The organism is Acinetobacter sp. YH12063, from assembly GCF_013419715.1.
Lineage (GTDB): Bacteria > Pseudomonadota > Gammaproteobacteria > Pseudomonadales > Moraxellaceae > Acinetobacter > Acinetobacter amyesii.
Genome location: NZ_VOZO01000008.1, coordinates 115,343 through 171,856, shown reverse-complemented (window position 1 = coordinate 171,856; position 56,514 = coordinate 115,343). Strand labels below are relative to the sequence as shown.

The window sequence follows — 56,514 nt, the reverse complement described above, 5'->3', positions numbered from 1 at the left end:
GCCTATTTAAGTGATGTGCTGAAAAGGTTGCCGACACATAAAGTGACTCAGATTGAAGAATTACTGCCACATCGCTGGAAATCCAACTCAAATTAAAAAATAGGCATGGGGTTCAGCGGACGCTTACGAATTAAATCCAGCATCCAGCCTAAAAGATGCCATTACCGTTACACGAAAGACCAAACATCACCCTAAATTACACCTAAGCCGATTACCTGAGTTTTTACAAAAAATCGAAGCTGACAAAGGCTATCCAATTACTAAACTTTGTTTAGCATTTGCCCTACATACTTTTACTCGATCAAGTGAGATACGTTTTGCACGTTGGTCGGAGTTCGATTTTAAAAAAGGGATATGGATTATTCCTGCTGAACGCCAAGCTTCCAAGGGGAATAAGTTTGCTCATCGAGGAGCAAAAATGAAAACTGAACATTTAATTATACTCTCCCCTCAAGCCTTAGCCATTCTAAAAGAAATACATGTTTATAGCGGTATGTATGAAAATGTATTCCCTAAGCATGGCGACCCTTACGGATTTATCAGTGAAAGCACCATTAACAATACTTTAAGGCGTATGGGCTACGATACAAACGAAGATATTTGCTTACATGGCTTTAGGGGAATGGCTTGTGGCGCATTAGTTGAAAGCATGTTGTTTACTGAGGAAGCTGTGGAAAAGCAGATGAGCCACCAAGAGCGTGACCAAGTACGGCTTGCTTATACCCATCATGTTGAGTTCTTAGATGAACGTAAAAAAATGATGACTTGGTGGAGTGACTATATTGATAAGAACAGAAACGGCTATATCAGTGCCTATGACTATGGACAAGAAATAAAGCTCTTCGAGCAAGATAATCTTATCCATTTTAAAAAAGTTAATTGACATCACTTATTCACTCAATATGAATGTTAAATATTTCTTTTAGAAGCAAGGCTTAATGGCTTAATCACTGTAAAAGCCTTGCTATTAAAGAGATTTAATTAAGCAAAGTCTTATTTACAGGCTGGCATAGTGGCTTAATAGATATATTTACCTCCTCTTAATATCTTGCGATATGTTCTCTTTGTTCTACACAAGATATGGAGCAAATGAGCTTCTACTAATCATGAAAACATTACAGCGACAAGGCATGACACTTCGATGAACCTTATATGCACTTATATATCTACTTATCGTTTAAAATTAATTTGCTAAGTCTAGGTTTGCTCCCGAAAGTCGAACACCCAATTCGATTGACTTAGCTAATTTGTTCTTTGGGTGGTGTGGGAAGCTAAATGAGTAAATATACAGATTTTAAATCAATGGAATTGGTTCTAGATAGAAGCAATCCCTATGTGATGATTTGTGATGAATTAATAGATGAAAGTAAGTCAAGGCTTTTACATTTGGCTACTCTTACGGGGTTACCAAATACTGAATTATTAAATTTCTTTTATTGGATTGGTGGGTATGGATTAATGAAATCTATGGTTGCTTCCGATGATGATGAAAGTGTAAAGGAAGTATTAAATACAACATACAAAGATGCTCAAAATGCATTCATAAAACTAAATAAATTATCAAAAATAACTTTAACTTGGGAGCAGGTTACCAGCTTGGCTGTTGGTATTGTAACTATTGAAATGATTCTTCTTGAAATTACAGTAGATAGAGAATCAAAAAAATTGAGTGAAGTTGAACAATACGAAATTTTTAAAACAATAATTAAAATTATAAATAGAGCTAATTTCCTTATAGGTCATGCTATGAGTAATATTTCTGAATCAATAGAATTGAAGCAAATTAAAATGGCATCTACGGGAGGTAAGGCAAAAGCCAAAAACTACTTAACAAAAATGAATCCCATCTTTGATGAAGCTTTTAATCTTTACCAAACGTCTAATCCAATAACAGGTAAAAAATGGAAATCAAAAAGTGAATGTGTGAAGTTTTTTATTAAAGATTTTTACTTAAAGAACCCTAATACTGAAATTGAATTAGATACAAAAAAATTAGTCGAGGAAATTACCATACGATTAAATGACCCTTTTGCTAGCAGAAAGGTCAGTTTGCTAGCAGAAAGGTCAGTTTGCTAGCAGGAATACACAAAACCATTAAAAACAAAAACATACTAGCTCCTATATTCAACTATGTGGAGCTGTATACATGCAACCAATTCGAGTTACTTACAATCAGGCATGTGATTTATTAAGCATAAAGCGCAATGCTTTACGTGAACTTACTTTGAATGACCCCACTTTTCCAAAACCTTTTAAAGCTGGAACTTCACGCCAGGCCCCTGTCTATTTCGATTACACACAATTGATTGAATGGCACAACAAGAAAATGCAAAGCCTTACAGATGTATTAGAGGCTTAAACATGAATAATCAAATTCTAGTATTAACTCATCTTAAACAAGGCAAAACCATCTCGCAGGTAGAGGCTATCAATTTATTTCATTGCTATCGTTTAAGTGCAGTCATTCTATGCTTACGCAAGCAAGGCCATAAAATAGTGACCCATCATCACCAAAACCTAAATAGTAAAGGTACGCATGCACGTTATGAACTTATAAAAAAGGTGGCTGTATGAAGGATTTATTCTTTAACTTTTTAAAAGGTATATTCTTTGGCTCTTGTTTTATTCTGATTTGCTTAACCCTTGCAAGTATAAGCCATTCCGCTTATTCTAAGGCCGTTCACCCACATGGTGAAATAGTCTTGGCAGACTATCAATTCTCAAACGGCGTACATTCCGCTCCAGGCGGTTTTTTTGTGCGTAATATCTCTATGCGCTCGCATTTTATGGTGAAGCTGGAGAGGGACACATTTATGTGTGCAGGTATCCGTTTGAGCCTGTCTGCCAACCCTTTTCAGCTTTGCCACCCTTACTTGGCAGTATTTGGCAAAGCTTCTGTAAACTCAAACGGAGCGCATAATCATGCCTAATATCCATCAAATTACACGCCAACGTATTCAATCCCCTGACTTTGCATATAAAAAAGGCTTGGTTAAGCGTATTTCTTCAATACTTAAACAAGTATGGGAGTGTAATCAAATCACTTCTAAAAACCCATCAGGCGAACAAATACAAGCATGGATTAGTGGCCTGGCAAATAATACAAGTTATTGCTCATATATCGCTATTGGAGTCGCGAATAGTGATGTTACCTATCCCTTGGGTAACTGGAATATTCCTTTTTATTCTTTTGAGGAGGCCAGTCAATTTAAGAAGGAAGCTGAACTTAAGTACCCTAATCTTAGTTTTAATTTTATTTTAGGGACCTTGCTTATTGATAAAGCAATGGAACATGTTTCTTGCGTATTTTGGAAAAAATGGCAACAGAAACACAATGAACGCTTAGAGGGTTTAAAGACAAATAAAAAGGTGGTGATACTATGAATATCACCACCTCCATCAAACCCGATACCATCTTAGCAAATTGTATGGCGTTAAATCCATCGGATGATACCTATATCAATCATCCAATCATTCAGCGTTTTGGCAGTCCATTACAGCCTATCTATGTGGACCAATGCAGAGTAGATATTGAAGGCATTGAGTACGATAACCCTTTAATTCTGCCTATCGTTAACAGCCAGCTTGAGCAGATCCAATGCGCCGTACTACAAGATAAACAACAGACTCAAGTCATACCTGATGGATTGTCCAAAGGCTTTGCAAAGTATGGGGATTTTGACCATACCAAGCCAGTCATTATTACCTATGGCCTGGAGGCGTTCTTTAAAGTTGCTCAGACTGGCTACGCTGTGGTATTGGTGCTATTGCCTAGCCTTTGCAATGCCAAGCAAGCACAACTCAAGCCATTTGGTTTTGAGCAAATACAATTTGTTATTCAACAGTTGGAAACGTCAGGTTTTGACAGGTTGTATATGCCAGTACGCCCCGAAGATATCCAGCTTGAGGTATTTCAAAACCTTGAGAAAAGTACGGCGGTTCGATTGCTGAATCAATATCAACAGATTAAAGGAAACGAGTTTTTTATTGAATTGTCACAGCATGAGAGCAAAGAGGAAGTTACAGCATTTATTGATGAGGCAATAGAGCAATTAAACAAGCCTACTGAATGGGGCGAATTATTGCCATTGGCACAGTCTGAAACGTCCGTAACTAGTACTTATCCAATCCATGCATTACCACCACTAGCCAGGGATGCAGTAATAGCGATTGCTGAGCATGTGCAAGCCCCTATTGCTATGACAGCTCAATGCGTTATTGGCGCTATGTCACATATTGCTCAAGCTCATGTAAATGCACCACACCCATTTAGTTCTCAAGGTGAGCCATGTAGTTTATATCTGCTTACTGAGGGCCAAAGCGGAAGCCGAAAAAGTACGAGTCGTAATATGGCAGATAAAGCCATTATTCAGCATGAGCGAAAACAATATGAGCTATACCGCCGTGACCTTGAACAATGGAAAAGCGGACAGGCAGGATTAAATAAGAAGGATAAGGAGGCATACGGTGCAGAGAATCCCCCACCACATGACCCAAGCACGCTATACAGTGATATCACCTTAGAATCCATTGCAGGGCTATACGTGGATGGCATACTAAATAATGCATCCATTGCCAGTGATGAGGCAGGTCAATTCTTTGGCGGCTATACCATGAAAGGTGATACACGTACTCAGGCCATTGGAGGCTATGCCAAATTATTCGATGATGGTTTTGTGGAGCGCACACGCTCTAAATCCAATTTAAACGGTAGTGGTCGTGCTTATGATGTTCGACTGACCTTTAACCTACAGGGACAACATGAAGTTTTATCAGATGCATTGAAAGACCCAGTGTTAAGAGGACAAGGCTTTTTACCACGCTTCATTTTAACCACTCCAGAAAACTTGGCAGGCACACGCTTGCAGGACGCTATTTACCGATCTAAGAATGCCAATCATGACCATAGGCTTATCGCTTACTGGACACGTTGTGAATATTTACTGGATGACTGCCCTAGACCACAAGGAGGGCAAGAACTTCACAATGGGCGCTATGTTATTCCTATGAATGATGAGGCAAGGGAAATAGATGCATCGTTCTACAACATGTTTGAGGAACTACAAGGCAAAGGTAAACGCTATGAATATCTACAGGCTTTTGCCAGTCGTGCCAGTCAATTAGCAAGGCGTTTAGCTACTGTATTTGCTTATTTTGAGGGCTTACAGTGGATTGATGCCAAGACCTTAACTGGAGCTTGTGAGGTCGTTAAGCATTCACTGAATGAATGGGCTATGTATGCAGATATTGAGGTTAAAACTGAAAGTGATGCAGAACGTCTGATTAAGTGGTTCACTAAATACTGTGCTAACAAGAAAATAGACAAACTTGCCTATTCTAGTTTTATGAATAACTGCCCTCGCCCAATGAGAGGTAGTAAGCAAAGATTAGAACCAGTTTTACATGAGCTTATTGATAGTAACCACTTAAAAATAGAGGAATTATCAAAGGTTCGTTATATTTCAATCAACCCACTTTTAACAAAAAAAGCGGCTTAATGGCTTAATCACTGTAAAAACCTAACCATTAAAGAGATTCAATTAAGCAAAGCCTTATTTAAAGACTGGCATAGTGGCTTAATGAGTGAATAAATTATACTGATTAAGCCATTATGCCACTGGCTTTTCAGTATGTTGGTTAAGTAGTAACCCTTGCTGGGTAAGTGTTATAGAACTATTAAGCCACTAAGCCACCACGTATAGAAATTTATGCATAAATAGATATACCACACAGGCAAATAATCAAGGAATTAAAAAGCCCCGATGCTTATCAATAGGCATAGGGGCTTTTTAGCAAAGATAGAGAATTGAAAATACTCAACATTTTATCATTTATTTTTAATATGGCATCAAAAAAGTTCTAAACATTGGAACTTTATTAGGAAGCCTCCACATTTATAATGAAAACTTGTGGCCTGGAAAATTATTCCAAGTTAAAAAAATCAAATAAAAAAGCCAGTAATTCCTTACTACCTAAGAGCTTCAATTGCCCCAGGCTTTACGTTCAGATACTGACCTTTATGTTTAATTTTAAACCATAGCTATTTGATAGACAATAATTGTAAATAGGCAAAAACAATCAAATAAAAATGATTTTGATACGGCAATGTATTGTCGCCACACTAAAAACTATAATTACATAATAAAAACAATAATTTATACTTAATAAATCTTATTATTAGGGTTGTTTTTATGTGTTCTGCAAAACAACCCCATGGAGCTGCTCTTGTCAGTGAATTGTATAAAAATGAACTATTGGCTAAATATTACAGTTAACCGTACTTTCCCCTTTAAAAAAACCTCCTGAAGGAGGTTTTCATTAAAAGTCCGTAGTGAAGTTTATAAAACAAATGTCCTTTCCACTCATTCAACCTTCAAAAGAATAAGCCTGCAATAATTCGATATCTTTCATACCATATTCCCTTTACGCTACAACCAAATTCCCAATCATGATAATAGAGAAAATATTTATCAAACAACTAAGAGAGCTAGATCTATGAAATATTCAAAAGAAAAAATCCTAAAAGCCCTATTACTCGCTCCTTTGCCATTGCTTTTTTTCACAGCACTACTATTCATCATAATGAATCGTGAATACAGCCTATATTCAATACTTGTGGTGTTTGTAGGACATGTTCTTATTTACTTAGCTTATTGCGTCTTAACTGTACCCTTCAGTTTCCTATTTTCAGTCTTGTTAAATCATTACAACGCTCTGAATTTACCAATTATTTGTATTACTTCCTTAATTATTGCCATGCCATTTTTTATTCTTTTTGAATGGAGTCACACAGGAGAAATTCAGAAAAATTGGTGGACAATGTACGCTGACCCATGGTCCGTTCTAATGGCTTCGGTTCCTGGAGTATGTTATTGGTTATTTTTATCTAATCAGAAAATTAAAGAATAGCTATAAGCTGCTCAATTTTTATCATAGGACCATTATTAAGGTTTAATGAAAATATAAGCATTTCCCAAAATGAGTACCTGTATGAGCACCCAATGAATAATTAAATTTAAATATAACCATTATTATCAATTATTTATAAATTAGATTCTAGGCTCGCAGAGCGCACAATTTCTGAGATATCCCTCCTCCCTGTATTTGTAATCCCCCATATACCAATAAATATAAAGAAAGAACCTTTCACACTAAAAACCCATCAATTACAGTTTTTAACTTAGTTATTGTTTTTACAAAGATTACTGTTCAAAGACTATTTTTAAGAACAGTTAAATAGCGCTTTAAAATGTGCTAACCACCTACCTCTCAATGCAAAAAACGACACATAGTATGGTCCATAAGGCCAAAAAATCAATTTATGACTGCTCATATCAAAATTTTTTCAATTTTTTTCTAGGTTTAGAAAATAATGCGCTAAATGAAAATATTAAATAATAATCAAAATGTTATATATACTAATTAGTACTTTTACTCTAAAAATAGCAACTTTTAGCCATATTTTTCAATCTAGAGCATTTACTCTTATTTTAATTGTGCTATTTTTGTCACATGGAGTAACAATTAAGCCTAAGAGTATTAAGAAGTTTTCCATAACGAATATATGCAGTAACCATAAAAATCAAATTCGTATCTCAAGGAATGACGAAGAATGAAATTAAAAACTTTAGCTACAGCCATGATTCTTGCTTCAGTTCCAATGACAGGTGCTTTTGCAGCAGCACTAGATCGTTCAGGACAATCTATTTCTGCATTTTTACAACCAGGGAACTATTTTGAAGCAGGTATTTCGGTTTTAGATCCGAATGTTTCAGGGAAGATGAACAGCACTGCACCTGCTAGCAACCCAACATTAGGAGCTCTTGCTAATACATCACTAGATGACATGGCGGGTGATTACTATTTTCCACAAGCAGCATTAAAATTACAGCTAACTGATAATTTTTCTTTTGGTTTACTATATGATCAACCTTTTGGTGCAGAAGCTAAATATAGTGCAACAGATCAAACACTACCAGTTGCAGGTAACCCTGGCGCATTCCAATTAATGGGCGAAACAACTGAAGTCGACGTTCACACCCAAAATATTTCGATGATATTTGGTTTTCAACCGACTGAAAATTTCAACATTTATGGCGGTGGTGTATATCAAACAGTAAAAGGCGATGTTCAACTACGTGGTATTGCATATGGAGCAAACCAAGCTCTCGGTTTATATAATGCAAATATGAAAGAAGATAGCGCCGTTGGTTGGTTAGCAGGATTAGCTTACCAAATCCCAGAAATTGCTTTAAAAGCATCTATTACTTACCGTTCTGAAATTGATCACGAAGCTGCAACCACAGAAACTGGAAACAGTGCTCTACTTGGCGGTGCTTTTTCAACACGTGCTGACACCAAGATCACTACACCTCAGTCTGTTAACCTAGATTTTCAAACTGGTATCATGGCTGATACTGTCGCATTTGCGAATGTCCGTTGGGTAGATTGGTCAAATTTCGCAATTCGTCCAACTGCTTTTGGTGCAGCATCTGAAACACTAGGTGCCATTGGTCGTGGCCCAGTGGGTGGGTTTGATCTTGTTGCTTATACTGATGATCAAATCAATGCTACAGTCGGTGTAGGTCGTAAATTTAGTGAACAATGGGCTGGTAACGTCTCTGTAGGCTGGGATTCAGGCGCAGGTAACCCTGTATCAACACTTGGTCCTACTGAAGGCTACTGGAACGTTGGCTTAGGTTTACAATTCAGCCCAGCGCCTAACTACTTTATCGCAGGTGGTGTTAAATACTTCATGTTAGGTGATGCTGAAGCACAACCTGCATCAATGTTTGGTACAAATGAATCAGTAGCATCATTTGAAGATAACGATGCTTGGGCATACGGTTTAAAAATCGGTTACCGCTTCTAATTTAAATATGATTCGGGCCATAGTTCGCTATGGCCCTAACTTTTTATTCTTTCCCTATCTTGTTTGATCAAACAATAAACATTTAAATTTACTAAAACATTTATCAAAAACTAAGCTTTTTACTCTAATTTTTCATTTAAAAATCATAAAGATAATTATCAATCACTAGAATAAATACTCTAGTCATGCTCATTTTTTAACTTCCCTAGTTCAATTTTAGAGTAGCAACTCTTATTTACTGTTTTTCTATTTATGTTACTTTCCACACATTGAAATAACATCAAAAGTTACAAACAGGGAAAAGTATGCGCTTAAATCACCTTAGCTACGCAATTTTACTTACCGCTTTACCAACAGCATCATTATTTGCAGCGGGTCTAGATCGTTCAGGTCAGTCTATTTCAGCATTCTTACAACCTGGTAACTACGCAGAAGCAGGTATTTCTGTTTTAGATCCAACAGTTGAAGGTAAAGCCACACATTCTCTTGGTGGTGAAGATCTTTCAGATATGGGTGATGACTACTACTTCCCATCTGCCGCAATCAAAGTACAAGCATCTGATAAAATTTCTTTAGGCCTTTTATATGATCAACCTTTTGGTGCTGATGCCACTTATGGTATTGATTCCGGCGTTTTCAACCAAGGCTCTGAAAGCACTAATGTTAAAGTTCGAACTAATAATCTAACAGCACTGATAGGTTACCAACCAACAGAGAACTGGAACTTCTATGCAGGTCCAGTATGGCAAACTGTTGAAGCAGATATCAAACTCCGTGGTTTAGCTTACCAAGGCCTTTCTGGTTATAACATCAAGATTGCTGAAGAAGAAGCATATGGTTGGTTAGCAGGTTTCGCCTACTCTATTCCAAAAATTGCTTTAAAAGCTTCTGTAACGTATCGTTCAGAAATTAAGCACAAAGCAACTGGTGAAGAAACTTATACGCTTTCATCTCCTATGACTGTTGCTCCTGGTGTTACTCTACCTACAGGTACTACGATCGGTTTAGCTGACGCTCGTGTTGATGCAATTACACCGCAATCTGTAAACGTAGATTTACAAACTGGTATTGCTGCAAACACTTTAGCTTTTGCTAACCTTCGCTGGGTTCATTGGGATCAATTTGCAGTAACACCGCAAGCATTATTCCAACGTTCAGGCGGCAACAATTTAATTGATTATTCTGACGATCAGTACTCAATCACTACAGGTATTTCTCGTAAGTTCAATGATAAATGGGCGGGTACTGCAGCTGTGGGTTATGACTCTGGTGCTGGCAACCCTATTACGACTTTAGGCCCTGTTGAAGGGAATTGGAATGTTGGTCTAGGTGGTCAATATAGTCCTGCTGAAAACTATTTCATCCAAGCAGGTGTTAAATACTTCTGGTTAGGTGATGCTACTGCTCAAACTGGTGGTAATCCAGTAGGTGAATTTGAAGATAACCATGCGCTTGGCTATGGTTTGAAAATAGGCTATCGCTTCTAAGTTGTTAGAACAGCTTTGCATTAAACAAGAAAGGGCGCATAAGCGCCCTTTTCTATAACCAGCTATACAGAATTAAGCTGGAATATCACGAACTGAAGCATTACGAATCGCTTCTTTTAATGCAGCATAGCCATGAATTGGTGGGAATTGTGGAAATTCTGCAATCACATTGTCAGGCGCATCAAATAAGAAACCCGCATCTGCTTCACCAAGCATCGTCGTATCGTTATAAGAATCACCTGCTGCAATCACCCGGAAGTTTAACCCATGCAATGCTTGAACGGCTTTACGCTTTTGATCAGGTTGACGAAGCTTATAAGCTGAGATCATACCATTTTCATCAGTTTCTAATTTGTGGCAGAAAATCGTTGGCCAACCAAGTTGCTGCATTAATGGATGTGCAAACTCATAGAAAGTATCTGAAAGAATAATCAATTGAAAATGAGTACGCACCCACTCTACAAACTCTTTTGCACCTTCAAATGGCCCCATATCTGCGATTACGTCTTGAATATCGTTTAAACCCAAACCGTGTTGTTTTAGGATATTTAAACGCTGAGTCATCAACACATCGTAATCTGGAATGTCACGAGTCGTTGCTTCAAGTTCTTTAATGCCTGTTTTTTTCGCAAAATTAATCCAAATTTCAGGTACTAAAACCCCTTCTAGATCTAAACAAACGACTTCCATGCACTCTACCCTCTGTTATGTGAAAAAAATTTTTCATTATCATAGCGGAAGAATAAAAAAATGCATTGTTCTTTTTTAAATCTATTTTTTTCATAAGTATCTATTTTTTAGTGATAAGTGTGTTTTAGCATTTCCATTAAAATAGTTCTGAAATAAATTAATATAGGTTTTAACGTTCCAAGCCTATAGCCAGGACATTCATGACTACCATCCCTACTATTGACCTTGTCGATGCACTTGCATCTGAATATGCAGATAAATCACCTTCTGAGATTATGAAACTTGCGCTTAGCCAGCAAGGTGAAGTTGCGATTTCCTTTTCTGGTGCAGAAGATGTTGTACTGATTGATCTTGCATCGAACTTAGGGATTCCTTTTCGTGTATTTAGTTTAGATACCGGTCGCTTACACCCTGAAACTTACCAATTTTTAGATACTGTCCGTAAACATTATAAAATTGATATTGAAATCTGTTTCCCAGAAAGTGATGCCGTACAAAAACTGGTAACAGAAAAGGGCTTTTTTAGCTTCTATCAAGATGAACATAAAGAATGCTGTGGTATCCGTAAAGTACAACCTTTGCGTAAAAAACTAGCCACTTTAGATGGCTGGATCACTGGTCAACGTAAAGACCAAAGCCCAGGCACACGTAATGAAATTCCTGTGGTACAAGCAGACCCCGGTTTTTCAGGTCCGGGCAAGCAATTGATTAAATATAATCCTTTGGCAAACTGGTCTAGCGCTGATGTCTGGAACTATATCCGTCTAATGGAAATTCCATATAATCCACTACACGAACGTGGCTTTATCTCGATTGGCTGTGAACCATGTACTCGACCTGTTTTACCGAATCAACACGAACGAGAAGGTCGCTGGTGGTGGGAAGATGCAACCCATAAAGAATGCGGCTTACACGCAGGCAACATGAAAAAATAAAGATCACAAAACCACTGCATAGCAGTGGTTTTTTTCAACGCATCGATACACATAATTCCGTATCATTTCAACGTAAAAACGCTATACTGCAAAAGACAATTTAATAATTCTAACAATGCTACTCATACATGAGCAGCTGTAGAAATTGCAGTGAGGCAATCAACGCTATGCGTCCATTACATCCTATTGATTTCATATTCTTAAATTTAGAGAAACGGCAACAACCGATGCACGTAGGTGGTCTATTTTTATTTCAGATCCCTGACAATGCACCAGATACTTTTATTCAAGATTTAGTCGCAGATATTCGTAATTCAAAATCCATTCCTATTCCTCCTTTTAACAATAAACTCAACGGCTTCTTTTGGGATGAAGACGAAGAGTTTGATTTAGATCATCACTTCCGCCATATCGCACTGCCGCATCCCGGTCGTATTCGTGAACTTTTGACTTATATTTCTCAAGAACACAGTGCGCTGATTGACCGTGCGAAACCGCTTTGGACTTGCCATATTATTGAAGGCATTGAAGGCAATCGTTTTGCTATGTACTTCAAAATCCACCACGCGATGGTCGATGGCATTGCAGGTATGCGTTTAGTTGAAAAATCACTTTCGCATGACCCAGATGCTAAAAGAATTGTGCCACCATGGTGTGTAGAAGGCCCTCGTGCAAAACGCCTGAAACAGCCTAAATCCAGTCGTATGAAAGGTCTGTTATCGACCATTAAGGGACAACTTGACTCAACTCCACGAGTTTTGTACGAACTGTCACAAACAGTAATGAAAGATATGGGGCGTAACCCAGATTATGTGTCTAGTTTCCAAGCGCCGAGTTCAATATTAAACCAACGGGTTAGTTCTTCTCGTCGTTTCGCTGCTCAGTCTTTTGAATTTTCACGTTTGTCACATATTGCCAAGTCACTCGGCGTAACAATTAACGATATTGTGCTTGCAATTTGTTCAGGCGCATTACGTGAATATTTAATTACACAAAATGCTTTACCTAAAAAGCCATTGATTGCCATGGTGCCTGCATCAGTTCGTACCGATGATTCAGATATGTCAAACCGTATTACCATGATTTTGGCCAATCTTGGAACCCATAAAGAAGATCCGCTAGAACGGTTGAAGATTGTGCGTCGTAGTGTGCTCAATGCCAAAGAGCGCTTTAAGCGGATGAACTCGAATCAAATTTTAAACTACAGTGCTTTTGTCTACAGTGCAGCAGGTTTAAATATTGCATCAGGCTTCATGCCAAAACGTCAGGCCTTTAACTTGGTCATTTCGAATGTTCCCGGCCCACAAGAGCCGTTATATTGGAATGGTGCACGTTTAGAAGCGCTCTACCCTGCGTCCATTGTTTTGGATGGTCAAGCGCTTAATATCACCATGACCAGCTATTTAGATAAGCTTGAAGTGGGTTTAACGGCATGTCGTAATGCGCTGCCAAAAATGCAAAATTTACTCACGCATTTGGAAGAAGAAATTCAACGATTTGAAACTATTGTGAACCAAGATTCCCCAAAGTTACAGGCGGTTAGCTAACCGCCTGTTTCTAGATTTTGTATCAATTCATCAGCAGATTGAACCATCAAAAAAATTAAAAACCCGTCTAAATTAAACAATCTAGACGGGTTTTTAGTATTTGAACTTTGATTGATTTTTTGGAGCAATTTATGTGTATAAGCTAAAATTTAGGTGAACAAATCCGTTGCTATTGTTTAATTATGACTTGTAGATACGAACTGATAATTAAGTTTATTTTCCATTATTTATAAAATTTTAGCGCATTAAATATTTTAGAATTGCGCGTTAGCACTTTAACCCTCTGGATTACATTATTTATATTTCAATATTTAAGCTTTAATTGCTCGGCACTGTTTAAGTAACTGATGACAAGCAGAACGAATCATAGACGCTGTAATTTGAACCTCATTACCACGCTCATCCACGATATAACCTGAATGGATCGCTTTTGCTTCAACAACAGTTTTAAGACCACTTTTCATTACTGTTTTACTAACACCCATAATACACCTCTTTTTGCTAAGCCATTTTCAAGTTCATTACGGGAAAATGGCTTTGGCTATTTGATGTGTCTAGTATTCAAAATAACAGTTCAAAAGTAAAATCTCAGTTGTAACAAGTGTTTAACGATATTCTGTTACAATTTCAACTCAGAATGATATCGTATTGCTCTTGCGTATATAAATTTTCCACTTGGAACTTGATCACACGGCTAATAAAGTGCTCTAAATCAGCTACCGCAGGTGCTTCAGCAGTTAACAATCGATCAATCACCGACGGATGTGCCACCACGGTAAAACCACTTTGTGACTCATAAGCACGTGCATATCTCAAGATTTCACGGAAAATTTCATAGCAAACTGTTTCAGCCGTTTTCACATAACCACGCCCCTGACAGGTCGGGCAAGAATCACAAAGTAGATGCTCCAGAGATTCACGGGTGCGTTTCCGAGTCATTTCCACCAAACCCAGCTCAGACACTTGAGTGATCTTGGTTTTAGCATGATCGCGCTCAAGCATTTTCTCAAACTGGCTCATCACCTCTTCACGATGATGTGCTTCTTGCATATCAATGAAGTCAATAATGATAATCCCGCCCAAGTTACGTAGTCGGAGCTGACGTGCAATGACCTGTGTGGCTTCCATATTGGTTTTAAACACAGTGTCTTCAAGCGAACGACCACCGACGTAGGAGCCAGTATTGACATCAATCGTGGTCATCGCTTCAGTTTGATCGATCATCAGGTAGCCGCCAGACTTAAGTGCTACACGTGTCTGTAAGGCTTTCTGAATATCCTCTTCGACATTGTACAAGTCAAAAATTGGACGCTCACCCGGATAATGCAGTAAGCGATTTTGCATACTCGGTACAAATTCTTGAACAAACTCTTGCAATTTGCCATGCACTTCACGTGAGTCGACCTGAATTTTAGACGTATCTTCATTGGCCAAATCACGGATGACGCGTTGTGGTAAAGGTAGCTCTTCAAAAATCAATGAAGGCACAACAATACTGCGTTGTTTACGTTGAATGTATTCCCACAGTTTTGCTAAATAAGCCATGTCCTGCGCAATTTCACATTCAGGAATACCTTCGGCGGCAGTACGAACGATGACTGAACCCGGTAAGTTGTGTTCCTTTTGAATGCGTTCAATCATGCTACGCAAGCGATCTCGTTCTTCTTCAGACTCAATGCGCTGAGAAACACCGGTATGACTGCCATATGGCATTAAAACAAGGTAACGAGAAGGAATAGAAAGATCAGTTGATAGTCGTGCACCTTTGGTACCCAACATATCTTTCATGACTTGTACGGTGAGTACTTGCCCTGGTTGTAACAGCTCAAAAACATTCGGGGTTGGTTGATTGCGCTGCCAGACCATATCATTGATATGTAAAAAAGCCGTTCTCGACAATCCAATATCAATAAAAGCAGCCTGCATACCCGGAAGCACGCGAACAACTTTCCCTTTATAAATATTGCCCACTAACCCACGCTTCACGGTGCGTTCAACAAATAATTCATTGACCGTACCGTTTTGAATCAACGCCACCCGACATTCCATCGGTGTGACATTAATCAACAACTCGTCAGACATATCAAAACTCAAAACATTATAAAAATTCTTGTGTTGCAGCAGTTAATTTAATGCCTTAACTGTCTGTAATAACTGTACGGTTTCATGCAAAGGCAGCCCAACGACATTGCTGTAGCTCCCTTCAATACAAGGAATATAGCGCGCAGCAATTCCTTGAATAGCATAGGCTCCCGCCTTGCCGATTGGTTCACCTGTTGCCCAGTAGCTTTCCATGTCAGCTAGACTCAGCGTTTGAAATTCAACCTGTGTACGCACTACTATACTGTATATTTGATCTTTTGTACTGACACAAACACCTGAAAACACATCATGTTTTCGTCCAGAGATCATTTCCCACATAGAAAAAGCATGTGCTTTCGACGCTGGTTTTCCTAAAATGTGCTCATCTACGCCTAAACTGGTATCGGCGGCAATAACGATAGCATCAGGGAATTGTTGTTGTACTGCGCAAGCTTTGGCACGTGCTAAACGCTCTACATAATCCGCTACAGGTTCTCCTTCCAACACGGACTCATCAATATCTGGACTGAAAATGTCAAATTCCAGACCCAATTGTTGCAAAAGTTCGCGTCGTCGAGGAGAACTCGAAGCTAAAATTATATGCGCCATTTTCTCAGGAAGTAATACATGATTGGCCAAATGAGTAAGCTAGTAACAATTGGCTGCCAATGGCGAGCAAATGAAAACTGTGCCCCACCCATCACTTGAACAATCCACACAAACAGTAAATGCGCGAAAATTGCCATTGCAGCAATAATCCATAAATTACCAAATGTGAGAATACGACGTTCACGGGTCAAAAAGCGTGTCACAAATGCAATGACCACAAAACTCAGTGCGTTCATGCCAAATGGCGCATCAGTCAATAAGTCGGTAAATAGACCTGTGGCAAATGCAAACCAAACACCGCACCATGTCGGCTGACAGAGTACCCAAAATAGCATGATCATCATCATGAATAATGGACGCCAACCCGATAAGTCATAAGAAAGCGGATACACCATCAGCACGGATGCCAAAATGATGGAAAAGATAATCGGAAATAATGGGTCGCGCTCTGTATGACGACTAAGCTTAGCGAGTGACATGCGGTTGCTCCATCGCTAAAGAATCGGAAAATAGCACAACCACATGATGACCACCTGCCAATTGGGCAGCAGGATTGATATCAATTTGGGCAAATTCACCGCTATTGTGACGACTGACTTTCGACACTGTACCCACCAAATAACCCGCTGGGAAATGTGCCCCTAGCCCTGAGCTATAGACTTTTTCACCGACTTTGATATTGGCACTGGTTGGCACGTATTCCATCTTAAGTCGACCTAAGTCACCTGTACCCGTAACGATTGCGCGCATACCGGTATGCTCCATCCGCACGGATAAAGAGTGCTCTTTGTCTGAGAGCAACATGACACGGCTACTATGTGGGTAAACATTGATAATTTGCCCCATAATACCCTTGTCATCGAGTACAGTTTGTCCCACTTTAAGCTGACTGCTGGCTCCACGGTTAATCACAATAATATGACGTAAGGGATCAGCATCGGTACCAATGACTTCGGCAATCTCCATACGGCCATCAATAATGAGTGGTGTATCGAGTAGTCCACGTAGTCGAGTATTTTCAGCAGAAAGTTCAGAAAGTTTCTGTAAACGGACTTGAGCCTGAATTAACTCTGCTTGCATCGCGGTATTTTCACGACGTAATTGAGCTTCAGACTTGGTTTGTTGATTCAGCCATTCTCGCGATAACACTGGATAGCTTGCAAGTGCATAAATTGGATTATATGCCGCATACAAGACGTCTCTGGCCGGTTGAATTACATGTGGCATGCGCCAATCAAAGAAAAGCACCACCAAGCATGTAATCACCGCAATGATAAATGAGCGAAAAGATGGCGGTTGTCTTGAAAACAGTTGCGTTTGCACCCGCCGAGTCCTTTTCTTAGCCTACAAATAACATGTCATGATTTGGGTTATCGAAGAATTCGAGAACCTTACCACCACCACGTGTAACACATGATAGTGGATCTTCTGCAACCACGACAGGAAGACCTGTTTCTTTTGCAAGAAGCTTATCAAGATTGCGAAGTAATGCACCGCCACCAGTCAACACAATACCGCGTTCTGCGATGTCTGAAGACAACTCAGGTGGCGTTTGCTCTAGTGCAGATTTAACCGCAGCCACAATGTTTTGCAGTGGATCAGAAATCGCTTGAGTCACTTCATCAGAAGTTACGGTAATCGCACGAGGTACACCTTCAGCCAAGTTCCGACCACGGACTTCGATTTCCAAAGGTTTTGCACCTTCTTCTGGAAGCGCCATACCAACTTCTTTTTTGATGTTTTCTGCAGTGGTTTCACCAATCACACAACCATGTGCTTTACGCACGTAATTAATGATTTGTTCATCAAATACATCACCACCGATACGTAGTGAGTCTGCATAGACACAACCTTGAAGTGAAATGATCGCGATTTCAGTTGTACCACCACCAACATCGACAACCATCGAACCACAAGCTTGCTCAACAGGCATACCTGCACCAATTGCAGCAGCCATTGGCTCTTCAATTAAGCGAACTTCACGTGCACCTGCATTGTATACAGCTTCACGGATTGCACGGCGTTCCACCAACGTCGATTTACATGGCACACACACCACGACACGCGGTGCAGGTGGGAACAAACGTTTTTCGTGCACTTTGCCAATGAATTGATTCAACATCGTTTCAGTGACTTCAAAATCTGCAATCACACCATCTTTCATTGGGCGAATCGCAGAAATATTTGCAGGTGTACGACCTAGCATTTGCTTCGCGTCAAGACCTACTGCGGCAACGATTTTTTGTGAACCACTGTGGCGAATTGCCACCACCGTCGGTTCATTTAATATAATGCCTCGTCCTGGCGCATAAATAAGTGTATTTGCAGTGCCTAAATCAATGGCAAGATCCGGCGAAAACAAGCCAATTAGTCGTTTTAGAATCACGGGGACGTTCTCAGTTAAACTTTTATATGGACGCAAGGTGGCAACTTTAACTAAATGTGATGATTTGAACAAGTCAATCGCTTATTATAAGCCACGATATTTTGAATTTTTTTAATACTGATTAGGTAATGTTATGTCTACATCGGATGCACAGCATTCTGCAGATCTAAATGCACAAACAGTTTCAGCGATTGCCCATCTGGCTCGATTGTCGCTAGATGAAGCGCAATCTGCCGACTATGCTCAAAGTTTAAATAAAATTTTAGGCATGATGGAAACCCTGAAAGGCATCGATACTGACGGTGTTGAACCACTAAAAAGTCCATTCGACAATCCACAGCCCTTACGTGAAGACGTGGTATCTGAGACCAATCATCGCGAAGCATATCAAGCAGTTGCTCCTGCCGTACAGGATGGCTTGTACCTTGTTCCGCGTGTGATTGAATAATTTTTATTCAGATCAACATTTTTTCAAATTAAACGTAAAGAAATATTTCTCATGACAGATTTACATCGCTTATCAATTCGTGAATTGTCTGAAGGTTTGGCTGGCGCTAAATTTTCTTCACGCGAATTGACTGAACACTATTTAAAACGCATTGAAAAAATCGATGCTCAAGTCAAGTCATACGTGACCGTGACAGCTGAACAAGCACTTGCGCAAGCAGATGCGGCTGATGCTGCAATTAAAGCAGGCAATGCAACTGCGTTGACCGGTGTACCAATTGCGCATAAAGATATTTTCTGTACCCAAGGCATTAAAACCACTGCTGGTTCTAAAATGCTGGACAATTTTATCTCTCCTTACGACGCGACCGTTGTAGCGAAAGGTAAAGCTGCGGGCCTTGTCACTTTAGGTAAAGTGAACATGGATGAATTCGCCATGGGTTCAACAAGTGAAAACTCATTCTACGGCGCGACTGCGAACCCTTGGAACTTAAACCATGTTCCCGGTGGTTCTTCAGGCGGTTCTGCGGCTGCAGTAGCGGCTGATCTTGCGCCTTTCGCAACAGGTACAGATACAGGCGGTTCAATCCGTCAGCCTGCATCATTCTGCGGTTTGACTGGTCTTAAACCGACGTATGGTCGTGTTTCTCGTTTCGGTATGATTGCGTATGCATCATCTTTAGACCAAGGCGGCCCGATGGCACGTTCGGCTGAAGACTGTGCTTACCTCATGAACGTGATGGCAGGTCATGATGCGAAAGATTCAACTTCGGTTGAAAAAGACGTCGATAACTATGTAGCGAACCTCAACGGCACTTCTGTAAAAGGCTTACGCATTGGTATTCCTAAACAATACTTTAACGTTGCCGGCTTAGATGCTGATGTGAAAGCACGCGTTGAAGAGTCACTGAAAAAGCTTGAAGAAATGGGCGCAATCTTGGTTGAGATTGACCTGAACATGACTGAAAGCTACGTACCAACGTATTACTTGATCGCACCTGCTGAAGCATCGTCTAACTTATCTCGTTTCGACGGTGTACGTTATGGCTACCGCGCAGAAAATCCAGTTGATTTGATGGATCTTTACAAACGTTCACGCTCTGAAGGTTTTGGTAAAGAAGTTCAACAACGTATTTTGATTGGTACTTACGCGCTTTCTGCGGGTTACTACGATGCTTATTATGTGAAAGCACAAAAAGTACGTCGTTTAATTCAACAAGATTTCTTAAAAGCATTTGAATCTGTAGACGTGATTGCTGCTCCTGCTGCACCAACGACTGCATATAAAATTGGTGCAAACCTGTCTCCTGTAGAAATGTACTTGGGTGACATCTACACGATTGCAGTGAACTTGGCAGGTCTTCCTGCGATTAACGCGCCTGTTGGTTTTGACAAAGACAATTTACCGGTTGGCTTACAGCTGATTGGTAACTACTGGTCAGAATCTCAATTGTTGTCTGTGGTGCATCAGTACCAACAAGCAACCGATTGGCATACACAACGCGCTGCAATTGCTGAGGAGAATGCATAATGGCTAAAAACGCTGCGAAACCAAAATCTAACCTGATTGATGGTTGGGAAGTGGTGATTGGTATCGAGATTCACACTCAGCTTGCAACCAATACCAAAATTTTCTCAGGTTCATCAACTACGTTTGGTCAAGACCCAAATACGCAAGCGAGCCTTGTTGACTTGGCAATGCCGGGCGTATTGCCAGTACTCAACAAAGAAGTGGTTGATCTCGCGATCCGCTTTGGTTTGGGTATCGATGCTTACATCGACCAAGCGTCTGTGTTTGCACGTAAAAACTATTTCTACCCTGACTCTCCAAAAGGCTACCAAATCAGCCAAATGGATAACCCGATTGTGGGCTTGGGTCATATCGACATCCAACTTGAAGATGGCACAGTAAAACGCATTGGCGTAACACGTGCGCACCTTGAGGAAGATGCTGGTAAATCGATCCATGACCAATTTGAAGGCCAATCGGGTATCGACCTCAACCGGGCAGGTACACCGTTACTTGAAATCGTATCTGAACCTGATATGCGTTCGGTTGAAGAAGCGGTTGCCTACATTAAAGCGATCCACACTTTAGTGCGTTGGTTAGGCATTTCTGACGGTAACATGGCAGAAGGTTCGTTCCGTGCGGACTGTAACGTGTCTTTACGCCGTCCGGGTCAACCGTTTGGTACACGCTGCGAGTTGAAAAACCTCAACTCATTCCGCTTCATTGAACAAGCGATTAACGTTGAAATTGAACGTCAAATGGAAATCTTGGAATGGGATGGCACCATCGACCAAGAAACACGTTTGTTCGACCCTGTGAAGATGGAAACGCGTTCTATGCGTTCTAAAGAAGAAGCGAACGATTACCGCTACTTCCCTGACCCTGACTTGTTGCCTGTGATTATTGCAGACGAACAAATCGAAGCGATTAAAGCGACGATGCCTGAGCTACCTGCTGCACGTCGTGCTCGCTTTGTAGCGGACTTTGGCGTGACTGAGTACGATGCTCACGTGCTTACGCTTACACGTGAAATGTCAGAGTTTTACGAAGCTGTGGTTAATGCTGCTGGCGGTGCTGCACAAGGTAAGATTGCGGCTAACTGGGTGATGGGTGAATTCTCAGGTGCTTTAAACAAAGCAGGTCTAGAACTTCATGATTCTCCTGTTTCTGCTGAGAAATTGGGCGGTATGATTGCACGTATTGTGGACAACACCATTAACGGTAAGATTGCGAAGCAAGTATTTGGCTTTATGTGGGAAGAAGGCAAAACTGCGGATGAAGTAATTGCAGAAAAAGGCTTGAAACAGGAAACTGATACAGGCGCAATTGAAGCAATTATTAAAGACGTTCTTGCTGCTAACGAGAAGATGGTTGAAGAGTATAAATCTGGTAAAGAGAAAGCCTTTAACGGTCTTGTTGGTCAAGTCATGAAAGCTGCGAAAGGTAAAGCCAACCCTGCGCAAGTAAATGAATTAATGAAGAAATTGATTGGTTGATTTACAGCATAGTTAATTAAATCTGTGTTATAAAAACCTCGCAAATTGCGGGGTTTTTTATTACAAGTAGGCACTTATGAAATCTATTCAACAAATTGAAGTATTAAATTTATATGGTTTTCTAAATCACACGGCTTTGTTGCACAAAGATTTGAAATGCAAAGCGCACCTAATTGAGCTAAATTTAAGGCGTAACTTGGGTAAGTGGTCGACCTAATTCCGTAAATCTGTTAAGGACTGCTACACGTGCATGGATCTCATTCACTTGGCTATCAAAACTCCTTGCACTGAGTTTATCTCCTAATAATTTGATGCAATGCATCTTAGTTTCAACCAAACTTCGCCGATGATAGCCTGACCATTTTTTCCATAGTGTCCTGCCTAAACGTTTAATTGTTCGAAGTAATTCATTTCGCTCTAGCGAGCTACTCTTTGTATCTTTCCATGGTTTCGCATTTTTTCTAGGTGGAATCACCGCATGCGCTTGCCGATCTGCAATGACCTGACGGCATTGCTTGGTGTCATAAGCTCCATCGGTATAAACAGAGTTAATCTGCTCATCTTGTGGAATCTGATTAAGTAAATCACCAAGCACCTGTGAATCACTGACATTATTGGTTGTAAGCTGAACTGCTCGTATTTGTAGGGTTTTAGCATCTATACCAATATGAAGTTTACGCCATTGGCGACGATATGAAACTTCATGCCTGTAGAGTCCATGAGTAGATGCAGCCCATCGCTACTTTTTTGGTAGCTGATTACAATATCAATATGCTTTTGTCTTCTACAAAGCGTGGTGTAATCTGGAGCTATCCAATTTAATCCGCAAAGTTTAATCAGACTTTGCACAAAGCCAGTGACCATACGTAAAGATAGACGGAATAAGGATTTAATCATTAAGCAGCATTGGATAGCTGCGTCGGAGTAGGTTTGATTTCGCCCTTGTTTGCCTTTTGATGGCGCATACCATTGCGTAGCAGGATCAAACCAAAGGGCAATATTTCCGCGACTCATGAGTGCTCGGTTATATGCGGGCCAATTGGTTGTGCGGTAGATTTTGTGTGTAGGCTTCTTCATTTGAAAATTATATCGCTGAAAAAGCCTTTACAGATAGGTTTGTGCAACAAAGCCTGTCATATCTGTTTATCTACTACTTCCAATAACTTTTGGCTTAGATTTATTTAGCTTCCCAAGTAACTGGAAATAAGATCATTTAAACCGTAAAAGTCTCCCTTTAAAAAAGGGAGACTTTGCCATCTGATCAATTTAATATGCGAGGTTCCCTCCCCTGAGCAAGTTTTAAAGCATTGCTTCATAGGGGAGAAGTACCTCTAAAAACAAAGTGCAAGTGATCGTTGAAAAAGGATTATTATTTATGCTATAAAATCAAAAACATCAAAGAAAAACAAAAATGACGCCTGAACTTTTACTCTTTATCATTCAGATCACCATTGGCATATTTGCGCTGATCATCATCATTTTGCTATTGATTCCAAAATGCCGTAAGTGGCTCTCTGAAATGCAACCAGAACCTCGCAGAAAACAGCGAGGACTAGGATTTGCTAATGGAATAGAAGTTATTTTCTATCCCATTTATTGGCTGATTAAAATCATCGCTGCCATCTTCAGATAAGCCCGACAGATACCTTATTTCCCTCTGATCGAACCCAACTTATTCCAGATATCCGGTGTCAAAAACGTGGTGATTAGCTTATTCAAATCCACATAACGCAGCACACCTTTCAGCTGATTATTCACTTCCGGATTTTTTAAAATTTCCTCACCTGTACTACGACCTAAAGCCTGAAAGCTATTACCCACCGCTTCCAAACCTTCTGCCTGAATCACTGCCTTAGTTTGTGCCGAACATTGCTCAACCAAGATGCGCTGTAATACCGATGCCAGATTCTTATCCAGACTTTCCTTCTGCTGAGCAGACACATTACTAAATGCTTTCAGGTCTGGATGTGCAGCCAAAGCCACAAAGGTCCATTGCATTACAGCAGTTTTATCGGCAATTGTGGTGGACTTCTCCAAACAGTCACTCAACTGATCGACCGTTGGTCCTGCATTTGCCATTTGCACTGTTCCCAACAAGGCAGTTACCATCAGCGTAGAACGAACAATTTTAGAAAATCTGTGGCGTACAGGGGAAACACAGCGTGACATAAGCAAACTCCATTAACAGTCTGTTCTTTGTACCACAAAGCATGACAGTTCATCTGTTATTACATTGCAAAATCAACCTGATTTTTAACCTGTTTCTTGTTGCCTGATCTTGGACCTATCTAGCTACGACTAAAGTGAACAATAAGCGTCTTAAATCCACAATCTGCCTGTGCTATGGTGAATAAAAACAAATTTCTCATATAAATCATAGAGAATTAGAGGGTAACAACATGTCTAAACAAATTCTGATGCTGGTTGGCGACTATGCCGAAGACTATGAAACCATGGTGCCATTCCAGTTTTTAACTGGTCTGGGCTATACCGTACATGCAGTCTGTCCAGACAAGAAAGCTGGTGACACAGTGGCAACTGCTATACACGACTTTGAAGGTGACCAGACCTATAGCGAAAAACGCGGCCATAACTTTGCCATTAACTATGACTTTAGTACGGTAAATACCGAAGACTATGTTGGTCTGGTGATCCCAGGTGGTCGTGCACCGGAATACCTGCGCATGAATAATCGTGTAATCGAAATCGTACGTGAATTTGACAGTGTGAAAAAACCAATTGCAGCCGTGTGTCATGGCGCACAGATCCTTGCAGCAGCAGATGTACTCAAAGGCCGCACCTGTTCCGCTTACCCGGCTTGTGCCGCTGAAGTCAAATTGGCAGGCGGACAGTATGCCGATATTGCAGTCACGGATGCAGTGACCGACGGTCATTTAGTTACTGCTCCTGCTTGGCCTGCTCACCCTGCGTGGATGGCGCAATTTGTTAAAGCATTAGGCGCGACGATTACCATTTAATGCTTGAGTCACGAAACTAAAACGCATTGGATCATCATCCATTTAGGGTGAATCCATAAAAAATGCTCCTTGTATAAAAGGAGCATTTTTTATTTACTCAAAATAAAATTAACGAACCACACCTAACTTATTCCAAATTTCTGGGGTTAAAAATTTGGTCACCAATTTATTTAAATCGACATAACGCAGTACGCCTTGTAATTGTTGTTTAATTTCAGGCGTCTTTAATATTTCATCCCCCGTGATACTACCAAGCTCTTGAAAACTTTCGCCTACAGCCTGTAGACCGTCGGCTTTAATTACAGCCTGCGTTTGCGTAGAACATTGCTCCACCAAAATTCGCTGCATCACTTGAGCCAGATTTTTATCGAGTTGCGTTTTTTGCGCATCACTGACATTACTGTATTGTTTTAAATCTGGATGCGCTGCCAAGGCAGAAAAGGTCCATTGTAGAACCGCCGTTTTATCTGCGGCAGTGGTCGATTTTACTAAACATTGACTGAGCTGATCGACCGTCGGACTCGCTAAACTCACTTGCGTCGTCCCAAGCATCATGAGCGTCAATACAGCCAAACCTGCTGGTCGTGAAAAACGTAGATGTAATTTTTTAGATAAACCGTAAGCCATAGACCAAACTCCCAAAACTTGAGTCACCTTTGTATCATGAAGTGCTGTATTTGCTGTTTGGTCTATGTAACTCAACTATTCATTTTTGCTAGTAGCTGCATAGATGAGAGGATGAATCGTTGGCCTTCTATTCCAATACCAGTAAAAATGCCCATGGATATCGAGCAAACTATGGGTGGTCAATGTCGATTTATTACTATCCCCTCGCCAGCAGGCAAGTGCTGCATTACGATTATTATGTAGGTCAATAAACTCTGGATTCGAATATTTGGGTTTCGCTGGAATGTATAAAGCATCTCCGGGATTGACCCATAAATCTGCCAAGTAAATCTTACCTAGATTTGGAAAATAACGTCCCACTGAGATGACCAGAGGCAATTGATCCTGATCTGTCGCGCTAAAAATATGCGGAAAGTCATGGTGTTCTAAATCAGTAGCCACATAAGGAAATAAGGTTTTTCCACTACAGTCAGGCTTACCGCCATCTAGATAGGCAAAACAATGACCTGCCATCATGCCGTATTCATATTGAATCTCTGACAGTCGTTTTTGATTTGAATGAATCTGAATCGCTTCACCTGCCTGAACTAAGGTGATACCAAAAGCTGCAGCGGTTTCTCTGGTCGCAACCAATGGCATAAACTCGAAGTGTTGCCCTTCAAATTCAAGCTCCGTTTGCTCCCCCCAATTGGTAATTTTAGTCGAAATTTCGGAAGGCACATCGTAGGGATTTCCCATCGTCATTTTCGCATTGGTGGCTGACTCGGTAATTAAATGAATTCCTGCCCCAAGTGATGCTAAATATGTTGGATGCCCACGATCATTCAAAAAGAAGGGTGTTTGCTCGATATTGACTGTAATCTCTGTTAATTCTCGGTCAAATAATGGTGCATTAAAATAAGTTTCATTTACTGAACTCATGGTTTTTCCTTATTATTTTTTAAAATTTTATCTGAGTACATCATTGGATCAGGATAAAAGCTTATTTCCCCAAATGGCTTTTATCCTGTTGAAGTTTATTTCATACGATTCAACATATTTTTTGCCCCTGCGTGGTTATAGTTGGTCGCTAAGTTTTGTAGGATGCCTTTTGCTCTTGCATTGGCGTTTGGATAACTTTTGCTATATGCAGGCACTGACGTTAAGCATTTTGCAACGAGCATACCTGATTCAGCATAGGCTCTATTGGCATTTGCACCATTTAATTTGCCATAGCTATAAGCGCGCTGTGCATTATTACAAGCGGTGACTTGGTTTTTTCCGGCATTCAGGTCGCGTCGTGCATTGACATATAAGCGCATTTGTATCTGTTGCGATGTTTCTGCAACTGGTTTCACTACAGGTTTATTTTCAGGCTCTTTGGCTTTGGTTTCTTTTTTAGTCTCTACCTCTTTTTTTGCTTCCTCTTTCGCATTGCTTTTTGTTGTCGTTGCTTTTGCTTTGCTTGGTGTGGCTTTTTTAGCTACAGTTTCTTCTTGTTTATTATAGTTTTTGCGACGTTCTTCGGGTCCAATAATTGCTGTATACAAACTCACTAAGCGGGTTTCAGAACGGTCATTCGATTTACGCTCTGAAACAGGTTCAATAGCAACCATCCAGCGTTGTCCATCTGCCTGACTACACTGAAATACACCTGTGCCCTGTTTTATACTGCTATAGGTCGCTAATAATTTACGACTCCATGCATTTTTGACTTGGTTCAAATTGCTTTTATTCAGTTGAATAAATTTGCCATTTTTGGCTTGGCAGTAACTGCTCATATTTTGCTTGGGTATCAGCGATTCTGCTTCAACATTTTTCTTTTGTGGCCCCCAATCATAGACGTATTCTTTCGCCTTCCCATTTGAGCTATTTAGCCCTTTTTGATTAATCACTTCTTGTGGTGATGCATAATGATTAAATGAATTTGGGTTTAAACTCTGCATGGTTGTACAACCATGTAATGCAAATCCAATACTCCCCACCCATAAAATTGCCTTTAAATTCACAGCAAAAATCTCAAAAAATTCACCCTTAAAAAATAGCGTAATTTAGTGCCTTTCACAATTTTATAATCTTGATTTTATTTATTATTTTTATAAATTTAATCACTAAAATCGTACACGTTTGAGATGTGTGCATATGTTGTTAATTTTAATTTGATGAATTTCACATTTTATTTAAGTGTATTTGTTTATCCTTGGTGAACGGTCATCATCGTTCCCTTTTAGGTTATTTCGCAAGCATTTATGTATCGCTATGTGCTTATCAAATCTGCCATCAGAACAAGCCTCTATTATTAATAATAATATAAAGCTGGGCCTATCCATGATTCGAGCGACAATATGGAATCGAGTAAAAAAACAGCTCATCTAAAAATATTAATCTATTGATTTTATTGAAATATATTAACTTAAAATTAAAGTCATAAAAAAACCTGCATTTTATTACAGGTTTTTTTTAAATTTATAAACTCAATTGTTAATTTTTTCTTCAAATGCTCTTAAACGCTTATAAATAGAAATCAGTTCAATAATGGTTGTCCACGAAGAAATCAGGTATTGGAAAGAATCACGTACACGCCCAAAGACATTTAAAATTTGCATTAATATACCGAGCGTGATTGTTCCCGCTGCAATACTTGGAAACAATACAAAGAACCCATAAATATTATCAAGCTGCATATACCAAATACGAACCAGATTGAAATAAGCGTAGTGGAAATACAGTCTAAAATAATTAAAACGAACTTTAGTAAATAATTCTTGTAATGTGAAAGGGTCTGCTCGATCTGCATGATCTTCACCATAAACTAACTCTTTACGATATGCCGCTTCTACTTTTTGATTATTAAACTCCAAACCGGGTAGTTTATAACCCACCAGCATTAAAATAACCGTCCCTAAAACCGCCCAAAGGACTGCCGCCCAAACCAATGCATAGGCGATTTCTCCCACGACAGGTAATTTCTTTACATGTGTTGATAAAGTTAGCAGCACAGGTAGAAATGCAATTAAGGTCATCACCGATTCAACTAAACTAACCCCAAGTCCTTCTGTGGTTTTTGCAAAGCGCATCGTATCTTCTTGAATACGCTGTGAGGCACCTTCGATGGTTCTCAGTTTTTCCCAATGCGCAGTATAAAAGTTATTCATTGCAGTACGCCAACGAAAAACATAATGACTGACGAAAAACAGGTTCAATACAGCCAGTGTGACATACACCATGGCCACATAGAGAAAAGTCAGTATCTCAGAATATAGCATCGTCACTTCGCCCCCACCACCTGAAAGCATCTTCTGGATCAGGTCATAGAATGGGTTATACCAAGCATTGATCACGACATTACATTCCACACTAAACCAAACATTAAACAGGATAAGTGCGGTTCCCCACACTGACCATCGCTGCCAAGGATTATCTGATTTGATCTTCCAAAAGGCTGCAAAAAACGCCGTTGCTACAAAAAACCAAACATAGAACCATAAAAATTTGGGACTCCAAAATCGGCTAACACCAATAGGCAGTTCTGCTTGATGATAATTTGCAGGTAAACCGAACATCGTACCCCAACTATGACCACCGCTATACCATAAGGCGATATTAATTATGAACCATATAAGGAATGATCCAAAAAACCATTTTGGGTTTGGAAAAAACGATTTAAACATTGGTCCTACATTTCCCTGAATCTTTGTTTTTAGTTTGAGTTGCTGATGATAAGTTTTATTTCATTAATTTTCTTGTTCAGATTGAATATTTAACGCTGTTTAATCTGAAATTTAACAATCAAATACAAGACGACACATCATTCTGTTAGCTTAAGCATGAAAACTGAAAATTGCCTTAAATTCCTTTATTGATCAAGCCATATTGATGATTTGGTCATTGTTTGTGGAACTAAAAATGCATCTTAAGCATACAGATACACTTAAAAAATTTGTAATTTTATAAATTTTCTTTGATATCAACAAATTAAAATCCATAAATTATTTAACCATTATTTAAACTTAAGTTATGGAATTCTCTAAAATATTTTCTGCGATGTAGCTCACGTCATTTACAAAACATGTTTCTTCACCAATAATATGCTAAGTTCAATTAACAACCTATGCTTGGGGAAGTAAAATGGAAAGTGCAATTGTTGAATTACTCAAACCAATTACATTAAATAAAGAAAATTGCAGTCCTTTGGTTTTTGAAACTGGTACCGTTCTAAAAGTGATTATGCAAACGCCAGAAGGCCTTTTGGTAAGTAATGATGACAAATTTAACTTTGTGATTTCATTGAAAGATAAGAATGAAGTTTGGCGCGAAATTTAATTTTCGCCTCACTTTGTGATTTGTTTTTAAATCATATTTATTCTAAGAAATTTAATCATACAATTATTGAATAAACAGGATAAGGTTCTTAAATTCCATAAAAAAAGAATCCTCCTTTTAAGCAAATATTTTTCATAACTTAGCTTAACGTTTAAATCCGTAAATCATATTTTTCTAAAATCGCATTGGTTTTCTGATGCAATCCCTCAAAATAGACTTTACTCACCAGTGCTGAAGGCTTGTTTTTTGGCAATGGACGAATTTCATGTGCGTGCGGAAAACGTTCAGTAAAATCAAATCGTTTAACCACTTTTTTAAACTCATCCATCACAAGATTTTCATCTTTACAAAAAACATCGTAGGCTTGCTGTTTTTCTGCATCCCAAAACTGCTTAAATGCATCTTGAACACTTTGACCATTCAGCATTCGTGGCATTTGTTCATCAATAAACTTCTGAATCAAATCCATTTTTTTATACATTTTTCGGTCATTACTGATTAAAGATTGGAGTTGTTGCTGCTGTTTAGCCCTTTGAATCGAGGATGGTGGCGCAGCAGCAATCATATTTAATAATGTATAAATATAATCCTGATTTACATAATCACTAATAATAAAATCTAAAGCAAAATTCACGTCACGTAGCACTGAATCTTTTTCAACTGCTGTACCTTTATTTATTCTGTCATATAAATCTTTATATTTAGATTTATAGTCTTCAAGTTCTTGCGGCACTATAACTGCGTTATCAACATCAAAGTCTGTATACATTTTCAGTTGTGAATGTAGACGAATCACATCACGAAAAGCTTGAATAAACTGCAACTGCTGACTTTCGAGTTTTAGATCATCTACTGACTGACACTCAGGTGTTATTTTTCTTAATTCACTAACACACTTATTAAATTCTGCTAATTGTTGATCCAACGGTGGCACAATCACTTGCTCAAAATTTTGGTCGTCTGCAAAAGTAGAAAGAGCTTTATCTGTTGCCTGCTTTAAATTTCTAAAACACACGACATTGCCAAAAGCTTTTGTTGGCTTATAAATACGGTTTGTACGCGAAAAAGCCTGAATTAAACCGTGATATTTTAAGTTCTTGTCGACATAAATCGTATTAAGTGGCAATGAGTCAAACCCTGTCAGGAACATATTCACCACCAACAGCAAATCAATTGGCGGACCTTTCAACTCCCCAACTTCTTTAGGTGGTTTAGGGACTTTGAAGTACTTAACGCGATCACCTAGATTTTTATAATATTCATAAAATCCTTCGTCACAGTTATAGCTAGTCAGATGGCGCGTATTAAATTCTGCAATGATCCGTTCAAGTTGCGCTTTACGCCCCATATCAACTTGACTCGGCTGTTCAAGTTCTTCTTCAGAAATCGTACCTGTTGTGGAGTCATTGGCGTCGTTTGTCGTGTCCTGCGCGCCAAAAGAAAAGATCGTACCAATCACTAAAGGGCTATAAACCTCTTTCTTCTCGTTAGCTTCTGCAACCAACTCTGCTTGGACTCTGGTAAATATTTCATAATATTGAAGTAGGACATCTACTGAGCTGACACAAAACATTGAACAAAATTCGCGTTTTGCCGTTTTTTTGTCATGATTTTTTAAAATATAACGTACAATTTTTTCTAAGCGCTCAGGGTTGTCATACAGTTCTTTAGTATCGATGCCTTGTATTTTTTCATCACCTGCATTCACCTGATGAGCGGTAAATTGTCCTACGTAATCAATTTGAAATGGTAAAACATTTTTATCTGCTATCGCATCGACAATCACATATTTATGCAGTCGTTTAGGGAATAGATATTCTGTAGTGTATTTCACACCACCAATGCTTTGACAGTTCACAGGAAAAATAGGCGTGCCTGTAAAACCGAACATTTGCGCCTGTTTAAAGAAGCGTTTGATATTTTGGTGAGTATCACCAAATTGACTGCGGTGGCATTCATCAAAAATAAATACGACTTTTTTATCTGCCAAATCAGCGATCAATTCTCTGAATTTAGGGAGTGTAATTGCGTTATTCAGCTTTTGAATGGTTGTCACGACCAATTTATCTGTGAGTAAATTGCTTTCATTTTTTCGTGAGTTCAGCCGTTTACCGATAAGCTGCTCAACCAATGTTTTGGTGTTGGTTGTTTGGTCTACGCAGTCGGGAACAAAGGCATTGAACTCTTTAGTGGTTTGATTATCTAGGTCTTTGCGGTCCACAACAAAAATTACTTTTTCTATTTCTGGCAACTGACGCATGATTTCACTGGCTTTAAATGCCGTGAGTGTTTTACCCGAACCCGTTGTATGCCAAATATAGGCATGATCGGTTGAGGTTTTTACATGCTGAATCATGTTTTCAACTGCATAGACTTGATAAGGTCGTAGCACCATTAAGCATTCATTGGTTTGATGCTGAACGATGTATTTACTGATCATTTTCGTAATATGTGCGGCGTTTAAAAATGCTTCGGTAAATTTACTCAAATCATTAATTGCTTTGTTGTTTTCATCGGCCCACGGAAATGTGAAATCAAACAGTGGCGTACCGTGTGAATAATATAAGCAATTTACGCTGTTGCTAATGACAAACAGCTGTATGTATCCAAACAAACCTTTTCCAGATGTATAGGCGTCTTTACTGTAGTTATGCACTTGGTGAAACGCTTGTGCGATTTCTACGCCACTACGCTTAAGTTCAACTTGTACCAACGGAAAGCCGTTGATCAATAGCGTGACATCAAAACGGCTGGTTTCTGTACCACTCTCACCGTATTGAACCGTCACTTGGTTAGTCACTTGAAAAATATTTTTTTCTGCATCATCACTTAAAAATCGCAGTGTTTGGGTCGTACCGTCATCATGTTTAAGCTGGTATGAACCACGCAATAGTTTGGCTTTGCCGAAAATCGTATGTTCACTGCTCAGGTAATTCCACACCTGTTCCCATTGCTCATGTGTGAGTGGTGCAGTCAATGCGTTAAATTTTTCTATCTGTTTTTTTAGATTTAGAAGTAAGGCTGTTTCGTTTCTGTACTGAACACGTTCGTACCCTAAAGTTGTTAAGTGCGCTATAAATTGGTTTTCGAGTTCAAGTTCTTTTTGGGTCGACATTTATAATACTGCTCAGTTTTTAACTATTGGTATGTATATCTTTTGATTCTAATAGATTTATTATATTTTTCAATCTTTTAAATTCATCAAATAAACATCTAAACTGATGATACAGATCACTGTTTTTTCTTTTAGGAATCCTTCAGTACTTTCTTAAATAAAAAAATTCCCACATTTGAATAAATGCAGGAATTTTATGAAACCCTATAAACACTCACACAAACATCTGCTGTAACAAACCCCTTTTCCACTGTTTAGCTTGTTCAATTTGCTGTGCAACCACTTCAATTTTTTGATCAATGGCTGATAGGAAATTAGCGATTTTGTTTTGTTCTTCTAAGCAAGGTATAAGCATTTCAAAATTGATTACATCTTGATTAGAGATATTAGGTTGAGCACTAGCTGAAGGAATTGACTGAATATAATTAAAAAAATCTTTAGAAAGCATTACTTGGTAAACGTATTCATTAGTAGTTTTTTCATTTACCTTAAAAGTTGCTACTCGTTGATTAAGATATGCTGATCCTGTTACTACCTTACCTAACTTGCCAAAAGTAGCACCAGATAAAGCCATGACAATAGCATCTTTTGAAACTAAGTAACGTACATCTGGAATTTCGTCAGAATATACACCATTAAAGTAATCTAAAAATATGTTGTTTCGAATATCCCCAATTCTTACTACTTTTGTAGTTCCTTTCCCAAAACTATTACTTTTAAATGCATAACCACCTTGGATTGCAGTGATATCACCCAAATTACCATATGCCCACTCCCCAAACTCACTCCCATCATCCGCTTTAAAACGAATCTGCTGACTAAATAGCTTTTGCATCATGCCCTGTTTATATTGGCTCAGCAGTTCATGTTTTTGCGTCAGTTCGCTAATCTTTTCATCCACTGCTGAAAGAAAAGAAGCGATTTTGGTTTGTTCTTCTTTGGATGGAACAAATAAATCAAGATTCATCACATCAGGCTTAGTAATATTCTTCATGCTATTACTTGTGCCCGATGCTAAATCTCTTATCTGATTTAAGCCTTGGTCAGATCCTAAATAAAATGCCAGCCAACGCGTGACTGTTTTATCTTCAATAATCTTTAATTGCCATAGTCGATCTGGTAAAAATGTTTTAGCTGGAGCCTTTAATACATAGGCATTCATACCAACTAAAAGCGGTGTATTCATACGACTCATCAATATTGAAGCATCTAATACAGGCTCTTTTAATCTCTCAATTTCATTGTGCTGAAGAACTCGCTTTCTTTCAGTTTCATCAAAATATCCTGAAGAAATACAACTTGTTTTCAAAACAGAATATTGATCATTTTCAGGTTTAATATCTTCAGAGTTTACAGATACTCCTGCATCTAAAGAATTAACGAGGTCTTTAATTTTTAGACTATCCCACCCCCCATCAAACTCTTTAAATCGTAACTTAGGCGAAGCCATTACTTCACCTCCGCAAACGGAGAATCAATCCCTAACTCTTTACAAAAACCTGCAATCACCACATCAGTCTTTTGACTTTCAACTTCTAAGGCTTGAAGCTGTTTCGCTATTGCATCTAAATCAATTTCTTCTTCTGCTTCAAAAGTATCGACATAACGAGGAATATTCAAATTGTAATCATTGTCAGCAACTTCTTGCAGACTCGCTACGTATGCATATTTTTCAATATTTTGACGGTTTTCAAATGCACCAACAATATTATCTAAATGCTCTGGCAAAAGCTTGTTTTGATTCTTTTGCTTATCAAACTCGTTACTCGCATCAATAAATAAAATATTGTCGCTATGCTCACGGTTTTTCTTCAACACCAACACACAAGTCGGAATAGTCGTGCCATAGAAAATATTGGCAGGCAAACCAATAATCGTATCAATCACATTTAACTTTTCAATTAGATGCTTACGAATATGCCCTTCACTCGAACCACGGAACAAAACCCCATGCGGCAGTACAATCGCCAAAGTCCCATTTTCATCTAACTGATAAAGCATGTGCTGTAAAAACGCCATATCGGCCTTAGAACTTGGAGCTAATTTGCCAAAATCACGGAAACGCGGATCGCTTAAGTATGACTCACTCGCAGACCACTTTGCCGAAAATGGTGGATTCGCTACAATCGCATCAAATTTCAGTTCCATATGCTGTGGACGTTTTAAAGTATCTTCCTGCTTAATTTCAAACTTTGAGTAATGCACATCATGCAAAATCATGTTCATGCGCGCCAAGTTATAGGTCGTACGGTTCATTTCTTGACCATAAATCGCATCCACATCGCCGACTTCACGCTTTACACGTAGCAATAAAGATCCTGAACCACAAGTCGGGTCATATACACTGCGTAGACGTTCTTTACCTAAGGTGACAAGTTTTGCAAGCAAAGTCGAAACCATTTGCGGTGTATAAAACTCACCTGCTTTTTTACCAGCACCTGAAGCAAATTCACCAATGAGAAACTCATAAGCATCGCCTAAAATATCAGACTCAGTATTCGATAGATCAAAATTAATATCGTCTAAATGTACGATCACACGGCTAATCAGCTCATTGCGGTCATCTGGCGTATTACCTAACTTGGTCGAACTTAAATCCATGTCTTCAAACAAATGCGAAAAATCATCTGCCGCATCTGTACGCAGCGTACTTTGCTCAATTGCCTTAAGGGTTTTAATTACATCATCCAAAATGTATTTTTTTGCTCGAGCCAATGTTGCCATACTGTGGAACAATTCTTGTGGCGCTAAGAAATAGCCCATACTGGCAAGACATTCTTCACGCACAGCACTCAAATATGCATGATTATTTTCAGTATCTTCGACCAATTCTGTAAACTTAATTTGATCCGGCGCCAAAATTTCGTTGGCATTATTTTGAATTTTTTCAGACAAATATTTATAGAAGATCAAGCCCAAAATGTAATCACGGAATTCATCTGCCCCCATTTTACCGCGCAAAGTATTGGCAATATTCCAGAGTTGTTTTTGCAGTTCTTGAAGCTGGACTTGAGTCATTGTTGTACCAAAAAATGTTTTTAATTAATCATAAAAAAAGCCGAACCCGAAGGTTCGACTTTTTTGAATTTTGGTGGAGATGGCGGGAGTTGAACCCGCGTCCGCCAGCACTACGCTCGAGAATACTACATGCTTAGATATCGTCTATTGATTTAGCTCTTTGTGACCCGACGAACAGGGTACAAATCGCGATCCTTTAAGATTTAGTATAAGACCCCAAGGCTTGATCTTATACGGACTTGTGTGCGTTCGCTTCAGTCGGGACCCCTAACCACAAGTATTCAGGGATGCGGACAAGCTGCCCTTAGGCAGCTAGAGCGTAAGTTTCGTCGTTTGCGACTAAAATATGCAAATTTGATTTACGAGAGAAAATGCGCTCTCGACATGCATCTATGAGTTTCATCACCAGCGTCGAAGCCAGAAACATCCCCAAAGTAGCGTCATCATAGCATAACTGCAAAAAATTGCGATGCAATTTCGAAACAATTACACATTGATCTGCGCTTAATTACATAATTGCGTTAATATTTTATTTTTCAAGACCGCAAAAGAAAAATATATGAGCTATTTATTGGCACTCGATCAAGGAACGACTTCAAGTCGTGCGATCATTTTTAACGAACATGGACAAGTTCAAGCTACAGCTCAACGGGAAACCCACATTCAAACCCCACATTCGGGCTGGGTGGAGCAAGATGCTCAAGAAATTTGGAGTACCCAAATTGCCGTCGTGCAACAAGCACTCGCTTCTGCTCGTATCCTTGCCAAAGACATCAAAGCCATTGGACTGACCAATCAGCGTGAGACCACTGTGGTTTGGGATAAACGCACAGGTCAACCACTTGCTCCTGCAATTGTTTGGCAAGACCGCCGTGCAACCGAGTGGTGTGGGCAACTAACTCAACAAAACCTCAATGACCTCATTCACAAAAAGACCGGTTTACGTATCGACCCCTATTTTAGTGCTGGGAAATTGGTCTGGTTATTAGAACACACTCAAGGTCTACGTGAACTCGCTGAGCAAGGTCATGTGGCTTTCGGCACAATTGATAGTTGGTTGGTGTGGAATCTGACGCAAGGTGCAGAGCATGTGATTGAAGCCAGCAACGCCTCACGAACCATGCTAATGAACTTGCAGCAACAAGCTTGGGATGAAGAACTCTTAGAATTATTTGATATTCCCCTTTCGGTCCTTCCTAAAATCATCAGTTCAGATGAATATATTGCAGATACCGCTACAGGTTTACTTGGCGCAAACATTCCCATTACCGGCATTTTAGGTGATCAACAATCTGCGCTATTTGGTCAATCTTGTTTTGAAGCCGGTACAGCCAAAAATACCTACGGTACAGGCTGTTTCATGTTGTTTAATACCGGCACTGAAGTTCAATATAGTCAAAATAAACTACTCTCGACATTGGCGTGGAAAGCACAAAACCAAACCCATTATGCACTCGAAGGCAGTGTCTTTATGGCGGGTGCCATTGTGCAATGGCTAAGAGACGGTTTAGGGATTATTCAAAAAAGCAGTGATGTTGAAAAACTCGCGTGCCAAGTGGAACATACCGATGGCGTGGTTTTGGTTCCAGCCTTTACTGGGCTAGGTGCTCCGCATTGGGATAGTGATGCCCGCGCCCTCCTCTGTGGAATGTCACGTGGTACAAATAAATCCCACATAGCTCGTGCCGCCTTAGAGGCCATTGCCTTTCAAGTGTCGGATGTATTGACTGCCATGCAGTCAGACCTGTCTAGTCCACTTAAAGAACTCCGGGTCGATGGCGGTGCCAGTAGCAATGATATGCTGATGCAATTTCAGGCCGATATCTTAAATGTGCCTGTACTGCGTCCTAAACTTTTAGAATCAACTGCATGGGGCGCTGCCGCAATGGCCGGACTCAAAGCGGGTGTGTTTTCAAATCTTGATGAAATTGCTGCATCATGGCAATTAGAACGTGCTTTTGAACCAAAAATGAATGCTGATCAACGTGAATTTCATTTGGCTCAGTGGCAGTCTGCACTCAAACGGGCGCGCTCGGACCTTTGATTTTTTTCAATCAACACCGTATGCAATAAAAAACCGCTCGAATGAGCGGTTTTTTTATGCTTGATGTTATTTAGTGTGCATGACCACCACCCACACCTGCTTTAGGTCGTGGACAGAGCCAAATGATCAATGCAGCGAATATAAATATACCCGCCAGTACTAAAAACACATGATTGGCTGAAAGCGTTAAGGCTTCTTTATCCACCAAACTGGAGATATATCCCAAAGCAGCTTCTGAACTCATTCCATGATTCACCAAGGTATTTTGTACCTCAGTAGCATGTAAATTACTGACCATTTCACTGCGTGCGACTTTGGTTTGATCATCCCAAATGGTAACAGCAATCGATGCGCCAATAGCCCCAGCCATGGTTCTTAAGAAGTTCATCAAACCTGCCGCAGATGCCATGTCTTGTGGCAGTACCGATGCCAAGGCCATATTGGACAAAGGAATAAAGAAAAATGGAACGGCAAAACCTTGTAATATTTGCGGTAAAGCCAAAGCCATAAAGTCTGCATCCGTGGTCCAAAAGGCGCGCATAAGAGTTACACCGCCCAAGATACTTAAACCAAAACTCGCTAAAGCACGTTGATCGTATTTGGTTGCAAGCTTCGCAACAATTGGCGACATGGTCAGACTACCGACGCCCATCGTTGCAGTGAGATAGCCTGCCCACGTTGCGGTATAGCCCAAGTTGATCTGTAACCACTGCGGAATCAGGACAATACTGCCAAAAAAGGCACCAAAACCAAAGGCCAAAGCCAAGACCGAAATGGTAAAACTTCTGTACTTAAACAGCAGTATATTTACCACCGGATGCCGTTCAGTCAGCTCCCAAATCGTAAAAACGATCAGCCCAACAAATGCCGTCAGTGCCAGCACCACGATAAATGGATGATTAAACCAATCTCGTTCATGGCCCAAGTCCAACATCAATTGCAAGGCACCGATCCATAACACCAACAGCAGCAAGCCACCGCGGTCTATTTTCAATTTCTGTGTTGGAGTTTCAGCCGTTTTCAGTAAGCGCATCGCTGCGATTGCACAACCTATTCCGACAGGAATATTGATAAAGAAAATCCAATGCCAAGATAAATTATCACTGATCGTACCACCCAAAATTGGACCTAAAATAGGACCAACGACGGTAGTCATCGCCCACATCCCCATGGCTTGGGATTGCTTTTCAGGAGGGAAAATGCGCATTAACAACGTTTGGCTCAGTGGCATAATCGGACCACCAAACAAACCTTGTCCAATTCGGCAAAACACCAACATTTCCAAACTGGTCGATAAACCACACAGTATCGAAAATACAGTAAAGCCAAACAGGCTGATCACAAAAACCCGTACAGAACCAAAGCGCCCAGCGAGCCAACCGGTCAATGGCACACAAATCGCCTCGGCCACAGCATAAGAGGTAATGACCCATGTCCCTTGGGATGCCGATACTGCAAGGCTACCAGTAATATGCGGCACAGATACATTGGCAATGGTCATGTCGAGCACAACCATAAAGTTCGCCAATGCCAAGACCAAGGCAGCGAGAATCAGACGACCACCTTTCAGGTCAGTCATTTGTATTTGCTGATTCATAGGCAATTACTTCGATTTCAGATCAATCGTCGCTTCCATAGACAGCCCCACACGGAGTGGATGTTCTGCCAACTCTTTTGGATCCAAACGAATCCTCACAGGTAAACGCTGAACCACTTTAATCCAGTTTCCTGTGGCATTTTGTGCCGGAATCAAGGCAAATGCTGAGCCTGTGCCACCAGAAAAACCAGTCACTGTGCCATTAAATTTAACTTTATCGCCATACAGATCAGACGTCAGTTCAACTTTTTGACCCGCTTGTACCCCTGCCAATTGACTTTCTTTAAAGTTAGCATCGACATATAACTGAGAGACTGGAACTACCATCATTAATGACGTTCCCGGTGCAATGCGTTGCCCAACTTGAATATTGCGACGTGTCACCACACCATCAAAGGGTGCTTTGATTTGTGTACGTTCTAAGTCCAACTGGGCTTGTTGTAAACGTGCTTGCGCAACTAAAACATCTGGGGTTGAGTTTTCATTGCTGTCTTGAATTAATGCATCATTCGCCGCTTTATTACTTTGTGCCGCTTTTTGACTAGATTTGGCTTGAGCGAGTCCTGCTTGAGCCACATCAAAACTGGCTTTAGCCGTATTCACAGCACTTTGCGCTGTGCTTAATTCTTCTTTAGAAATCGCACCTGAAGCTGCCAATTGTTGACGACGTTGTAATTCATCTTGAGCTTTATTCAGATCGGCTTGTGCCTTGGCGACTTGTGCGCTTGCACTTTGAATTGCATCATCACTTACAAAAATTTGTGAGTTTAAAGAACTACTATTCGCCGCAGTTTGTTTGTATTGGCGTTTCGCCTTGAGCAATTCAGCCTGTGCCTGAGCTAAGGCAATTTCAGCATCGCGAGCATCAATACGGACGAGCACATCGCCTTTTTTTACTTGCTGCGTATCACTCACCAAAACCTCTGCCACTTGCCCCGTGACCATTGAGGTAATCGACGCTGTTTCTGCACCGACATAAGCATTATCGGTACTGACGGAATGATTTAGAAATATTGACCAAATCAAATACATCACCAAAGCAATCACGATCAATACAGCCACTATACCAAGGCTTTTTTTTCTGCGTGCTTTTAGTTCCTGATCGGTGGGCTGCTCTGTAGATGGAGTTTCTGGCAGGTTACTAACGGTATCTGTCATAGATTTGTCCTAAATCTAGCAGACTTGGTCATGGCATCATGAGCTTTGCAAAGCATGTCGACTTTGCTGTCAGATAATGGTGTCGTGAGAAAGTCTATCTTCTTCAATTTTCCGGCATTTTAAAGCTAAAAAATCATATTCTGAGAATAGAAAATGTAACTCGTCAGTCTTTTTTTCGTTGGCAACAGGATAAAATCATGCCCTGCGGCCAATACTGGACTTTATTTTTTCATCATTTTGAATGTGTTAACTTAAAAATGGCTTAATAAGCATACGATGCAATCGCTGTTGCAATCGCTTTACCTTCATCATTAACCATGGTCATACGCATGGTGCAACCCTTACGACCTAAACGTAAGGTTTCAGCTCGTGCAACGAAATACTGTCCACGTCCCGGCGCCAAATAATCCACACGCATATCGACTGTAGCTAAGCGAGACACCTTTTTGCTGGTTTCAGCCATATCTTCCACAGACGCTTTTTTATATAGCTCTGCCATCGCAGAAATACCACCGATACTGTCGAGTAGAGTTGCCGCGACGCCACCATGTAAAATTTGGAATGCGACATTTCCAATTAGAATACTGGCCATGTCGACACGTGCTTCGATCTGACCATCAATCACCGTCATTTTCATTGCATTGTGTACAAAAAATGGGGAGCTGTTAAATGCTTGAGCAATGTTATTTAATAAAGTATCGATTTCAATCTTCGAGTTTAGGTCAATATTACCGGTCCAACTCTTATTTACATCTGTCATAGCCTACTCGAATCGCTGTCATTGAATAAAAAAATAATACGGGGTGCGCCAAACCCTCATTATGCGTCTACAATAGTCAAAGTTTAATACTGATCAATGAGATTGTTATGACCTATACGTTCAATCGTCCAGCTTTTCCTGCTACCCGCATGCGTCGCATTCGTAAAAATGACCAGCTTCGTGCCATGGTGCGTGAAACTCAACTGACGACTGATCATCTCATTTATCCAGTATTTGTGTTGCCAGGCCAGCAACAAACTCAAGACATTCCAAGCATGCCAAACGTACAGCGTCTATCTGCTGACTTGTTACTAAGAAAGGCAGAACGTTTACTCGAATTGGGTGTTTCAAAATTAGCTTTGTTCCCAGTTACACCACAGGAAGATAAAAGCTTAACGGCTGAAGCAGCTTGGCATGAAGATGGCTTAGTCCAAAGCACCATCCGCTTATTAAAAAAAGAACTACCAGAAATGGTTCTCATCACTGATGGTGCTCTCGACCCATACACCACACATGGTCAAGACGGTATCATTGATGATACCGGCTATGTACTGAATGATGAAACCGTTGAATGCTTAATTAAACAAGCGCTCAGCCATGCCGAAGCGGGTGCAGATGTGGTTGCACCAAGTGACATGATGGATGGTCGTATCGGTGCAATTCGCCAAGCCCTTGAAGCCAATGGCCATATCTATACCAACATCATGGCTTATTCTGCAAAATATGCGTCTAGCTTTTACGGGCCATTCCGTGATGCGGTAGGTTCTTCAAGCAACCTCAAAGGTGGCAATAAATATAACTATCAAATGGACATCGGTAACCGTGCAGAAGCTTTACATGAAATCGCACTGGATATCCAAGAAGGCGCCGACATGGTGATTGTAAAACCGGGTATGCCGTATTTAGATATCGTCCGTGAAGTCAAAGATAATTTCGGTGTTCCAACATTTGTCTATCAAGTGAGTGGCGAATACGCCATGTTGGCAGGTGCCATTCAAAATGGTTGGCTGTCTGAAAACGTGATTATCGAATCGCTTATGAGCTGCCGCCGTGCAGGTGCAGATGGGATCTGGACTTACTTTGCTGAAGATGCAGCACTCATGTTGAAAGACATGAAATAACCTGCAAAGCCTTCCTGAAATGGTAACGTTCAGGAAGGCTTTTTTTATATCTGTAAAATTTAAAAAACAGTCTTGGAAGAAAAACTTCGGCGTTGCTGAAGTTAAGATCAAACTCATACATTCATCGGTTAAAAGAACATGAATATTGCCATTATTGGGGCGGGTATTAGTGGTTTACTCAGCGCATTAGAACTGGTTGAACGCGGTTGTACGGTGACGATTTTCGACCAACAACGCACAGGTTCTGCCGCATCATGGGCTGGTGGTGGCATCCTCTCCCCGATGTATCCTTGGCGATATCCCAATGAAGTCAATGCGCTCGCACGTTATGGCAAGCAGAGCTACCAAAAATGGAATGAAAAATTAAAACCTATGACTGGGATTGATTTTGAAATTCATGAAACTGGCATGTTGATTTTTGATGAAGATGATTTTGAAATTGGCTTAGATTATTCCCGTTTGCACCAAGACCCAATGCAACACGCTGATTATTTACAATCCGATCAAATTGAGCAGATTAATCCTCACATTTCAGCACGCTTTGCACATGGAATTTATTTTTCGCAATTAGCCAACATCCGTAATCCACGACTTTTGCAGTCATTAACGGCTTATTTACAGCAGCATCCCAAAGTTCAGATTTATGAACATTGTCTGATCCACCAATTAAACCGTACGGACAATCGTATCCAGTCCATCACCACCGCAGATGGTACACAACATACAGCAGATCAATTCGTTATTGCCACGGGCGCTTGGTCAGCCGCGTGGAGTGAACAACTGGACATTGAGATACCCGTACAACCCGTACAGGGACAAATGCTTCTCTTTAAAACCCCGCAGAACTGGTTGCCGACCATGTGCATGAATAAAGTCATGTACTTGATTCCACGCCAAGACGGTCATGTGGTTTGCGGCTCAAGTATGCGCCAATGTGGCTTTGATACTCAGACCACAGATGCAACCTTGCAGCATATTCAAAAATCCTGCTTTGACATGGTACCAGAGCTTGCCAACTTTCCGATTGTGAAATCTTGGGCTGGCCTGCGTCCATCTTCCCCTGAAGGGATTCCGTATATTGGGCAGATGCCAAATTTCGACAATCTATGGGCAAACTTTGGGCATTTTAGAAATGGTTTATGCATGGGACCTGCTTCAGCTCAGTTATTGGCTGAACTGATGACTGGGGAAACACCTTCATTCAATGCAGACCACTATAGTCCGACTCGCCTGTTTCAAGATGCATTATTAAGTGTCGAATAATGGTCAATCCGTCAAATTCAACTAAGCCAATAAATCCTGCAAGGCTTCTTTTAACGTCGGAAATTTAAACTCAAAGCCTTGCTGTAATAATGCGGCTGGCTGAACCAATTGACCATTTAAAATTAATTGCGATTGCTCACCCAATAAAATTTTAAAGATAGTTGCAGGCACATTGAGCCACGGCTTTTTGGCTAATTGACGTGCTGCAATCTGCGCAAACTGAGCCTGCGTCGTTTTTTCAGGCGCAACCAAATTGAAAATATGCGGATCGATTGGCGTGGGTTCAAGCAATGCATGTTTTTTCTTTGCTTGTTTCATTAAAAACAGCATACTTCGGATCACATCTTGTATATGTATCCACACAAAAGGCTGCCGACCGGAACCTATTTTGTTGACCAAATTGAGCTGAATCGGTCGCAGCATTTGCGGTAAGATTCCGCCACCTTCAGCCAAGACCACACCTAGTCGTGTGATAATGGTATTTTGTTCAGGAAATTGGCGTGTGACTTGCTCCCAACTTTGGCATAGCTCTGACATAAAAATGGCTTGTGGTGCAGCATTTTCATCGCACACCTTTGTCCATTGTTCTTCAATATCAATACCATAATAGCCAACAGCCGAACCTGAAATAATGCATTTCGGAAAAATTTTACGTTTTCGTAAATATTGATACAGCGCTTCCGTGGTTTTGACTCGACTTTCTAATAATTGCTGTTTACGCGTCTCTGTCCAGCGCCCTTTGCCGATACTTTCACCTGCAAGATTAATCACATAATCAATTCTGTCATGAGGAATTTGATCGAGCTGCTGTACCCAAGTTAAATGTGGTGATTTAGAAATACGCCCAGCCTTACGACTGAGCCCAATCACTTTATAATCCGCAGCTAAAAGTGCCTTGATGAGATGTGTGCCAATAAAACCGCTGCCACCCGTCAGCAGTACTGTGGGCTGATGCATAATTTGTTCTTATCTATATGAAATAATACTGTTATCTATAGAACAAGATCACCAGATGATCAAGCTTTATGCGCCAAACTTTTGAGAAGCCATCCGCTGTGCTTGCGGACCATAAAACCAATAGGTGATTAAATACAAAGGGATAGCCATCAGTAATAACATGATCACCATTAAACTCATAAACTGAGGATGTTGAACATAGAGCATTAAATTTTGCCAAATTTCAGGATCTTTTCTTGAAAAAATTGCGATACCCAAAAGTACAAAACCAAAATTATATAACCAAAAAATCAGGCTAAAACCTAGGGTAAATTTTTTACGTTCTGCCTGTGTCGGTGCTCTCTGATTTTTATTTAAAAACCGAAATAACACCACGATCATGGCAATCAGATAGGGTACGACCGTTAAAATACCACCCACACCCTGTGGCAATAATGCTGCGATCACACCGCAAATACAGGTCATGATTAAACAAATGAAAAAAAACAAGAAAAAATAACGTGTTAAAGACACCATGACCCTAACCCAAGAAGAAGTTGACACCTAGTATAAAAAAAAATGCATTTTTTTTCATTTTCATGTCAACCAATCTGTAATCAGCTACGTTATATAGGGTACAAGGTCTGTAGCAACCGATGATTTGGACGGCATCCACAATGTTTCGGTGACCTTTTTAAAAGCAATAAGTTTCATTTTGAATTTAAGTATGAACAGCAGCCATCACTTAAATTTAAAATCGATTTTTTGACCGACGATTTCATCATCACTCGAATCGTCGGTCTTTTATTTTGTGCCTTATGTATTCAGCATTTAATTTTTATATTCTACACCAAAAAAAATCAGCCGATAAAATATCGACTGACTAAAAACTTGCTGCAACTTTAAAATAAGTCACAACAGCAAAGCCATGTTATGCAGCACAATAGCGATTACGCCCCTGTCTTTTCGCTACATAAAGGTTTTTATCGACCTGATCCAAAAATTGCATTCGATTATCTAGATCTGATGGAATAATGGTTTTTACCCCCATGCTGAGTGTGACGAGTTCAGACACCGCTGAAGCTTTATGCGGTAATCGTGCAGCACGCACGGCCTCCATAATTCTATCGGCCATCACTGCTGCTGCTGCCTCATTGGTTTCTGGTAAAATCCAAGCAAATTCCTCACCACCAAAACGCGCGACTAAATCACGAGGTCGTGTACAACAAGATTCCAAACTTTTCGCAATTTGACGCAGACATGTATCCCCAATCACATGACCATTCAAGTCGTTGTATTGTTTAAAATAATCCAAATCGATCAGAATTAAACTCAGTGGCTTTTGTGTGCGTATCGCGTTCAACCATTCGCGTTGATAAAAGTCATCAAACAAACGTCGATTGGCAATACCGGTTAAGCCATCTTTATATGAATATTCTTCGAGCTGACGTTGCAATTTTTGTAACTGTTCTTCTTGTTTTTTACGTTCGGAAATATCAAACATAAATCCTACGAGGCAATCTACATCACCATTTGGTTTACGCACGACATGCACAACATCACGTATCCAAAGATATGAACCATCCTCTTTAAGTGCGCGATAATCTGCCTCATGATCTATACCAGCCATCGACTGCGAAACACAATAATTCAGCACAAAATCACGGTCTTCCTCATGCATACGTGATGCCCAGTCCTGAACGGTGCGCCAAGTATTTTGCTTCCAACCGAGCAACTTTTCAATTTGCGGTCCAATATAGCTGAATGTTTTACTGTCCCAATCAATACACCAAGGAATGGCTAATGTAGACTCTAATAAAGTCTTATACACCATACTATTTGCAAGTTTTTCTTCATCAAAAGGATTATTTGGCATGTTGCATCTCCTGCTACCCCAAATGCAGGTAATACACCTGCTGTACAACAATTGATCTATATACAGGATTAGAACAACATTTTATATTCCTAGTTCTTGGTATTTTTTAGCCTAATTTCAAATCTCTGCTATTTGAAATGTGCAATCCATCAAACAAAGAGTAATAACAATGAACCAGCTCTGCTATTTTGAAATTCAAAGCTCCGATCCAAAGCGTGAAGTTGCCTTTTATTCTGCGGTTTTCGGTTGGTCATTTATCCCAGTTGAAGGGCTACCGATTCAATACTTCCGTATTGAAACTCAAGGCATTCATGGTGGCCTCTTAGAGCGCCCTGCTCAGACTCCACCAACGCACTGCGGCACCAATGCATTTACCTGTAGTTTTGAAGTTGAAGATTTCGACCATATCGCTGAGAAAATTTTGGCGCAGGGTGGTCAAATTGCCATGGAAAAATTTGCGATTCCTGGTCAATGTTGGCAAGGCTATTTCTTAGACCCAGACCACAATACCTTTGGCCTCGTACAAGTCGATTCAAATGCACAGTAACAGCTTAGATTGATGACCTTGTAACTGTCGAGAACGACTTAGTTTGACGTATGAATGATTAATCACCCTCGAAAATGTGAACATCTGTGATACTTTAGACCCCAATCAATTTTTTTGATTTTTGGGGGCTTGCATGACTGTTCGTTTTTTTCATACTTCAGATTGGCATTTAGGACAATTCTTCTATAACCACTCACGTGACTACGAACACGAACAGTTTCTTCATTGGTTACTCGAACAAATAGAACAAAAGCAGCCGCATGCCCTGCTGATAGCTGGCGATATTTTTGATGTCATCAACCCAGCTTCCAAAGCGCAAAAACAGCTCTATCAATTTTTAGCCGATGCGCATGTGCGTGCCCCGCACATGCAAACCCTGATGATCGCAGGCAATCATGACTCAGGTTACCGTATTGAACAAGTTGAGCCATTATTAGAAAAATACCATGCCAAAGCTGTTGGCGTGGTCCATAAAAATACTGAAGGTCAGCTCGATTTAGACCGATTACTCGTGCCTATTTATGATGAACACAAAAATATTGTGGCATGGTGTCTAACCTTACCTTTTTTACGGGCTGCCGAGATCACCGGATTCAATGATCAAACCACCAATAGCCAAAACGCTATTACCTATGTGCATCAGCAATTAATTGCGGAAGCCAAAGCACGTAAAACTTCAGATCAAGCCTTAATTTTAATGTCACATGCCCACATGCAAGGCGGTGAAACGTCGGACTCAGAGCGCCCGATTATTATTGGCAATGAAGAAGCGCTTTCGACTGCCCTATTTGATGATGTAATTGACTATGTCGCACTTGGGCATTTGCATAAACCGCAAAAAGTTGGACAAGCCCATATCCGTTATAGCGGCTCACCGATTCCCCTGTCATTTAGTGAAATTAATTATAAGCACCAAGTGCTTGAGATCAGTATTGATCCAACTCAAACAGATGAATCACGCTTTCAAATGGGGTCCTTAGCAATTCCGCGCAGTGTGCAATTGCATCGCATCAAAGGCACAATTCCAGAAGTTTTGGCACAATTATCTGCTTTGGCGAGCGGTGAAATTGAAGATATTGATCAGCGTGAATATGTCGAAATTGAATACCATACCGACACCCCGCCTGCACCTAATTTAAGACAGCAGTTTGAAGAGGCTTTAGCGCCGAACCGTTATCGGTTGGTGCGCATCAGCCGCCGTTATTTAAACTCAGATCAAAATAATCAGCAACAAGCCGCAATCAACCTTGATCCACCTACGCCTGAAAAATTATTCCAAAACCTTTGGGAAAAACAAGGCTATGGTGCTGATGACACCGTAATGAAAGATTTTTTAAGTTTGGTCGATGAAGCACAAAAATCACTTGAAGATGATGTGAACGCTTAAGGAATTGCCATGAAAATTTTATCTATACGTATTAAAAACTTGGCATCTTTAGCGGGTGAACATTTTATTGATTTTGAATCTGAGCCTTTAGCCAGTGCAGGCTTAGTAGCAATTATTGGCAAAACTGGTGCAGGTAAATCAACCATTTTAGATGCCATGTGTTTGGCGCTGTTTAATCGTGTGCCACGTTTAAAAGACAGCGATGGTAAACTGATCGATATCGATGGTTCAGAGTTGCCAACCAACTCACCGCAAACCGTATTACGCCGTGGCACAGGTCAAGGCTTTGCCGAGCTCAGCTTTGTTGCCCAAGACCAAAAAGTCTATTCAGCGCGTTGGGAAATTAAACGTGCCCGTGAAAACCCAAATGGCAAATTGCAAAGCGTACAGCGTTCACTGAAATGCTTAACGGATGGCAGTGTCGTTGCAGATAAAACTAAAGCGGTTGAGAGCCAAATTTTACGCATTACTCAACTCAGTTTTGAGCAATTTACTCGTGCTGTTTTACTGGCTCAGTCAGAAGTGACCGCTTTTTTAAAAGCGCGTGATAATGAACGTGGCGAGCTATTGGAATATCTGACCAATTCCAGTATTTTCGGAAAAATTGGTCAATTGGCCTTTGAAAAAACTAAACAAATTGCCAATCAGCGTAAAGAGCTGGAAAATGTTTTAGGACATATTGAAATATTGTCTGATGAAGATCTAATAACAACCACGAATCAATTCAATACGGTTTCTACAGAATATAAAAAGCTGGAAATAGAAAAATCAGCGTTCGAAAAAAATCAACAGTGGTATGAACAAAAGCAAAAATACGAAACTGATGTGCAAGCACGTCAGCAACAACTACAAAATCAGCAACAACAACTTGATGCACTTGCGCCTGAAAAGCTACAACTGCAACAACTTGAACGCTTTTCATCTATACGCCCAAGTGTAATTCAACAAAAAAATATCAAGCTTGAAATTGCACAATTACAGCCGCAATTGACACATGCACAACAGCATTTTTCAGAGATTGAACAACAATTCAATGCTGAAAAAACCATCTTTGAAAAAATAGATACAGAACAAAAACAACAGCATCAATTTGAGATTCAACATCAAGACAAAATTAAACTGGTGCGTGACCGGATTGCTGAACGTCTTGTATTGGTAGATCAATTACGCAAAGCGCAAGGTGATTTTAAAGAGATTGAAAACCAACTTGTTCCGCATATCAACAATGAAAAACAGATGAAGGAACAGCTTGAGCAACTGCAAACCAATATTGCTCAACACACGGCACAGCTAGAAAGTTCAAATCACTTTGCCTCACTCGATGATGCACTTTCAGCGCATATCACACAGACTCAACGATTTATTCAAAGTTATGCACAATTTGAAAAAAATTATGGCAATGTGCAACAAGCCAATACACAATTACAGACACAACAAAAACAACTTGAAAAATTAACGCAAACAGTTGGGCAAGAAGATGCGCTCAATCAGAAAATTTCATCACTACGTTACGAACGTGACCAGCTTTTACAAAAATTAAATCAGCTCAATGTTGTTCAGCAACAATGGCAAAGCTTCCAAAATATTGATGCTGAAAACAACAATCTCATGACGGTGAAACGTACACTAGCTCAGCAAATTAAACAAAGTCATACGCAGCTAAAAACGGCCGAACTTACCTATCAAACGCAGAAAAATGAGCGTGAAAAACTGCAACACATGTTGCAACAACAGCGCTTACTGAATACGGAAAATATTGAAAAATTGCGTGCAGATTTGGTCGATGGCGAAGCGTGTTTAGTCTGTGGAAGTACCCATCATCCTTATTCAGAAAAAGAAGCTTTTTCTGATGAATTACTGAAACTACAAACGCAACAAGAACAACAAGCACTTGCATTGGAAAAAGTGGCTTTCGAAGCTTGGCAAAAATTACAAACCACCTCCACTCAGCAAACCGCGTTAATGGATGCCAATGCGCAACAGCTAGCGACCTTAAAAATACAACTTGATCAGGCAAAAAATGCGCTTCAACAACAATTAAATATTCTAAATATTTCTTTTGATTTTTCACATCAGCATGAAGCCTTGGCGCAACTGATTCAGACAAGAATCAATGAATCACAACAAGCGCAAAAACAAACTGAAGATGCCTTAATTTCACATGAAAATGCTCAAAAACAAAGTCATGCACTCATAACTTCAATTCAACAAACCACACAGCACTTATCCAGTGTGCAACAAGCTGAAATCAATATTCAGCATATTCTCATTGTGTTGAATGACGTAGAAAAAAAATTATGGGAACAGTCGACTTTAAGCGCGGCTGAACAGATTTATCACACACTACAACAACGTCAAAATTACTTAAAGCAACGCCACGAGTTAAATACTCAATATAATCAAACTTCACAACAGCTTGAGCACTATCAGCAACAAATTAAATTTAGTCAGGAAAAAATTCAAACGGCTCAAAATCTAATTGAAAATTTAACAATTGAGGGCAAAAAAAATAGTGATATTGCGATTCAAACTATTTTTGAGATGACCCAAACACAAGTTGAAAAACCACATGATTGGTTAAATGATTTTGACCAAAACAGACAACTGTTACAGACGAGATTCAATCAGGCTCGTCAAACATTCGATCAAGTACGTCAAGCCTTTGAAACAAGTCAAAGTCGCTTAAAAGAATACCTCACCCAGCAAACACAATTAGTCACTCAAATGAGGCATGTTGAAAATACGCTTCAACAATGGATGAGCCAAAATTCAGAATTTAGTGAAACGCTGTTAGCGCAACTTAGTGCAATTTCATATGAACAAGAACAGCAGCTTAAACAGCGTGTTTTAAATGCAGAACGTGCCTATTCAGATGCTCAAGCAGGTATTCAGGCTATTCAAGAAACGTTGAAACAGCATTTAAAAACACAGCCTGAAATACAAATTTTACAAATCGAGCGTGTCATTGCACTAAATCTTAAAGCCCTTGCAGAACAGCAAGAACTTAGAGATCAACTTAAAAGTAAGTTAGATGTTCATTTTTCTAACCTCAGCAAACAAAAACAATTTGCCGATCAGATTCAACAGATCCAATCTGAAGAACATCGTTGGAATAAAATTTCGAGTTTAATGGGCGATGCAACGGGCAAGAAGTTCCGTGATTTGGCGCAGCAATATAACCTTGATATTTTAATCGAGTATGCTAACCAGCAATTGGCGATACTTTCACAGCGCTATACCTTAAAGCGCCTTGAAAATTCCTTAAGTCTAGCCATTATCGATCATGACATGGATGGCGAAACTCGCTCTGTCTCTTCGCTTTCAGGTGGTGAGTCGTTCTTAACAGCACTCGCTTTATCCTTAGCCATTGCGAGCATGGCATCAGGTACAACAAAAATTGAAAGCCTATTTATTGACGAAGGATTTGGTACGCTAGACGCTTCAAGTCTGCACATGGTGATGAATGCTCTGGATCAGCTACAAAACCAAGGGCGTAAAGTCGTGCTAATTTCTCACATTCAAGAAATGCACGAACGAATCCCTGTGCAAATTCAAGTCAATCCTGTCGGAGCAGGTGCAAGCACCATCCAAATCGTATCTTAAAAAAAGCCTGCTTAAAGCAGGCTTTATAATTTTTGATTCTCTAGATCATTACGTCCCGAGTGGACGTAGCGTTAAAATCTGTTCACTACGCCCAAATGGGCCATGGACATCATGCAATACAGAACTACTCAAACCAACACCATCCGCTCCATACTGCTGCACGGTTTCCAGACCTAACCACTGTCCCTGTGGTAAACGGTGCAAATGGATTTGTAGATCCAGATTTGGAAAGCCCCAGCCAAATGGCCAATCCTGACGCGGAACAATACCATTGGCGGTATCAACCATGCCCATTAAACGGACAAAATCAGCAGTCGGCTCACCTTCAACCATGTCATGCTGTGTTCTCAGCCACACAATGCCTTGACCTGCACGGCGCCCATGGCTTCTTGCTTCAATCGACTGAATATATCCCCCCGGCCACTGACGGATACCGTCCCAAATCGGCGCAGTTTCTGGCCCAGTCACATCAGCATCCTCCAAACCTTTCACGGACTGGCTATTTTGCGTCATCATGCGCCAAGTGCGTGCCACAATGCAGGTTTTGCCCTGAGCCCGCATTTCAGATTCAATCAGTTCAATGGTTTTTCCCGGACGAATCACTTGCGTGATTATTTCAAACTCGCCAGCAGGAATTAAGCCCAAAATATCGAGGCTAATGCGCCCGATACGCATATCATGACGTGGTGAAAAACGGTCTAATTCAGCACAAATAATGCCTGTAGCTGGTGCCATGTGTTGCTCATGTGCATTCCATGCACCTTGTGCTAAATTGGTCGAATGGTAATGTGCCGTGACACAGCCTTGCGCATCTACGTCGCGTTGAATCAACTGATAATATGCCGTCATGAACTTCCCTATTTGTCCAAGTGTGAATTACTTCAATATCAAAAACATCCTGATTATTTTGTACTCAACTTTAATGGAAAGTTCAAATTAAAAGGCTCACTTTGAACCCATAGGTTTCATCTATTGTGAAAATTTATCTGCTGTGCTTACACTTTATAAGCCTAGTTTTTGAAAGCAGGCTGAATCTTCTGTCCTATTTTGAATAATCACGTGCGCCAAACAATGCTGTCCCCACGCGAACCATCGTTGAACCCGCAGCAATCGCATCAGTCATATCGCCTGACATCCCCATACTTAATGTATCCCAATCTTCAGGTTTCGCATGCTGTGCTTTGACGTGTTCAAAGAGCATTTTGGCATCAGCAAACGCTTGCGGATTGTTTGGAGCAGGAATCACCATCAGTCCACGTAAGCGTAAATTCGGTAGCGTAGAAATCTGTGCGACCAAACCTGCTACTTCATTCGGCTGACAGCCATCCTTCGTATCTTGCGCATCAATATTGACTTGTAGGCAAATATTCAAAGGTGCTTGCGTCGCTTCTCGCTGGCTTGATAAACGCTCCGCAATAATCAAACGGTCTACCCCATGCACCCAAGCAAAGTTTGAAGCCAAATGTTTGGTTTTATTGCGCTGTACATGACCAATAAAATGCCAATCAATCTCTAAATCTGCCAAAGCCTCAATTTTTTCAAGCGCTTCTTGCAGATAATTTTCACCAAATGAGCGTTGCCCCGTTGTATACATTTCTCTTAGCATTTCAGCAGGATGCGTCTTAGATACAGCCAACAATTCAACCGACTGCTGTGGTCGACCCGCAAGTTGGCAAGCCTGCTCAATTTGCTGCAAGACTTGATTTCGTGCTTCTTGAAGTTTATTCATTGACGGGGTTCTCATTTCATTCATCTTTTTTTGCATTGCCCTGCAACTAAGTGTTGGTTAAGCTGTGGGAAAGCCTTATTATTCTATCAAAATAATTAAGATTTAATTTTTATCTCGGGGATTTTATGGACATTACAGAACTATTGGCCTTTGCTGCCAAAAATAACGCTTCGGATTTACATTTATCTTCTGGTATGCCACCAATGATTCGTGTGGATGGTGAAGTTCGTCGTATCAACCTTCCTGCTCTTGAACACAAAGAAGTGCACAAATTGGTTTACGACATCATGAACGATAAACAGCGTCGTGATTACGAAGAAAAATTAGAAACTGACTTTTCATTTGAAGTACCTGGTGTGGCTCGTTTCCGTGTAAACGCATTTAACCAAAACCGTGGTGCTGGTGCCGTATTCCGTACCATTCCTTCAAAAGTACTAACCATTGAAGATCTTGGCATGGGCCAAATCTTCAAAGATATTTGTGAATATCCACGTGGCATCGTATTGGTGACCGGTCCAACAGGTTCGGGTAAATCAACCACGCTTGCTGCGATGGTCGATTACATTAACGACAACCGTTATGACCATATTTTAACGGTCGAAGACCCGATCGAATTTGTACACGAATCAAAAAAATGCTTGGTCAACCAACGTGAAGTACACCGTGATACGCACGGCTTTAACGAAGCACTTCGTTCCGCACTGCGTGAAGACCCGGATATTATCTTAGTCGGTGAGATGCGTGACCTTGAAACCATTCGTTTGGCGCTGACAGCTGCTGAAACCGGTCACTTGGTCTTCGGTACACTCCATACAACCTCTGCCGCAAAAACCATTGACCGTGTGATTGACGTATTCCCTGCTGAAGAAAAAGATATGGTTCGTGCCATGTTATCCGAATCACTTCAAGCCGTAATTTCACAAACCCTACTCAAGAAAAATGGCGGTGGTCGTGTGGCTGCCCATGAAATTATGATTGGTATTCCTGCGATCCGTAACTTGATTCGTGAAAACAAAGTTGCGCAAATGTATTCAGCGATTCAAACGGGTGCCAACTACGGTATGACCACACTCGATCAAAGCCTAAAAAATCTTGTCGCAAAAGGCATTATTAGTACGCAGACTGCACGGACTGCAGCGAAGCAACCCGAATCTTTCTTGTAATTTTTTTATTTTTTGGGGCGATCGTTATGGATTTTAACGGCTTACTTGATTATATGGTGGAGAAAAAAGCATCGGATTTGTTTATTACAGCCGATGTTGAACCCTCGATTAAGATCAATGGGCAAATTTTGCCAATTGGCTCGACTAAGTTACCGGGCCCGACTGTCGGTCAAATCTTACATTCGATTATGTCTGACAAACAGCGTAAGGAATTTGCCGATACGCGCGAATGTAACTTTGCCATTAGTAATACCAGTAAATCTGCTCGTTTTCGTGTCAGCGCCTTTCAACAACGTGACCAGCCAGGTATGGTTCTGCGTCGTATCGAAACCGTTATTCCAACGATGGATGAGTTGAAATTACCGCCGATTTTAAAAGAATTAGCGATGACCAAGCGTGGCATTATCATTTTCGTAGGTGCAACGGGTACAGGTAAATCAACCTCTTTGGCATCTTTGATTGGCTATCGTAATGAAAATAGCAAAGGTCATATCATTACAATTGAAGACCCGATTGAATTTGTACACCAACACCGAGGCTGTATCATTACCCAACGTGAAGTGGGTATTGATACCGACTCTTTCGAAGTTGCCTTAAAGAATACGCTACGTCAGGCACCTGACGTGATTCTGATTGGTGAGATTCGTTCACGTGAAACCATGGACTATGCGATTGCCTTTGCTGAAACGGGTCACTTGGTTTTTGCTACTCTGCATGCCAACAACGCCAACCAGGCCATCGACCGTATCATTCACTTCTTTGAAGCGGATCGTCATAGTCAGCTGTTCATGGACTTGTCTTTGAATTTAAAAGCAATGGTTGCGCAGCAGTTGATTCCAACTATTGATGGTAATTCACGTCGTGCAGCCATTGAGATTTTGATCAACTCACCTTTAATTTCAGATTTAATCCGTAAGGGTGAAGTGCATGAAATTAAAGACCTGATGAAGCGTTCTCGTGAACTGGGTATGCAAACCTTTGACCAAGCTTTATATGATCTATATATAGCCAAGCAAATTAGCTATAAAGATGCGCTCAAACATGCCGATTCACCGAACGACCTGCGTCTACAAATTAAATTGTCTGAAGAAGGCGGCGAGCATTTACTGCGTGCAAATTCAAATATTACCTTTGATGGTCAACATTAATTCTGCATGATGCTTTCGGAAATAAAAAAACAGACTTCATATGAAGTCTGTTTTTTTATTTATTCTCATCCGCATTGGATT

Annotated in this window: 49 protein-coding genes, 1 other RNA gene and 4 pseudogenes (1 of these 54 running past the window's edge); 27 read left to right on the top strand and 27 right to left on the bottom strand. The window is 40.3% G+C overall.

What is annotated here, in order from left to right:
* From FTU12_RS10925 to FTU12_RS10880, 11 genes and pseudogenes are all read left to right on the top strand, one after another.
* Nucleotides 1-96, top strand: a 96-nt coding sequence (locus tag FTU12_RS10925) for a transposase domain-containing protein (RefSeq protein WP_141192730.1), incomplete at its 5' end; no start/stop codon positions are given.
* Nucleotides 97-127: 31 nt separating this feature from the next.
* A pseudogene (locus FTU12_RS10920) lies at nt 128-883 on the top strand (tyrosine-type recombinase/integrase); the annotation flags it as partial.
* A gap of 392 nt (nt 884-1,275) precedes the next feature.
* Nucleotides 1,276-2,076 carry a hypothetical protein gene (locus FTU12_RS10915; RefSeq protein WP_180114351.1) on the top strand — a complete coding sequence of 267 codons (801 nt, stop codon included), beginning with the start codon at nt 1,276-1,278 and terminating at the stop codon, nt 2,074-2,076.
* A gap of 70 nt (nt 2,077-2,146) precedes the next feature.
* Nucleotides 2,147-2,359: a transcriptional regulator gene (locus FTU12_RS10910; protein ID WP_180114350.1), complete on the top strand. Its 213-nt coding sequence runs from the start codon at nt 2,147-2,149 to the stop codon at nt 2,357-2,359.
* A 2-nt stretch (nt 2,360-2,361) separates the two neighbouring features.
* Nucleotides 2,362-2,574 (top strand): helix-turn-helix domain-containing protein, encoded by a 213-nt coding sequence (locus tag FTU12_RS10905; RefSeq protein ID WP_180114349.1) that lies wholly within the window; start codon nt 2,362-2,364, stop codon nt 2,572-2,574.
* Entirely contained in the window at nt 2,571-2,930 is a 360-nt protein-coding gene (locus tag FTU12_RS10900) for a hypothetical protein (RefSeq protein ID WP_180114348.1), read from the top strand. Before FTU12_RS10905 ends, FTU12_RS10900 begins: the two co-directional genes overlap by 4 nt.
* Entirely contained in the window at nt 2,923-3,384 is a 462-nt protein-coding gene (locus tag FTU12_RS10895) for a hypothetical protein (protein WP_180114293.1), read from the top strand. Before FTU12_RS10900 ends, FTU12_RS10895 begins: the two co-directional genes overlap by 8 nt.
* Entirely contained in the window at nt 3,381-5,498 is a 2,118-nt protein-coding gene (locus tag FTU12_RS10890; RefSeq protein WP_180114347.1) for a DUF3987 domain-containing protein, read from the top strand. The genes FTU12_RS10895 and FTU12_RS10890 overlap by 4 nt, the downstream gene beginning before the upstream one ends.
* 997 nt (nt 5,499-6,495) lie before the next feature.
* On the top strand, nt 6,496-6,909 hold the full coding sequence (locus tag FTU12_RS16520) for a hypothetical protein (protein ID WP_257227311.1): 414 nt from the start codon (nt 6,496-6,498) through the stop codon (nt 6,907-6,909).
* A 703-nt stretch (nt 6,910-7,612) separates the two neighbouring features.
* Nucleotides 7,613-8,872: an OmpP1/FadL family transporter gene (locus FTU12_RS10885; protein WP_180026496.1), complete on the top strand. Its 1,260-nt coding sequence runs from the start codon at nt 7,613-7,615 to the stop codon at nt 8,870-8,872.
* Nucleotides 8,873-9,177: 305 nt separating this feature from the next.
* Nucleotides 9,178-10,359, top strand: a complete 1,182-nt coding sequence (locus FTU12_RS10880; RefSeq protein ID WP_180110672.1) for an OmpP1/FadL family transporter — start codon at nt 9,178-9,180, stop codon at nt 10,357-10,359.
* A gap of 72 nt (nt 10,360-10,431) precedes the next feature.
* Here the strand turns inward: FTU12_RS10880 and thrH are convergent, their stop codons facing one another.
* On the bottom strand, nt 10,432-11,049 hold the full coding sequence (gene thrH / locus FTU12_RS10875) for a bifunctional phosphoserine phosphatase/homoserine phosphotransferase ThrH (protein WP_078189978.1): 618 nt from the start codon (nt 11,047-11,049) through the stop codon (nt 10,432-10,434).
* Nucleotides 11,050-11,249: 200 nt separating this feature from the next.
* Between thrH and FTU12_RS10870 the strand changes: the two genes are divergently transcribed.
* A complete protein-coding gene (locus FTU12_RS10870) occupies nt 11,250-11,984 on the top strand; it encodes a phosphoadenylyl-sulfate reductase (protein WP_168379034.1) in 735 nt (244 codons plus the stop codon).
* 167 nt (nt 11,985-12,151) lie between these two features.
* Nucleotides 12,152-13,531: a wax ester/triacylglycerol synthase family O-acyltransferase gene (locus FTU12_RS10865; protein WP_168379035.1), complete on the top strand. Its 1,380-nt coding sequence runs from the start codon at nt 12,152-12,154 to the stop codon at nt 13,529-13,531.
* Nucleotides 13,532-13,842: 311 nt separating this feature from the next.
* Here FTU12_RS10865 and FTU12_RS10860 read toward each other — a convergent pair whose 3' ends face one another.
* From FTU12_RS10860 to FTU12_RS10835, 6 genes are all read right to left on the bottom strand, one after another.
* Nucleotides 13,843-14,016, bottom strand: coding sequence for a PA1571 family protein (locus FTU12_RS10860; protein WP_168379036.1), 174 nt, complete (start codon nt 14,014-14,016; stop codon nt 13,843-13,845).
* Between the two features lie 142 nt (nt 14,017-14,158).
* On the bottom strand, nt 14,159-15,613 hold the full coding sequence (gene rng, locus FTU12_RS10855; protein ID WP_078189981.1) for a ribonuclease G: 1,455 nt from the start codon (nt 15,611-15,613) through the stop codon (nt 14,159-14,161).
* A 42-nt stretch (nt 15,614-15,655) separates the two neighbouring features.
* A complete protein-coding gene (locus tag FTU12_RS10850; RefSeq protein WP_180040412.1) occupies nt 15,656-16,222 on the bottom strand; it encodes a Maf-like protein in 567 nt (188 codons plus the stop codon).
* Complete coding sequence (mreD, locus tag FTU12_RS10845) at nt 16,210-16,701, bottom strand: rod shape-determining protein MreD (protein WP_168379038.1); 492 nt, start codon at nt 16,699-16,701, stop codon at nt 16,210-16,212. Before mreD ends, FTU12_RS10850 begins: the two co-directional genes overlap by 13 nt.
* Nucleotides 16,688-17,545 (bottom strand): rod shape-determining protein MreC, encoded by an 858-nt coding sequence (mreC, locus tag FTU12_RS10840; protein WP_078189984.1) that lies wholly within the window; start codon nt 17,543-17,545, stop codon nt 16,688-16,690. The genes mreD and mreC overlap by 14 nt, the downstream gene beginning before the upstream one ends.
* Nucleotides 17,546-17,561: 16 nt before the next feature.
* A complete protein-coding gene (locus tag FTU12_RS10835) occupies nt 17,562-18,608 on the bottom strand; it encodes a rod shape-determining protein (protein WP_086178633.1) in 1,047 nt (348 codons plus the stop codon).
* A gap of 133 nt (nt 18,609-18,741) precedes the next feature.
* Here FTU12_RS10835 and gatC point away from each other — a divergent pair, with 133 nt between their 5' ends.
* From gatC to gatB, 3 genes are read left to right on the top strand one after another with little or no spacing between them, the layout of a single operon-like run.
* Complete coding sequence (gatC, locus tag FTU12_RS10830) at nt 18,742-19,056, top strand: Asp-tRNA(Asn)/Glu-tRNA(Gln) amidotransferase subunit GatC (protein WP_078189985.1); 315 nt, start codon at nt 18,742-18,744, stop codon at nt 19,054-19,056.
* Between the two features lie 51 nt (nt 19,057-19,107).
* The gene (gene gatA, locus FTU12_RS10825) at nt 19,108-20,586 is read left to right on the top strand and encodes an Asp-tRNA(Asn)/Glu-tRNA(Gln) amidotransferase subunit GatA (RefSeq protein ID WP_180022293.1); all 1,479 of its coding nucleotides are present in this window, start codon (nt 19,108-19,110) and stop codon (nt 20,584-20,586) included.
* Nucleotides 20,586-22,061 carry an Asp-tRNA(Asn)/Glu-tRNA(Gln) amidotransferase subunit GatB gene (gene gatB, locus FTU12_RS10820; protein WP_180114346.1) on the top strand — a complete coding sequence of 492 codons (1,476 nt, stop codon included), beginning with the start codon at nt 20,586-20,588 and terminating at the stop codon, nt 22,059-22,061. The genes gatA and gatB overlap by 1 nt, the downstream gene beginning before the upstream one ends.
* A gap of 184 nt (nt 22,062-22,245) precedes the next feature.
* On the opposite strand, the pseudogene FTU12_RS10815 reads toward gatB, so the two are convergent.
* Nucleotides 22,246-23,075, bottom strand: a pseudogene (locus tag FTU12_RS10815) (IS5 family transposase).
* Between the two features lie 397 nt (nt 23,076-23,472).
* Here FTU12_RS10815 and FTU12_RS10810 point away from each other — a divergent pair.
* Nucleotides 23,473-23,694, top strand: a complete 222-nt coding sequence (locus FTU12_RS10810) for a hypothetical protein (RefSeq protein ID WP_180114345.1) — start codon at nt 23,473-23,475, stop codon at nt 23,692-23,694.
* A gap of 14 nt (nt 23,695-23,708) precedes the next feature.
* Here the strand turns inward: FTU12_RS10810 and FTU12_RS10805 are convergent, their stop codons facing one another.
* Nucleotides 23,709-24,230: a hypothetical protein gene (locus tag FTU12_RS10805; RefSeq protein WP_180010075.1), complete on the bottom strand. Its 522-nt coding sequence runs from the start codon at nt 24,228-24,230 to the stop codon at nt 23,709-23,711.
* A gap of 230 nt (nt 24,231-24,460) precedes the next feature.
* Between FTU12_RS10805 and FTU12_RS10800 the strand changes: the two genes are divergently transcribed.
* Complete coding sequence (locus FTU12_RS10800; protein WP_180065307.1) at nt 24,461-25,039, top strand: DJ-1/PfpI family protein; 579 nt, start codon at nt 24,461-24,463, stop codon at nt 25,037-25,039.
* Nucleotides 25,040-25,147: 108 nt separating this feature from the next.
* On the opposite strand, the gene FTU12_RS10795 is transcribed toward FTU12_RS10800, so the two are convergent.
* The 4 genes from FTU12_RS10795 to sbmA form a co-directional block, all read right to left on the bottom strand.
* Complete coding sequence (locus FTU12_RS10795; protein ID WP_227591924.1) at nt 25,148-25,594, bottom strand: hypothetical protein; 447 nt, start codon at nt 25,592-25,594, stop codon at nt 25,148-25,150.
* Nucleotides 25,595-25,741: 147 nt separating this feature from the next.
* Entirely contained in the window at nt 25,742-26,587 is an 846-nt protein-coding gene (locus tag FTU12_RS10790) for a hypothetical protein (RefSeq protein WP_168379044.1), read from the bottom strand.
* A 95-nt stretch (nt 26,588-26,682) separates the two neighbouring features.
* Nucleotides 26,683-27,654 (bottom strand): hypothetical protein, encoded by a 972-nt coding sequence (locus tag FTU12_RS10785; RefSeq protein ID WP_180114344.1) that lies wholly within the window; start codon nt 27,652-27,654, stop codon nt 26,683-26,685.
* Between the two features lie 465 nt (nt 27,655-28,119).
* Nucleotides 28,120-29,316, bottom strand: a complete 1,197-nt coding sequence (gene sbmA / locus FTU12_RS10780; protein ID WP_180114343.1) for a peptide antibiotic transporter SbmA — start codon at nt 29,314-29,316, stop codon at nt 28,120-28,122.
* A gap of 457 nt (nt 29,317-29,773) precedes the next feature.
* Between sbmA and FTU12_RS10775 the strand changes: the two genes are divergently transcribed.
* Complete coding sequence (locus tag FTU12_RS10775; RefSeq protein ID WP_180004283.1) at nt 29,774-29,968, top strand: hypothetical protein; 195 nt, start codon at nt 29,774-29,776, stop codon at nt 29,966-29,968.
* A gap of 151 nt (nt 29,969-30,119) precedes the next feature.
* On the opposite strand, the gene FTU12_RS10770 is transcribed toward FTU12_RS10775, so the two are convergent.
* The 5 genes and pseudogenes from FTU12_RS10770 to ssrA all read right to left on the bottom strand — a co-directional run bounded on the left by FTU12_RS10770 (nt 30,120) and on the right by ssrA (nt 36,532).
* Nucleotides 30,120-33,083 carry a type I restriction endonuclease subunit R gene (locus FTU12_RS10770; RefSeq protein WP_180114342.1) on the bottom strand — a complete coding sequence of 988 codons (2,964 nt, stop codon included), beginning with the start codon at nt 33,081-33,083 and terminating at the stop codon, nt 30,120-30,122.
* A 214-nt stretch (nt 33,084-33,297) separates the two neighbouring features.
* Nucleotides 33,298-34,029: pseudogene (locus FTU12_RS16670) on the bottom strand (restriction endonuclease subunit S); the annotation flags it as partial.
* A pseudogene (locus FTU12_RS16665) lies at nt 34,012-34,533 on the bottom strand (restriction endonuclease subunit S); the annotation flags it as partial. The pseudogenes FTU12_RS16670 and FTU12_RS16665, both read right to left, overlap by 18 nt.
* Nucleotides 34,533-36,101 (bottom strand): type I restriction-modification system subunit M, encoded by a 1,569-nt coding sequence (locus tag FTU12_RS10760; RefSeq protein ID WP_180114340.1) that lies wholly within the window; start codon nt 36,099-36,101, stop codon nt 34,533-34,535. The gene FTU12_RS10760 and the pseudogene FTU12_RS16665, both read right to left, overlap by 1 nt.
* Nucleotides 36,102-36,172: 71 nt before the next feature.
* Nucleotides 36,173-36,532, bottom strand: a transfer-messenger RNA (tmRNA) gene (ssrA, locus tag FTU12_RS10755).
* Between the two features lie 128 nt (nt 36,533-36,660).
* On the opposite strand from ssrA, the gene glpK reads away from it, so the two are divergent.
* On the top strand, nt 36,661-38,145 hold the full coding sequence (glpK, locus tag FTU12_RS10750) for a glycerol kinase GlpK (RefSeq protein ID WP_180022282.1): 1,485 nt from the start codon (nt 36,661-36,663) through the stop codon (nt 38,143-38,145).
* A 70-nt stretch (nt 38,146-38,215) separates the two neighbouring features.
* On the opposite strand, the gene FTU12_RS10745 is transcribed toward glpK, so the two are convergent.
* The 3 genes from FTU12_RS10745 to FTU12_RS10735 all read right to left on the bottom strand — a co-directional run bounded on the left by FTU12_RS10745 (nt 38,216) and on the right by FTU12_RS10735 (nt 41,660).
* On the bottom strand, nt 38,216-39,742 hold the full coding sequence (locus tag FTU12_RS10745; protein ID WP_180114339.1) for a DHA2 family efflux MFS transporter permease subunit: 1,527 nt from the start codon (nt 39,740-39,742) through the stop codon (nt 38,216-38,218).
* A 6-nt stretch (nt 39,743-39,748) separates the two neighbouring features.
* Nucleotides 39,749-40,900, bottom strand: a complete 1,152-nt coding sequence (locus FTU12_RS10740; protein ID WP_180114338.1) for an efflux RND transporter periplasmic adaptor subunit — start codon at nt 40,898-40,900, stop codon at nt 39,749-39,751.
* Nucleotides 40,901-41,162: 262 nt separating this feature from the next.
* Complete coding sequence (locus FTU12_RS10735; RefSeq protein ID WP_180114337.1) at nt 41,163-41,660, bottom strand: thioesterase family protein; 498 nt, start codon at nt 41,658-41,660, stop codon at nt 41,163-41,165.
* Between the two features lie 107 nt (nt 41,661-41,767).
* Between FTU12_RS10735 and hemB the strand changes: the two genes are divergently transcribed.
* On the top strand, nt 41,768-42,781 hold the full coding sequence (gene hemB, locus FTU12_RS10730) for a porphobilinogen synthase (protein WP_111885258.1): 1,014 nt from the start codon (nt 41,768-41,770) through the stop codon (nt 42,779-42,781).
* A gap of 138 nt (nt 42,782-42,919) precedes the next feature.
* Nucleotides 42,920-44,044 (top strand): glycine oxidase ThiO, encoded by a 1,125-nt coding sequence (thiO, locus tag FTU12_RS10725; RefSeq protein ID WP_180114336.1) that lies wholly within the window; start codon nt 42,920-42,922, stop codon nt 44,042-44,044.
* Between the two features lie 21 nt (nt 44,045-44,065).
* Here thiO and FTU12_RS10720 read toward each other — a convergent pair whose 3' ends face one another.
* The 3 genes from FTU12_RS10720 to FTU12_RS10710 form a co-directional block, all read right to left on the bottom strand.
* Complete coding sequence (locus tag FTU12_RS10720) at nt 44,066-45,001, bottom strand: TIGR01777 family oxidoreductase (RefSeq protein ID WP_180114335.1); 936 nt, start codon at nt 44,999-45,001, stop codon at nt 44,066-44,068.
* A 66-nt stretch (nt 45,002-45,067) separates the two neighbouring features.
* Nucleotides 45,068-45,517 carry an ABZJ_00895 family protein gene (locus tag FTU12_RS10715; RefSeq protein WP_168379056.1) on the bottom strand — a complete coding sequence of 150 codons (450 nt, stop codon included), beginning with the start codon at nt 45,515-45,517 and terminating at the stop codon, nt 45,068-45,070.
* 394 nt (nt 45,518-45,911) lie between these two features.
* Nucleotides 45,912-46,856: a GGDEF domain-containing protein gene (locus FTU12_RS10710; protein WP_180004261.1), complete on the bottom strand. Its 945-nt coding sequence runs from the start codon at nt 46,854-46,856 to the stop codon at nt 45,912-45,914.
* A 169-nt stretch (nt 46,857-47,025) separates the two neighbouring features.
* On the opposite strand from FTU12_RS10710, the gene FTU12_RS10705 reads away from it, so the two are divergent.
* The 3 genes from FTU12_RS10705 (at nt 47,026) to FTU12_RS10695 (ending at nt 52,393) form a co-directional block, all read left to right on the top strand.
* Entirely contained in the window at nt 47,026-47,403 is a 378-nt protein-coding gene (locus FTU12_RS10705) for a VOC family protein (protein WP_180004259.1), read from the top strand.
* 133 nt (nt 47,404-47,536) lie between these two features.
* On the top strand, nt 47,537-48,790 hold the full coding sequence (locus FTU12_RS10700) for an exonuclease SbcCD subunit D C-terminal domain-containing protein (protein WP_373683580.1): 1,254 nt from the start codon (nt 47,537-47,539) through the stop codon (nt 48,788-48,790).
* Nucleotides 48,791-48,799: 9 nt separating this feature from the next.
* The gene (locus tag FTU12_RS10695) at nt 48,800-52,393 is read left to right on the top strand and encodes an AAA family ATPase (RefSeq protein ID WP_180114334.1); all 3,594 of its coding nucleotides are present in this window, start codon (nt 48,800-48,802) and stop codon (nt 52,391-52,393) included.
* Nucleotides 52,394-52,441: 48 nt separating this feature from the next.
* Here the strand turns inward: FTU12_RS10695 and FTU12_RS10690 are convergent, their stop codons facing one another.
* Nucleotides 52,442-53,242: a thioesterase family protein gene (locus FTU12_RS10690; RefSeq protein WP_078193098.1), complete on the bottom strand. Its 801-nt coding sequence runs from the start codon at nt 53,240-53,242 to the stop codon at nt 52,442-52,444.
* A gap of 193 nt (nt 53,243-53,435) precedes the next feature.
* A complete protein-coding gene (locus tag FTU12_RS10685) occupies nt 53,436-54,122 on the bottom strand; it encodes a YggS family pyridoxal phosphate-dependent enzyme (protein ID WP_180108020.1) in 687 nt (228 codons plus the stop codon).
* Between the two features lie 125 nt (nt 54,123-54,247).
* Here FTU12_RS10685 and FTU12_RS10680 point away from each other — a divergent pair, with 125 nt between their 5' ends.
* Both FTU12_RS10680 and FTU12_RS10675 read left to right on the top strand, forming a co-directional pair.
* A complete protein-coding gene (locus FTU12_RS10680; protein ID WP_078190026.1) occupies nt 54,248-55,285 on the top strand; it encodes a type IV pilus twitching motility protein PilT in 1,038 nt (345 codons plus the stop codon).
* Nucleotides 55,286-55,311: 26 nt separating this feature from the next.
* Nucleotides 55,312-56,433: a PilT/PilU family type 4a pilus ATPase gene (locus FTU12_RS10675; RefSeq protein WP_180114333.1), complete on the top strand. Its 1,122-nt coding sequence runs from the start codon at nt 55,312-55,314 to the stop codon at nt 56,431-56,433.
* 79 nt (nt 56,434-56,512) lie between these two features.
* Here the strand turns inward: FTU12_RS10675 and fur are convergent, their stop codons facing one another.
* A protein-coding gene (fur, locus tag FTU12_RS10670) for a ferric iron uptake transcriptional regulator (protein WP_078193101.1) crosses the window boundary here: on the bottom strand, nt 56,513-56,514 show a 2-nt sliver of it. Its footprint extends 436 nt past the window's final position; only 2 of the gene's 438 nt are visible here; its start codon lies beyond the right edge, outside the window; its stop codon straddles the right edge of the window (only 2 of its three bases are visible, at nt 56,513-56,514).

Bases quoted from the DNA above. Each gene is read 5' to 3' on its own strand.
- FTU12_RS10915 (WP_180114351.1), top strand. From the start codon at position 1,276: ATGAGTAAATATACAGATTTTAAATCAATGGAATTGGTTCTAGATAGA.
- FTU12_RS10910 (WP_180114350.1), top strand. From the start codon at position 2,147: ATGCAACCAATTCGAGTTACTTACAATCAGGCATGTGATTTATTAAGC.
- FTU12_RS10905 (WP_180114349.1), top strand. From the start codon at position 2,362: ATGAATAATCAAATTCTAGTATTAACTCATCTTAAACAAGGCAAAACC.
- FTU12_RS10900 (WP_180114348.1), top strand. From the start codon at position 2,571: ATGAAGGATTTATTCTTTAACTTTTTAAAAGGTATATTCTTTGGCTCT.
- FTU12_RS10895 (WP_180114293.1), top strand. From the start codon at position 2,923: ATGCCTAATATCCATCAAATTACACGCCAACGTATTCAATCCCCTGAC.
- FTU12_RS10890 (WP_180114347.1), top strand. From the start codon at position 3,381: ATGAATATCACCACCTCCATCAAACCCGATACCATCTTAGCAAATTGT.
- FTU12_RS16520 (WP_257227311.1), top strand. From the start codon at position 6,496: ATGAAATATTCAAAAGAAAAAATCCTAAAAGCCCTATTACTCGCTCCT.
- FTU12_RS10885 (WP_180026496.1), top strand. From the start codon at position 7,613: ATGAAATTAAAAACTTTAGCTACAGCCATGATTCTTGCTTCAGTTCCA.
- FTU12_RS10880 (WP_180110672.1), top strand. From the start codon at position 9,178: ATGCGCTTAAATCACCTTAGCTACGCAATTTTACTTACCGCTTTACCA.
- thrH (WP_078189978.1), bottom strand. From the start codon at position 11,049: ATGGAAGTCGTTTGTTTAGATCTAGAAGGGGTTTTAGTACCTGAAATT.
- FTU12_RS10870 (WP_168379034.1), top strand. From the start codon at position 11,250: ATGACTACCATCCCTACTATTGACCTTGTCGATGCACTTGCATCTGAA.
- FTU12_RS10865 (WP_168379035.1), top strand. From the start codon at position 12,152: ATGCGTCCATTACATCCTATTGATTTCATATTCTTAAATTTAGAGAAA.
- FTU12_RS10860 (WP_168379036.1), bottom strand. From the start codon at position 14,016: ATGGGTGTTAGTAAAACAGTAATGAAAAGTGGTCTTAAAACTGTTGTT.
- rng (WP_078189981.1), bottom strand. From the start codon at position 15,613: ATGTCTGACGAGTTGTTGATTAATGTCACACCGATGGAATGTCGGGTG.
- FTU12_RS10850 (WP_180040412.1), bottom strand. From the start codon at position 16,222: ATGGCGCATATAATTTTAGCTTCGAGTTCTCCTCGACGACGCGAACTT.
- mreD (WP_168379038.1), bottom strand. From the start codon at position 16,701: ATGTCACTCGCTAAGCTTAGTCGTCATACAGAGCGCGACCCATTATTT.
- gatC (WP_078189985.1), top strand. From the start codon at position 18,742: ATGTCTACATCGGATGCACAGCATTCTGCAGATCTAAATGCACAAACA.
- gatA (WP_180022293.1), top strand. From the start codon at position 19,108: ATGACAGATTTACATCGCTTATCAATTCGTGAATTGTCTGAAGGTTTG.
- gatB (WP_180114346.1), top strand. From the start codon at position 20,586: ATGGCTAAAAACGCTGCGAAACCAAAATCTAACCTGATTGATGGTTGG.
- FTU12_RS10810 (WP_180114345.1), top strand. From the start codon at position 23,473: ATGACGCCTGAACTTTTACTCTTTATCATTCAGATCACCATTGGCATA.
- FTU12_RS10805 (WP_180010075.1), bottom strand. From the start codon at position 24,230: ATGTCACGCTGTGTTTCCCCTGTACGCCACAGATTTTCTAAAATTGTT.
- FTU12_RS10800 (WP_180065307.1), top strand. From the start codon at position 24,461: ATGTCTAAACAAATTCTGATGCTGGTTGGCGACTATGCCGAAGACTAT.
- FTU12_RS10795 (WP_227591924.1), bottom strand. From the start codon at position 25,594: ATGATGCTTGGGACGACGCAAGTGAGTTTAGCGAGTCCGACGGTCGAT.
- FTU12_RS10790 (WP_168379044.1), bottom strand. From the start codon at position 26,587: ATGAGTTCAGTAAATGAAACTTATTTTAATGCACCATTATTTGACCGA.
- sbmA (WP_180114343.1), bottom strand. From the start codon at position 29,316: ATGTTTAAATCGTTTTTTCCAAACCCAAAATGGTTTTTTGGATCATTC.
- FTU12_RS10775 (WP_180004283.1), top strand. From the start codon at position 29,774: ATGGAAAGTGCAATTGTTGAATTACTCAAACCAATTACATTAAATAAA.
- FTU12_RS10770 (WP_180114342.1), bottom strand. From the start codon at position 33,083: ATGTCGACCCAAAAAGAACTTGAACTCGAAAACCAATTTATAGCGCAC.
- FTU12_RS10760 (WP_180114340.1), bottom strand. From the start codon at position 36,101: ATGACTCAAGTCCAGCTTCAAGAACTGCAAAAACAACTCTGGAATATT.
- glpK (WP_180022282.1), top strand. From the start codon at position 36,661: ATGAGCTATTTATTGGCACTCGATCAAGGAACGACTTCAAGTCGTGCG.
- FTU12_RS10745 (WP_180114339.1), bottom strand. From the start codon at position 39,742: ATGAATCAGCAAATACAAATGACTGACCTGAAAGGTGGTCGTCTGATT.
- FTU12_RS10740 (WP_180114338.1), bottom strand. From the start codon at position 40,900: ATGACAGATACCGTTAGTAACCTGCCAGAAACTCCATCTACAGAGCAG.
- FTU12_RS10735 (WP_180114337.1), bottom strand. From the start codon at position 41,660: ATGACAGATGTAAATAAGAGTTGGACCGGTAATATTGACCTAAACTCG.
- hemB (WP_111885258.1), top strand. From the start codon at position 41,768: ATGACCTATACGTTCAATCGTCCAGCTTTTCCTGCTACCCGCATGCGT.
- thiO (WP_180114336.1), top strand. From the start codon at position 42,920: ATGAATATTGCCATTATTGGGGCGGGTATTAGTGGTTTACTCAGCGCA.
- FTU12_RS10720 (WP_180114335.1), bottom strand. From the start codon at position 45,001: ATGCATCAGCCCACAGTACTGCTGACGGGTGGCAGCGGTTTTATTGGC.
- FTU12_RS10715 (WP_168379056.1), bottom strand. From the start codon at position 45,517: ATGGTGTCTTTAACACGTTATTTTTTCTTGTTTTTTTTCATTTGTTTA.
- FTU12_RS10710 (WP_180004261.1), bottom strand. From the start codon at position 46,856: ATGCCAAATAATCCTTTTGATGAAGAAAAACTTGCAAATAGTATGGTG.
- FTU12_RS10705 (WP_180004259.1), top strand. From the start codon at position 47,026: ATGAACCAGCTCTGCTATTTTGAAATTCAAAGCTCCGATCCAAAGCGT.
- FTU12_RS10700 (WP_373683580.1), top strand. From the start codon at position 47,537: ATGACTGTTCGTTTTTTTCATACTTCAGATTGGCATTTAGGACAATTC.
- FTU12_RS10695 (WP_180114334.1), top strand. From the start codon at position 48,800: ATGAAAATTTTATCTATACGTATTAAAAACTTGGCATCTTTAGCGGGT.
- FTU12_RS10690 (WP_078193098.1), bottom strand. From the start codon at position 53,242: ATGACGGCATATTATCAGTTGATTCAACGCGACGTAGATGCGCAAGGC.
- FTU12_RS10685 (WP_180108020.1), bottom strand. From the start codon at position 54,122: ATGAATAAACTTCAAGAAGCACGAAATCAAGTCTTGCAGCAAATTGAG.
- FTU12_RS10680 (WP_078190026.1), top strand. From the start codon at position 54,248: ATGGACATTACAGAACTATTGGCCTTTGCTGCCAAAAATAACGCTTCG.
- FTU12_RS10675 (WP_180114333.1), top strand. From the start codon at position 55,312: ATGGATTTTAACGGCTTACTTGATTATATGGTGGAGAAAAAAGCATCG.